This is a genomic window from Eubacterium sp., assembly GCF_057858645.1.
The window spans coordinates 1-57,671 of record NZ_DBLZZO010000001.1 but is presented as its reverse complement, the minus strand read 5'-3'; the positions used below and the strand labels follow the sequence as shown (position 1 = coordinate 57,671).

The 57,671-nt window shown below is 33.5% G+C and carries 43 protein-coding genes and 1 pseudogene (1 of these 44 running past the window's edge); 5 read left to right on the top strand and 39 right to left on the bottom strand.

All coding sequences use genetic code 11. The features are described from left to right. From ACZM4J_RS00220 to ACZM4J_RS00165, 12 genes are all read right to left on the bottom strand, one after another. A protein-coding gene (locus tag ACZM4J_RS00220) for a discoidin domain-containing protein (protein ID WP_428245006.1) crosses the window boundary here: on the bottom strand, positions 1 to 3,484 show its 5' portion. Its footprint begins 3,896 nt before the window's first position; the window shows 3,484 of its 7,380 coding nt (coding positions 1–3,484); its start codon is at positions 3,482 to 3,484; its stop codon lies beyond the left edge, outside the window. 135 nt (positions 3,485 to 3,619) lie between these two features. Continuing rightward, positions 3,620 to 7,030: a DUF7910 domain-containing protein gene (locus tag ACZM4J_RS00215; protein WP_428245008.1), complete on the bottom strand. Its 3,411-nt coding sequence runs from the start codon at positions 7,028 to 7,030 to the stop codon at positions 3,620 to 3,622. A gap of 315 nt (positions 7,031 to 7,345) precedes the next feature. Beyond that, complete coding sequence (locus tag ACZM4J_RS00210) at positions 7,346 to 7,618, bottom strand: HU family DNA-binding protein (RefSeq protein ID WP_118435686.1); 273 nt, start codon at positions 7,616 to 7,618, stop codon at positions 7,346 to 7,348. 181 nt (positions 7,619 to 7,799) lie between these two features. Beyond that, the gene (spoVT, locus tag ACZM4J_RS00205; RefSeq protein ID WP_428245010.1) at positions 7,800 to 8,348 is read right to left on the bottom strand and encodes a stage V sporulation protein T; all 549 of its coding nucleotides are present in this window, start codon (positions 8,346 to 8,348) and stop codon (positions 7,800 to 7,802) included. Between the two features lie 433 nt (positions 8,349 to 8,781). Next, complete coding sequence (locus tag ACZM4J_RS00200) at positions 8,782 to 9,036, bottom strand: hypothetical protein (RefSeq protein ID WP_428245012.1); 255 nt, start codon at positions 9,034 to 9,036, stop codon at positions 8,782 to 8,784. Positions 9,037 to 9,092: 56 nt separating this feature from the next. Next, entirely contained in the window at positions 9,093 to 9,839 is a 747-nt protein-coding gene (locus ACZM4J_RS00195) for an amino acid ABC transporter ATP-binding protein (protein ID WP_117999432.1), read from the bottom strand. Then, entirely contained in the window at positions 9,829 to 10,593 is a 765-nt protein-coding gene (locus ACZM4J_RS00190) for an amino acid ABC transporter permease (protein WP_022166183.1), read from the bottom strand. The genes ACZM4J_RS00195 and ACZM4J_RS00190 overlap by 11 nt, the downstream gene beginning before the upstream one ends. Positions 10,594 to 10,706: 113 nt before the next feature. Next, positions 10,707 to 11,480 (bottom strand): basic amino acid ABC transporter substrate-binding protein, encoded by a 774-nt coding sequence (locus tag ACZM4J_RS00185; RefSeq protein WP_022166182.1) that lies wholly within the window; start codon positions 11,478 to 11,480, stop codon positions 10,707 to 10,709. Positions 11,481 to 11,797: 317 nt separating this feature from the next. After that, the gene (gene argF, locus ACZM4J_RS00180; protein ID WP_022166181.1) at positions 11,798 to 12,793 is read right to left on the bottom strand and encodes an ornithine carbamoyltransferase; all 996 of its coding nucleotides are present in this window, start codon (positions 12,791 to 12,793) and stop codon (positions 11,798 to 11,800) included. 21 nt (positions 12,794 to 12,814) lie between these two features. Next, complete coding sequence (locus tag ACZM4J_RS00175; RefSeq protein WP_302689401.1) at positions 12,815 to 13,783, bottom strand: putative ABC transporter permease; 969 nt, start codon at positions 13,781 to 13,783, stop codon at positions 12,815 to 12,817. A 213-nt stretch (positions 13,784 to 13,996) separates the two neighbouring features. After that, positions 13,997 to 16,042 carry a sodium-translocating pyrophosphatase gene (locus tag ACZM4J_RS00170; protein WP_428245015.1) on the bottom strand — a complete coding sequence of 682 codons (2,046 nt, stop codon included), beginning with the start codon at positions 16,040 to 16,042 and terminating at the stop codon, positions 13,997 to 13,999. A gap of 467 nt (positions 16,043 to 16,509) precedes the next feature. Beyond that, complete coding sequence (locus tag ACZM4J_RS00165) at positions 16,510 to 16,806, bottom strand: helix-turn-helix domain-containing protein (protein ID WP_022166177.1); 297 nt, start codon at positions 16,804 to 16,806, stop codon at positions 16,510 to 16,512. A 161-nt stretch (positions 16,807 to 16,967) separates the two neighbouring features. On the opposite strand from ACZM4J_RS00165, the gene ACZM4J_RS00160 reads away from it, so the two are divergent. Together ACZM4J_RS00160 and ACZM4J_RS00155 are read left to right on the top strand one after the other, a co-directional pair. After that, entirely contained in the window at positions 16,968 to 17,420 is a 453-nt protein-coding gene (locus ACZM4J_RS00160; protein WP_022166176.1) for an Lrp/AsnC family transcriptional regulator, read from the top strand. 226 nt (positions 17,421 to 17,646) lie between these two features. Further along, a complete protein-coding gene (locus ACZM4J_RS00155) occupies positions 17,647 to 18,819 on the top strand; it encodes a nucleotidyltransferase domain-containing protein (RefSeq protein WP_022166175.1) in 1,173 nt (390 codons plus the stop codon). Positions 18,820 to 18,961: 142 nt separating this feature from the next. On the opposite strand, the gene ACZM4J_RS00150 is transcribed toward ACZM4J_RS00155, so the two are convergent. The 26 genes and pseudogenes from ACZM4J_RS00150 to ACZM4J_RS00025 all read right to left on the bottom strand — a co-directional run bounded on the left by ACZM4J_RS00150 (position 18,962) and on the right by ACZM4J_RS00025 (position 52,696). Next, positions 18,962 to 20,641 carry a polysaccharide biosynthesis tyrosine autokinase gene (locus tag ACZM4J_RS00150; protein WP_022166174.1) on the bottom strand — a complete coding sequence of 560 codons (1,680 nt, stop codon included), beginning with the start codon at positions 20,639 to 20,641 and terminating at the stop codon, positions 18,962 to 18,964. Then, complete coding sequence (locus ACZM4J_RS00145) at positions 20,634 to 22,040, bottom strand: tyrosine-protein kinase domain-containing protein (RefSeq protein ID WP_428245017.1); 1,407 nt, start codon at positions 22,038 to 22,040, stop codon at positions 20,634 to 20,636. Before ACZM4J_RS00145 ends, ACZM4J_RS00150 begins: the two co-directional genes overlap by 8 nt. Positions 22,041 to 22,052: 12 nt before the next feature. Further along, positions 22,053 to 22,886 (bottom strand): immunoglobulin-like domain-containing protein, encoded by an 834-nt coding sequence (locus ACZM4J_RS00140; protein ID WP_022166173.1) that lies wholly within the window; start codon positions 22,884 to 22,886, stop codon positions 22,053 to 22,055. A gap of 22 nt (positions 22,887 to 22,908) precedes the next feature. After that, positions 22,909 to 23,883: a Coenzyme F420 hydrogenase/dehydrogenase, beta subunit C-terminal domain gene (locus ACZM4J_RS00135; protein WP_022166172.1), complete on the bottom strand. Its 975-nt coding sequence runs from the start codon at positions 23,881 to 23,883 to the stop codon at positions 22,909 to 22,911. A 52-nt stretch (positions 23,884 to 23,935) separates the two neighbouring features. Beyond that, positions 23,936 to 25,462 carry an MATE family efflux transporter gene (locus ACZM4J_RS00130; RefSeq protein WP_022166171.1) on the bottom strand — a complete coding sequence of 509 codons (1,527 nt, stop codon included), beginning with the start codon at positions 25,460 to 25,462 and terminating at the stop codon, positions 23,936 to 23,938. Positions 25,463 to 25,477: 15 nt separating this feature from the next. Next, a complete protein-coding gene (locus tag ACZM4J_RS00125) occupies positions 25,478 to 26,596 on the bottom strand; it encodes a polysaccharide pyruvyl transferase family protein (protein ID WP_489485457.1) in 1,119 nt (372 codons plus the stop codon). 234 nt (positions 26,597 to 26,830) lie between these two features. Beyond that, positions 26,831 to 27,952: a glycosyltransferase gene (locus ACZM4J_RS00120; protein WP_428245021.1), complete on the bottom strand. Its 1,122-nt coding sequence runs from the start codon at positions 27,950 to 27,952 to the stop codon at positions 26,831 to 26,833. Between the two features lie 40 nt (positions 27,953 to 27,992). Next, positions 27,993 to 29,186, bottom strand: coding sequence for a glycosyltransferase family 4 protein (locus tag ACZM4J_RS00115; protein ID WP_022166168.1), 1,194 nt, complete (start codon positions 29,184 to 29,186; stop codon positions 27,993 to 27,995). A 12-nt stretch (positions 29,187 to 29,198) separates the two neighbouring features. Further along, a complete protein-coding gene (locus tag ACZM4J_RS00110; protein WP_022166167.1) occupies positions 29,199 to 30,170 on the bottom strand; it encodes a glycosyltransferase in 972 nt (323 codons plus the stop codon). Positions 30,171 to 30,179: 9 nt separating this feature from the next. Continuing rightward, positions 30,180 to 31,376 carry a glycosyltransferase family 4 protein gene (locus ACZM4J_RS00105; RefSeq protein ID WP_428245023.1) on the bottom strand — a complete coding sequence of 399 codons (1,197 nt, stop codon included), beginning with the start codon at positions 31,374 to 31,376 and terminating at the stop codon, positions 30,180 to 30,182. 8 nt (positions 31,377 to 31,384) lie between these two features. Then, a pseudogene (locus ACZM4J_RS00100) lies at positions 31,385 to 31,816 on the bottom strand (acyltransferase family protein); the annotation flags it as partial. A gap of 89 nt (positions 31,817 to 31,905) precedes the next feature. Next, a complete protein-coding gene (locus tag ACZM4J_RS00095) occupies positions 31,906 to 32,931 on the bottom strand; it encodes an acyltransferase family protein (RefSeq protein WP_022166165.1) in 1,026 nt (341 codons plus the stop codon). Beyond that, entirely contained in the window at positions 32,921 to 33,931 is a 1,011-nt protein-coding gene (locus ACZM4J_RS00090) for a glycosyltransferase family 2 protein (protein ID WP_022166164.1), read from the bottom strand. The genes ACZM4J_RS00095 and ACZM4J_RS00090 overlap by 11 nt, the downstream gene beginning before the upstream one ends. Positions 33,932 to 33,946: 15 nt before the next feature. Continuing rightward, on the bottom strand, positions 33,947 to 35,038 hold the full coding sequence (locus ACZM4J_RS00085) for a glycosyltransferase family 4 protein (RefSeq protein ID WP_022166163.1): 1,092 nt from the start codon (positions 35,036 to 35,038) through the stop codon (positions 33,947 to 33,949). Positions 35,039 to 35,064: 26 nt separating this feature from the next. After that, complete coding sequence (locus ACZM4J_RS00080; protein ID WP_022166162.1) at positions 35,065 to 36,225, bottom strand: glycosyltransferase family 2 protein; 1,161 nt, start codon at positions 36,223 to 36,225, stop codon at positions 35,065 to 35,067. Further along, positions 36,206 to 37,354, bottom strand: a complete 1,149-nt coding sequence (locus ACZM4J_RS00075) for a hypothetical protein (protein WP_022166161.1) — start codon at positions 37,352 to 37,354, stop codon at positions 36,206 to 36,208. The genes ACZM4J_RS00080 and ACZM4J_RS00075 overlap by 20 nt, the downstream gene beginning before the upstream one ends. Further along, positions 37,329 to 38,474 carry a glycosyltransferase family 1 protein gene (locus ACZM4J_RS00070; protein ID WP_022166160.1) on the bottom strand — a complete coding sequence of 382 codons (1,146 nt, stop codon included), beginning with the start codon at positions 38,472 to 38,474 and terminating at the stop codon, positions 37,329 to 37,331. Before ACZM4J_RS00070 ends, ACZM4J_RS00075 begins: the two co-directional genes overlap by 26 nt. A gap of 1 nt (position 38,475) precedes the next feature. Then, positions 38,476 to 39,972 carry a hypothetical protein gene (locus ACZM4J_RS00065; protein WP_022166159.1) on the bottom strand — a complete coding sequence of 499 codons (1,497 nt, stop codon included), beginning with the start codon at positions 39,970 to 39,972 and terminating at the stop codon, positions 38,476 to 38,478. Positions 39,973 to 39,993: 21 nt separating this feature from the next. Next, complete coding sequence (locus ACZM4J_RS00060; RefSeq protein WP_022166158.1) at positions 39,994 to 40,446, bottom strand: acyltransferase; 453 nt, start codon at positions 40,444 to 40,446, stop codon at positions 39,994 to 39,996. Between the two features lie 100 nt (positions 40,447 to 40,546). Then, positions 40,547 to 41,680: a glycosyltransferase gene (locus tag ACZM4J_RS00055; RefSeq protein WP_428245028.1), complete on the bottom strand. Its 1,134-nt coding sequence runs from the start codon at positions 41,678 to 41,680 to the stop codon at positions 40,547 to 40,549. Between the two features lies 1 nt (position 41,681). Beyond that, complete coding sequence (locus ACZM4J_RS00050; RefSeq protein ID WP_022166156.1) at positions 41,682 to 42,764, bottom strand: glycosyltransferase; 1,083 nt, start codon at positions 42,762 to 42,764, stop codon at positions 41,682 to 41,684. Positions 42,765 to 42,831: 67 nt separating this feature from the next. Then, a complete protein-coding gene (gene glf / locus ACZM4J_RS00045) occupies positions 42,832 to 43,959 on the bottom strand; it encodes a UDP-galactopyranose mutase (RefSeq protein WP_022166155.1) in 1,128 nt (375 codons plus the stop codon). A gap of 172 nt (positions 43,960 to 44,131) precedes the next feature. After that, complete coding sequence (locus ACZM4J_RS00040; RefSeq protein ID WP_489485394.1) at positions 44,132 to 44,545, bottom strand: hypothetical protein; 414 nt, start codon at positions 44,543 to 44,545, stop codon at positions 44,132 to 44,134. Positions 44,546 to 44,732: 187 nt separating this feature from the next. After that, a complete protein-coding gene (locus ACZM4J_RS00035) occupies positions 44,733 to 49,436 on the bottom strand; it encodes a glycosyl hydrolase (protein ID WP_489485393.1) in 4,704 nt (1,567 codons plus the stop codon). Between the two features lie 243 nt (positions 49,437 to 49,679). Further along, the gene (locus ACZM4J_RS00030) at positions 49,680 to 50,918 is read right to left on the bottom strand and encodes a nucleotide sugar dehydrogenase (protein ID WP_489485456.1); all 1,239 of its coding nucleotides are present in this window, start codon (positions 50,916 to 50,918) and stop codon (positions 49,680 to 49,682) included. A gap of 326 nt (positions 50,919 to 51,244) precedes the next feature. Continuing rightward, positions 51,245 to 52,696 carry a sugar transferase gene (locus tag ACZM4J_RS00025; protein ID WP_489485391.1) on the bottom strand — a complete coding sequence of 484 codons (1,452 nt, stop codon included), beginning with the start codon at positions 52,694 to 52,696 and terminating at the stop codon, positions 51,245 to 51,247. A 497-nt stretch (positions 52,697 to 53,193) separates the two neighbouring features. On the opposite strand from ACZM4J_RS00025, the gene ACZM4J_RS00020 reads away from it, so the two are divergent. The 3 genes from ACZM4J_RS00020 to ACZM4J_RS00010 all read left to right on the top strand — a co-directional run bounded on the left by ACZM4J_RS00020 (position 53,194) and on the right by ACZM4J_RS00010 (position 55,420). Further along, entirely contained in the window at positions 53,194 to 53,661 is a 468-nt protein-coding gene (locus tag ACZM4J_RS00020) for a hypothetical protein (protein ID WP_022164543.1), read from the top strand. Between the two features lie 72 nt (positions 53,662 to 53,733). Then, positions 53,734 to 54,669: a DUF5685 family protein gene (locus ACZM4J_RS00015; RefSeq protein WP_022164542.1), complete on the top strand. Its 936-nt coding sequence runs from the start codon at positions 53,734 to 53,736 to the stop codon at positions 54,667 to 54,669. Next, entirely contained in the window at positions 54,662 to 55,420 is a 759-nt protein-coding gene (locus ACZM4J_RS00010; RefSeq protein WP_428245036.1) for a J domain-containing protein, read from the top strand. The genes ACZM4J_RS00015 and ACZM4J_RS00010 overlap by 8 nt, the downstream gene beginning before the upstream one ends. A gap of 94 nt (positions 55,421 to 55,514) precedes the next feature. Here the strand turns inward: ACZM4J_RS00010 and ACZM4J_RS00005 are convergent, their stop codons facing one another. Further along, positions 55,515 to 57,008 carry a fibronectin type III domain-containing protein gene (locus ACZM4J_RS00005; protein WP_022164541.1) on the bottom strand — a complete coding sequence of 498 codons (1,494 nt, stop codon included), beginning with the start codon at positions 57,006 to 57,008 and terminating at the stop codon, positions 55,515 to 55,517. Positions 57,009 to 57,671: the final 663 nt, after the last annotated feature.

The window sequence follows — 57,671 nt, the reverse complement described above, 5'->3', positions numbered from 1 at the left end:
CCTTTACTTCTGCATTTAGAGCAAGATCAGACAATTGTCCTTTTATTTTTGTTCCATATATCCTTATATCTCTTATGGACATTGCATTGTGAAATGCCATGTTAAGACATCGTACTTTTACATATCTTGCTTTTCCAAGACAAACTCCATCTGATTCATATACCTTTTTATCAACATTATCTGCTTTAAAACCTCTTACTGTTCTCGCCACAGTCCAATTGGTTTTGTCCTTTGATACAAGAATCTGGAAATCATTTGGATATGCCCTTTCAAACATAATATTCACTTTTTCAATTTCATACAATTTTTCTAAGTCTACAATCAGATAAGCCTTGTCACCTTCTTCTTTACTTGCCCATCTTGTATCCTCATCTTCATCCACTGCATTGGAACCATCATAACCACTCTGAGAACCTGATACTTCAACATTTTTTCCATATGCTAAATCACCATCTTCAGGCACTCTTTCCAATGTAAAGTAATCCACATTTACCTGTTGCCATGCATTACTTTCTGCATAAGGAATATTTGCAGCCCCAGTTATGTCTATCACATTTACACCTCTGTTCAGCGTCACTTCGGTAGTTATTTTCTTTACTGTAGTCCATCCGCCGGTTGTAGGTGCTGATATACTTTTCCAGTCACCGTCGTTTACACTATTTACTCTACAATCTATATTTGTATCCTTATTGCTTCCTGATGCATATGCCACTGTCAGCTTATACGTACCGGGATGTTTCACATCTACATAAGATGTAAGATATGCTCTTCCATTGTCAGGCCATGCATTCATTCCACCTACAGCCAGATTGTTTGAGAACTTTCCATCTGCCTGAAGAGTGTGTTCTGTTTCTGCATCTCCCTGAACAAATCTATGTGCATTTTCTGCTTCGTGTATGTCTCCTGAATCTTTTACTGTTTCAGGTTCATATTCAAACTGGAACCAGTCAAGATTACACACTGCTTTTGAGCCAGATGCCACAAATTTCAAATAAATTTCGTGATTACCTGATGGTATGCTGATGGCCTCTGCTGTGTCAGTATATTTACTCCAGTCACTGCCTGTTGAAGATGTAGTAACTGTGGCAGCCGGAGTCCCGGACATAGTACTGTCATCAACATATACTTCTACTTTTCCACCATTTCCATCTCTTACACTGTTTCTCAAATAAATTTTTGAAACTTTTCTGTCAAAGTTAATATTGTATTCTGTCCATTTTCCATCTGTAAGACCACCAAGATTTTTTCCGTCTACAAAGCTGTCGCTTTCTCCTTCAACTTTTATATCCCCTGAACTTTCATTAAAATCTTCAGCCTGAATTTTATTTCCTTTTAAATCTGTATCTAAAACACTGTTAAATGCTTTTTTATTTTCACCTTTATATGTTAATGAAAAACTATCTATATTTAACCATTCATCATTTACGTTTTTGCCATCTGTTCTACCATGTTCAGTACCCTCTACCCATTTCCAAACAGCACCTGATATATCAATCTTGTTTAATCCTTTTCGTAATTCTATCTGCATAGTTACCCTGTTGGTATTTTCCCAGTTAGAATCCACACTGCTGATGATTTTTGATTTCCATTTGTCGTTATCACTGCTGTTGATTCTGTACTGAAGCAGTGTAGTCATTGTTCCGGCATACTGAACTTCAAACTGATAGTATCCTGCATTTTCTGCTTTAACATATGTAGTCAAATAAGAACGGTCACGTTCAATCCAAGTGTTCATGCTGCCCACAGCCTTTCCACCTGAATACTTATCAGAACTTTGCACAGTGCTACTCTGTGCTGCTGAACCTCTTACAAAGGCATGTGCATTCTCTGCTTCGTGTAAATCAGCTGTGTTGCTTATACTTTCAGGTGCGAATTCAAATTTAAAATAATCCAAATTGCACACATTTCCTTCAGCAGTTACAAATTTAAAATATATTTTATGATTACCTGATGGCACAACTACTTCCTGTGAAATATCAGTATAGTTGGACCCTCCACCTGTTGAATTTACGTCAATTGATGCTACAGGAGTTGTAGACATTGTACTGTCATCAACGTACATCTGTATTCTTCCACCGTCATTACTGTTTGCACTGTATCTTAAATAAATTCTTGAAGTTTTTCTGTCAAAATTAATATTGTATTCTGCCCATGTGTTGTTTGTAAGGCCACCTAAGTTCTGTCCACTGGCATTTTCATTAGTCTCTACTTTTATATTGCTGTCTATTTCATCAGCATTTTCTGCTTCTATTATATTTCCAATAGTTTCTTTATTTCCTACCCTAAACTGGTTAAATGCCTTTTTGCTGTATGATTTTTCCATGTCTGTGCCGTACACACCTACTTCATATAAAGACATTCCACCATATTGTCCGCCACCATAATTTGCCCCTTTATAGCAACGCTGTACTGCTTGTACCTTAATGTATCTGGCACTTACACTTCCAAATTCTATATTGTCTACTCTATTTCCATTGGTTGCATTGTTTTCGTATATTCCTATGGCATTTACAGTTGTAACCAAACTATAATCTGTGCCGTTAACCGATTTATATATGTTATAAACTGTTGCATTTGCAGCTTCCCAGCTTAAATATAATTTTTCAACACTATAGGTCTCTCCTAAATCAACAACGTAATATGTAGAATCACCATTTGTTGCAGACCATCTTGTACTTTTATCATTGTCAATTGCTGCTTTTGGTGTACGGTCAATTGTTTCCTGACCACTTGCAGTTGCTGACACACCATTATAACGTGTGTAGTTGTAATATCTGCTATCTATAATATCCTGAAAAGTTTCACCTTCGGTTGTTTTTTTGAAAGAGCCTGTGGCTTCCACCGCTGATTCTCTAGTTGCTTTTACATCTTTTCCAAAAATGCCCACATCCCAAATGGATATTCCATATCGTCTGTTGTTTGAAGAATCTGTTATGTATTTTTCTCCTACATCTGTAATTCTTACATATCTCCCAATAACGGTATTTTTCAGTGATAATGTATCTATTCTGTTTTTTGCTGTAGTATAATCATTTAGGCTTATTGCTGTAACAGACTTAAATAAAACTCCATCGTTAGATACCTCAATTTTATAGTCAATTGAGCTTGCAACTTCCCAGCTTATATTTATTTTTGAAATTTCATATGACTGTTTTAAATCAATTGTAATGTAATGACCTTTTGTTTTATCTTCATTTGCCCATCTTGTATCAGCACTGCCATCAATTGCATTAGTTGCCACGTAGTCACCTGTCTTATCATCTGCCACTGCTGATGCACCATATCTTACATAGTTATACAAATCTCCATCTTTTTCAGAGCTATACCCTGTTTTAGAGTCATCAGCAATAACTGCTGTTACATTATTGGTTGCCATAATGGCCGCATCTGCCTTAACATTTTGTGGCGTAATAGTCACTCCTGTTAAAACCATGGCTACCGACAAAATCACGGCTACCGCTTTTTTCCAAAATAAACCTTTCAATTTTCTCTCCTCCTAAAGTTTTTTCCTCTGTTCATTTTTTATTTTTTTACTAACATATATACCAAAATTAGGCTGTTTGCATATATAATCCACGCAAACAGCCTTTGAATTGTTTAATTATTATGAATTTTAACTTTAATTTCTGTTAATGTCAAATACTTCCCATGCTCCGGCAACAGTTTCACTTGTAGCAAAAAGTTTACCACCGTCGTTTAAGTTTGCCTGAACATATTTTCCATTTGCCAATGAGTAAAGTGCATACTCTCCATCTGAAATCTTTTCAATAATGAATTTCTCCCATGTACCTATACTTCCACTTCTAGGTAATAACTGATTTTTCTCATCTATTACTGCACATACATACTTTCCATTGGATACGGATCTCAGGGATACTGTTCCATCATCGTTATTTACAATCTGGAATGTTTCCCATGCACCTCCACATGATGAACGGTTTGCCACTATTGTTTCACTTCCACCATTTTCTGCACAAACTACCTGTCCGTTTGCTATGGATGTAATATATGCATTTGAATTATTAAAATCTGCCTTTTCTACTTTTTCAATTACGATCGCTGAAGTTTTATCATTAAAATCTCCAAGGCCTGATGCATCTGTGAATAATGTTTTTTTACTTCCTGCAAATCCTGCATCGTTATACAATGTAACTTTGTAGCCATCTGCTACCTTAATTGAAGAAATCTGATCATTTTTAATTCCCTTAGAAATCATTGTGCCATAATCATATCTTCCTTCACTTAATGCTACAGACCAACCACTGTAATTTGAATTTTCATAAAATGTTGCTTTTGCAGAAGATGTCTCATCTCCCAATTTTTCAATATTAAATGCTTCCCAGGCTCCTGCTATGGAATCACTTCCGGCTATTAACTTGCCTCCGTTATCCAAGTCCGCCTTTACATATTTTCCGTTTTCTGCACTTCTAATGCCGTATTCACTGTCATTTATTTTATAAATTTGGAATTTCTCCCATGTACCAACGTTATCACTTCTTGGAACAAGTTGATTTTCTTCATCTAATACTGCACATACATATTTGTTATTTGCATCTGCTTTTATGCTTACTGTTCCGTCATCATTATTTATCAGATAAAATGTTTCCCATGAACCGCCATAGTTGTCTCTGTTTGCTACTATTGTTTCACTTCCACCATTTTCTGCTGCAACATATTTTCCATTTGCAACAGATTTGATACTGTATTTTCCATTTGACAATTTAACAGTATTATATGTAACACTTGATGAGCCATTCCACTTTTCAATTTTAATTGATGAAGTTTTGTCATTCATTTCATCACCAACATATGATGCATCACCTGTAAATGCCTTTGATGTTCCATTAAATCCTTCATCATTATATAATGTAACTTTGTAACCTGAATTTACTTTCAATGATGATATAGCGTCATTTTTAATACCTTTTGCAATGATATCCCTATAATTATATGTACCTTCCGGTAATGAAACTGACCATCCACCATAGTTTGAATTTTCATAGAATGTTGCTACATTATCATTTGTTGTATCACCGACTTTTTCAATGTGAAATGCTTCCCAGGCTCCTGCTATAGAATCACTTCCGGCTATTAATTTGCCTCCTTTATCCAAGTCTGCCTTTACATATTTTCTGTTTTCTGCACTTCTAATGCCGTATTCACTGTCATTTATTTTGTAAATCTTAAATTTTTCCCATGTACTAATGCTGTTGCTTCTAGGTGTCAATTGATTTTCTTCATCTAAAACTGCACACACATATTTGTTATTTGCATCTGCTTTTATACTTACTGTTCCATCATCATTATTAACAATATAGAATGTCTCCCATGAACCGCTATAGTTGTCTCTGTTTGCTACTATTGGATCACTTCCACCATTTTCTGCTGCAACATATTTTTCATTTGCAACAGCTTTGATGCTGTATTTTCCATTTGGCAATTTGACTGTGTTATATGATGTTGTAGTTGATGTCTGATTGTTAATCTTTTCAATTTTAATTGATGAAGTTTTGTCATTCATTTCATCTCCAACATATGACGCATCACTGGTAAATTCTTTTGATTTTCCTTTAAATCCTTCGTCATCATATATTGTAACTTTGTATCCGTCACTTACTCTAAGTGATGAAATCTGATCATTAACAATTCCTTTTGCTAAAATATCTTTGTAGTCATATGAACCTTCTTCTAATGAAACTGCCCTTCCACCATAATTTGAATGTTCATATAATGTTGCCACACCTGATGTGCTGTTGTTATCACTATCATCTGTTGTGCTTCCACCTGTAGATGTTACTGTTCCCGAAAGATATGGCTTTACCAAATTGTAAATCTTGTCATTTTTCCATCCGTTTGCTGTACCTACAGCTGACCATTTATTTTTAATTGTGTCTGCTGAGTCGTTATAAATATCAACTTTTTCAGGGTTATGATTATAAATACCCCATGAGCTGTTTCCTGTAACTTTGTATGACCATGTTGTCCAATGCCATCCCTGACTGTTGAAAGTTGACATTGCTGCCTTCCAGCCTTCTGACTGTTCGAAGCATGTAAACTCGCCTACAAATGTTGGCACTCCATAATTGTGATTTGCAATGTCTGAAACTTTACTTGAAAAGTATGACTTCTGTGCATCACTGCTATTTTGTGCACTCCATGGATAGTAATGGTATTCATATGCTACATTTGTCCAGCCATACTGTGAAGGTCTTGGCAAATTGTCTGCATCCCAACATGATTCCATTATAATAATATGATTGCTATCCTTTGAACGGATTGTATTGTAAATTTCATTATAAAAATCCCAATGTAAACTATATGTTGCAGCTGCCTTAATTCCCGGTTCATTTAAGATATCGTAAGCTGCAACTGCCGGATTGCCTTTGAAATGTTCTGCAATCTTTTTCCATAAATTTAAAGTTTTATCTTTATTGCTCTGATTGTAATATAACTGTTTTCCATCATTAATCTCTCCTGAATGATCCATACCATTTTGAGAACCAAATGCTCCGTGCATATCTAAAATAACATACATACCTCTCTGGCTACAGTTTTGTACAAACCAGTCTAATCTGTCAAAAGCATTAGATTTAAGATTTCCATTGTCATCACAAAGATTCATGTATGTAAATGGTAATCTTATAACGCTCATTCCCATTTCTGCACAATTATCAAAATCCTGTGTTGTCCAATAATTATTTTCGTATGTTGAGACCAACTCATCTCTCTTTGATGTTCCAAATCTATTTGCCAATGTTGTCATCATCGTCTTCTGGTCAGACGCATTGGTTGGATTCATCCAGTTTTCCTGAACAAGCCATCCTCCTGCATTGGTTCCTCTTAAATAAACAACATCTCCTGTTCCTTTTTGTTTTCTTATCTGTGTTCCGTTAACCTTCAAAAAGTCATTACTTCCAAGAGCCTCTCTGGCACTAACCTGAGTAATGCCTGTAATTTTTCCTGAAATAGCCATGCTAAATGTCATTGCAAATACCAATAACATACTAACCAATTTTCTAACTATTTTCATAAGTACCTCCTTATTAATACTATCAAAAAATTTTCGCCTATTACGTTATTAATATTCTATGTCGTAATGTTATCGGTATCAAGTCTTTAAATTTTAGAAAAATTGTTTTTTTTTAATTTTTCAAAAAAAGATACCTTTTTTCTGATAATAGTATGTTATTTATACATTTTCTAAAAATGTATAAATAAAGAATAGTCCCATACCTGACAAAGAACATTATAAACTTGGGTTACCCCCATGCTTCACAAAGAGCCGCAAAAAAAGACCACTACCTATTTAGTGATCTTTTCTATATTACTTAACAATATTTATCGATTAGTTAAGTTCTTTCTTTAAAGCTGCTCCAGCTTTGAACTTAGGAACGTTAGCTGCTGCAATTGTGATTTTTTCCTTTGTTGCAGGATTGATTCCCTGACGTTCAGGTCTCTTTGATACCTCAAAAGTTCCAAATCCAACTAACTGTACTTTATCTCCTTCTTTCATAGCTTTAACTACAACATCTGTGAAAGCCTTAACTGCCTTAGCTGCATCTGTCTTTGATAATCCAGCTTCGTTTGCAATAGCTTCTACGAATTCTGTCTTGTTCATCGTATTTCCTCCTTGATAAATTCTGCGATACATCTACGCGACACATACGCGCGTATCTATAAGTTATATACTCTATTATACAGTTTTTGTCAAGATAAAACCCGTTTTTTATGGTCTTAACCCCTTTATTCAAGGGCTTTTTGACGAATTATGAGAGTTTTCATTTTCACTTTAAGTCAAATTAAGATTCCATTTGTCTTCCAAGGAAATCTGCAGCCACCGATACAAGCTTTTTTTCCGTGTCACTAACCTGCTGTTTTTCTGTTTTTGACATCAAAACCACGCTCCCAATAACATCACCTTCACATATTATTGGAAAAATTATTTGTCCCATATGAGAAACATCCTGTCCATCAATTATTGTTATTGTTTTTACATTATCAGTGTCTGTATTAACAGTTTTTCTTTGTTCCATAATTTCCTCTAATTCATGGCTTATTCTTCTGCCAATATATTCTTTTTTCACACCGCCTGATACTGCAATAACCTGATCTCTGTCGCTAATAACAACATAACAACCGGATACTGCTGCCAGGCTCTCCGCATACTGTTTTGCAAAAGCATCTATTTCTCCGATTGGCGAATATTTTTTTAAGATTACTTCTCCATCCCTGTTAGTAAAAATTTCCATTGGATCACCTTCTCTAATTCGAAGTGTCCGTCTAATTTCTTTTGGCACTACTACACGCCCTAAATCATCAATTCTACGAACAATACCTGTTGCTTTCATTATTACTTCCTCCAATTTCATATTCAAGCAAAAGCGATTTTCACTCTTTTGCTATATATTAGTTTTGGAGTTAGTATGTGGAAGACACAGAAAATTATTCTTTTCTTTATGTGCATTTCATAGATTATGTATGAATAAATTATTTTTTATATATTTAATCAAATACTCTGGTCGTAGAACAGAAAGCCCGTTTGCAACAGTCTTACCCTCCAATAAAATTTTATAGTAATCATCATTTAGCAAAATAGCTTATAACAAAGATTTGTTTTAATTTTTAAAAATGTATATCTTCCTTGAACAACTAACGGTAGCTTATCATTTAAGTATTTAATTTCTTTCATTAAAACATTTTGCCGTAACGTCTTTTCTAAAAACTTATCTGTTCCCATAACACAAAAAAGATATCGGTCTCGCAACCGATATCTTTTTTACTCTAACCTACAATAAATAAAAGCATTCCAGCAATCACTAGCAGAATACATGCAATTACATCCAGTAAGTTTAATTTTGTATGTTCTTTTTTGTATTTTTCTAAATTATCTACAAGCCATAAAATTGCTGCCACTTCCATCAAGCCCCACTGTAGTCTTTCAATATCAACAGCAAAGCGTATTACTAATGCTAATACAAATAATATTGTAGGCACAATTTCAAATATAATCTGTTTAGATTTTTCATTTAATTTCATGCTACGACCTCTTTCTTCTAATTAAGTTTTTAGACCTGATTAGTTTTAGCCACTTCTTAGATTACTTTTGAAAGGAACTGTTTTAAACGTTCATTTTTTGGATTATCAAAAATTTCACTTGGTGTTCCTTCTTCAACAATCTTTCCGTCTGCCATAAAAATTACTCTTGAGGCAACTTCTCTTGCAAATGCCATTTCATGTGTTACAACAGCCATTGTCATGCCCTGATTTGCCAGATCCTTCATTACTGCTAGAACTTCGCCTACCATTTCCGGATCAAGGGCAGATGTAGGCTCATCAAAAAGCATAACTTCAGGATCCATGCAAAGTGAACGTGCAATGGCAACTCTCTGCTTCTGTCCACCTGAAAGCTGTGCAGGATATGCCTCTGCTCTGTCAGCCAGATTAACTACATTAAGAAGTTCCATAGCCTTCTTCTCAGCTTCTTCTTTTGACTTCTTTAATAACTTCATTGGCGCTATTGTCATATTCTTTAAAACTGTCATATGTGGGAATAAATTAAAATGCTGGAAAACCATCCCCATTTTCTGTCTGTGTAAGTTAATATTTACATTTTTGTCCATTAAGTTTACACCGTCAAAAATAATTTTTCCATCTGTAGGATGTTCTAAAAGGTTTAAAGTTCTAAGAAGAGTTGACTTACCACTTCCTGATGGTCCAATAATAACCACAACTTCACCTTTTCTAATATCTGTGGAAACACCGTCTAACGCTTTAATTTCCCCATCGTTATAATATTTTTTCACATCATCTACAACTATAAGAGAGCTATTATCGTTCATCATTTCGTAGTCTCCTTTCTAATTTACCAAGTAACCAAGAGAAAAACATTACCATAATCAAATAAACTGCTGCTACACCAAACAATGGCATAAATGCCTGATACGTAGCTCCTCTTACAATATCTCCTGCTCTTGTTAAATCAATTAATGCAACGTAACCTGAAACTGCTGTTTCCTTTAATAAAACAATAAATTCGTTTCCAAGCGTTGGAAGTACAGTCTTAAACGCCTGTGGAATAATTACATAAACCATTGTTTGAACATAGTTAAATCCAAGACTTCTTCCTGCTTCAAACTGTCCCTCGTCAATTGACATAATTCCACCACGAAAGATTTCTGCAACGTAAGCACCTGAGTTAATACCAAATGAAAGAATTGCCACAAAAATCTTATTGTTTGATGTAGCAAATATAATGTAATACATAATCATAATCTGAATTACTACAGGTGTTCCTCTTACAACTGTAAGATAAATTTTTGATATTATATTAAAAATAGCTAGAAGGATTTTTCCAAGTCCACCTTTCATTTCGCTATAATTCTTGTCATAAGATGCTCTTACTATAGCCACAACAGCACCTATTACAATACCTAAAATTAAAGCAAAGAAAGTTACAATTAATGTATTTCCCAGACCCTCTAAATATAATTGCCATCTGTCTTTATCTATAAAACTTATTTCAAATTGACGTTTTAAAGATATTGCGGAAATTATATTAACTTTTGTTGTTAAAACGTTTAATAAACTCTCCATTTTTACCTCTTTTTCCTAAAAATTAAGAGGTGTTCAATATAAATCGGATATTCACAATGTAATATCTTAACTTTATATTGCGGCACCTCCTAATTTGTATTTTTGTTCTTTAATTATTCTGCCTTAATATACTTGTTAATAATCTTCTGAACTGAACCATCATCAATTAATTCTTTTAATGCTTTGTTAATTTTCTTTCTTAATTCAGGTTTATCCTTTGAAACAGCGATAGCATAATCTTCTTCTGCGTATGCTGTTTTAAGTAATTTAAGTCCTTTGTTAGCCTTAACAAAAGCCTTAGCTGGTTCATTGTCGATTACAACACAGTCAATCTTTCCTGTTACAAGTGCCTGAACTGCATCAGCGCCCTTGTTATATTCTTCAACTGTTCCTGAGCCTGCTTCCTTTAAATCATCTGTACAATAAATATCACCTGTTGTACCAAGCTGAACACCAACCTTAACATTGGCACCCTTTTTTAATAAATCTTCGTTAGTCTTTATCTTTGAGCCTTCTTTTACGATAATTGCCTGTACACCTGTTGCATATGAATCTGTAAAGTCTACACTTTCCTTTCTTTCATCGCTAACTGTCATACCTGCAAGACCCATGCTAACTTTTCCTGACTGAACAGCAGGAATAATTGAATCAAAAGCCATATCTTCAATCTTGAAGTCCATTCCTAATTTGTCTGCAATCGCTTTACCAATCTCGGCATCAATACCGATTACTTCATTGTTTTCACGATACTCATATGGTGGAAATTCTGCGTTAGTTCCCATAATTAATGTCTTATCTCCATCATCTCCACTCTTACTGCTTCCGCAAGCTGTAAACATTGTTGCAGCAAGAACTACTGTCATTAATAATGCTAGTAATTTTTTCATTATTTTTTATCCTCCTAAGTATATTGATTTTATTACAAAACTATACACAATTATACTTAAAAATGCATATATTTGCAACAATAAAGATTTTTAACTAATAAAAAGAATGTCCCTTGCGACATTCTACGCACCGAGCGCCTGTTGCTTTAGCAACATTTTTCCTTTCGTGCGAGTGTGCATCCCTAGTGGAACATTTTTTACTTAATAAGAAATTCTGAAAGAATTTCTTATTAAGTAAAAAACAGCCTCTGCTAATGGCGCCCCTTTGTCATAAACATCACTCGCCATAAGCACAGACTGTACTTTATATTCATCGATTATAGGTCAGCTCCTAAAGTTGCTGCCATTACAGCTTTAATTGTATGCATTCTGTTTTCTGCTTCATCAAATACAACTGAATGTTCTGACTCAAATACTTCGTCTGTAACTTCCATCTCTGTAAGACCGAATTTCTCGTTAATCTGTTTTCCAATCTTTGTCTTTAAGTCATGGAATGCTGGTAAACAATGCATAAATACCACGCTGCCCTTTGCATTGTTAATCAAATCCATTGTTACTCTATATGGAAGCAAGTCGTTAATTCTTTCTTCCCATACTTCATCAGGCTCACCCATTGAAACCCAAACATCAGTGTAAATAGCATCAGCATCTTTTGTGGCAACCATTGGGTCTTCTTCAAATTCAATAATTGCACCTGTTTCTTTTGCAATCTTCTGACACTCAGCTACTAATTCAGGGTTTGGCTGGTATTTCTTTGGTGCACAACCTACGAAGTGCATACCCATTTTTGCACATCCAACCATAAGTGAATTACCCATGTTGTATCTTGCATCACCCATGTATACAAATTTCAAGCCTTCTAACTTGCCGAATTTTTCTTTTAATGTAAGAAAATCTGCTAGAATCTGTGTTGGGTGAAATTCATTTGTAAGACCATTCCATACAGGAACTCCTGCGTACTGTGCTAACTCTTCTACTAAATCCTGTCCAAAACCTCTATATTCAATACCGTCAAACATTCTACCTAAAACTCTGGCTGTATCGGCAATACTTTCCTTCTTGCCAATCTGTGAACCTGTTGGATCTAAGTATGTAACACCCATTCCCAAATCATGAGCTGCCACTTCAAATGAGCATCTTGTACGTGTACTTGTTTTTTCAAAAATTACTGCTATGTTCTTTCCTCTTAAAACATCAACTAATTTTCCTGCCTTCTTCTTTGCCTTTAAATCCGCTGCTAAATCAATTAATGCTCCAATTTCCTCTGGTGTAAAATCAAGTAACTTTAAAAAATGTCTTCCTGTAAAATTCATAATGACCTCCATTGTATTATTTTAAGAATCAGATTTATTTTCCTTTTTATCTTCCTTAGATTCTATAATATCTTTAATGTACTCTAGTATTTTAATACTCTTTCCTGATTTATTCAATGTTGGAAGAGTATTAAATATATGTTTCCTATATTTATTAATATTATTGACGTAACCTGAACTGCTCTTTTCAAGTTCAGCTTTTCTTGCCTTCAGTTTCTCAATATACCCGTTGCCGCTCTTGCCTAACTCGTCTTTCTTTTCAATCAGCTTCTCAATATACCCGTTGCCGCTCTTGCCTAACTCATCTTTCTTTTCAATCAGCTTCTCAATGTACTCGTTGCCACTCTTGCCTAACTCATCTTTTGCCTGCTCTGCTTTGTCAGCCATATCAATTGCTGAATTTCCCACAACATCTTTTATCTGATTTCCAATGTTGTTTAACTCCTCTGCAATTAAATCGAGCTGTCCAAGACTCTTCTTGATTCCAATAAGATTTTTCAATGTGACAATCATATCCACTGTAAAAATAATCACGAAGAAAATAATTAAAACAAGTTTGCCCATGTCTGGCATCTTTTTTACTAAAAACATAATTGGTGTGTGTACGAATTTCACCGCAAATACAACAGCAAATCCCCACATAATACTAAAAGGAAGGCAAATGTAGCCGCCTATGTTAAATGGTTTCTCCGAATAATCCCACCATCTCATGTGGAAGATTTTGTCAAGAATCCAACCACCAAATAATTCAACAGTTGAACATATAATCATTCCTCCTAAAAATAATAACCATACATTATTTTTTACAGGCAGTAATATTATTAGAACACCCACCATTCCACAACCATATATAGGACACACCGGTCCATTTAAAAAGCCTCTGTTGACTACTTTCCCGGTGGTAACTGCCACAAAGGCAACTTCCACACACCAGCCTAGAAAACTGTATATAAAAAACAAAAGCATTATTTCATAAACTGAGAAAATCATAACCCCTCCAGGTAAAACAAATTATTGTTAACAACGTTTCCCATTATTATAGGAAAAAAACAAAACTGACACAACCCACAAATATATATAAAAAGGTGCTGTATTAAATCCAATTAATCCCAAAACAAGGCGCAGAGTACTCCGCGCCTTGTATATATCATGTGGTAATTCCACATGGCAAACAAACTATTTAATTATCAAATTAATTTCCAACTAGAATAACTTGTCAAGTAACTGATATAAGTAACCCTGTGCTGGGAAAGTCATAGCAAATACAAGTGAAACGATTGTCATTAACTTGATTAAGATGTTAATTGATGGTCCTGATGTATCCTTGAATGGATCACCTACTGTATCACCAACAACTGCTGCCTTATGAGCTTCGCTACCTTTTCCGCCACCGAAACCACCTTCGATGTACTTCTTAGCGTTATCCCAAGCACCACCTGCGTTTGACATGAAGATAGCCATCATAACACCACAAACTAATGCTCCTGCAAGCATACCACCAAGTGCTGCTGCACCAAGTAAATATCCTACAACAAGAGGTGTAACTACTGCTAAAACTCCAGGAATAATCATTTCATGGAGAGCAGCCTGTGTTGAAATACCTACACATGACTTGTAATCAGGCTTTGATGTTCCCTTTAAAATACCGTCATCTTCTCTAAACTGACGACGAACTTCTTCGATCATCTTGTTAGCAGCTTTACCAACTGAGCTCATTGTAAGAGCTGAGAAAATAAATGGAAGCATACCACCAATTAAAAGACCGATAACTACTGTTGAATCTAAAATGTTAATGTTCTTAATTTTTGCAACTTCTGCGTATGATACGAATAATGATAAAGCTGTAAGAGCTGCTGAACCAATAGCAAATCCCTTACCAATAGCTGCTGTTGTGTTACCAACTGCATCAAGCTTATCTGTAATATCTCTTACACTGCTGTCAAGTCCTGACATTTCTGCAATACCACCGGCATTGTCAGCGATTGGACCATAAGCATCAACTGCGATTGTCATACCTGTTGTTGATAACATACCTACAGCTGCAAGTGCGATACCATACATACCAAGTAATTCAAATGAAACAAGTACACCAAGTACGATAAATAAAATTGGAATAGCTGTTGACTTCATACCAACTGATAAACCACTGATAATATTTGTTGCTGATCCTGTTTCTGAGCTTTCAGCAATTTCTTTTACACTCTTATATTTTTCTGATGTATACATTTCTGTAATCTTACCAATTGCTGTACCAACAACTAAACCTGCAAGTACTGCAAAGAATGCCTTGAATTCACCAAATAATGTATAACTTAAAATAGCTGAAGCAATAATCTGAATTGCTGTAGCTGTGTACTCTCCTAAGTTAAGAGCCTTCTGAGGATCAGAACCTTCTTTTCCTCTAACAAAGAATGTAGCAATAACTGATGCTAACACACCGATTGCTGCCATTGCGATTGGGAACATGATTCTTTCCATTCCGAAATCATCTCCACCTGCTACTAATGAAGCAACTGCTAAAGTTACAACTGATACTAAAGCACCAACATAACTTTCAAAAAGGTCAGCTCCCATACCTGCAACGTCACCTACGTTGTCACCTACGTTATCAGCGATAACGGCTGGGTTACGAGGATCATCTTCAGGGATTCCTGCTTCAACCTTACCTACAAGGTCAGCTCCTACGTCAGCAGCCTTTGTGTAAATACCACCACCAACTCTTGCGAAAAGAGCGATTGATGAAGCACCTAAACTGAATCCTGTAAGAACGCTAACTGCTTCTTCTGTAAATCCTGTTGTGTTCATAATGATAATAAGAATTACGCTAAGTCCTAAAATACCAAAACCTACAACGCAAAGTCCCATTACTGCACCACCTGAGAATGCAATTGAAAGTGCCTTGTTCATACCACTTTCCTTTGCAGCATTTGCTGTATGAACATTTGCCTTTGTAGCAACGTTCATTCCAACGTATCCTGCTAATGTTGAAAGTACAGCACCTACAATAAAGCAAACTGCTGTAAGCCAATCAATACCAAATCCTAACACTACGAAAAGTACGGCAACGAATACAATTAAAATCTTGTATTCTGAGAATAAAAATGCCTTTGCGCCTTCTGCAATAGCGCCGGAAATTTCTTTCATCTTTTCATTTCCTGCATCGCTTTTGTTAATCATTGCTGCCTTAATGCCTGCAAAAATAACAGCTATGATACCAGCGATTGGAGCTAAATAAATTAAATTCTCCATTTTTTCTCCTTTCAATATTAATGAAGTGATTTTTTCTCCATTGTCTTTTTCCATGCTCACTCTATCTTTTTTTTGAACACGGTATTGTTAAAATTATAACAAACTTTCGAGATATTTCAATACTTTATCATCAAAGGTTGATTATTTCAATAATTTTTTCTTATTTCAAATTTCCGATTTTTCACCATATAAAGTGAAAATATTTTGTACCTTTTGTCTATAAAGGTTTTTAGTCGTTATTAATTATGTAATGTTTCAACTAATAAAAGTTAATTTTATTAAGTTTTAATGTGCTTTTTCTACAATTTATTAAGTTTAGGCAAAGAATATTGTTTCCGTTATTATTTTCTCTTCGTGATAATGTATCTTCTGCAAAAACATATTTTAGCACAATAGCTAATTTCTTATTATATGAAAATAGCATCTGGTAGACTCTAACTTTTCTTCCTTCCAGATGCTACTTTTACTTACTTTCTTTTCATTGGTACAACCTGAAGAGTTTTTCCCAAAGAATTTAATATCTTCAAAACAGTTGATAACTGTGGATCCGTAACTCCTTTTTCCATTCTTGAAATTACAGGTTGCTTTATTCCACTCATTGCTTCCAGTTGCTTTTGTGTAATACCGTTCTCTTCTCTTGCATTTATCATTTCACTTATAATGTCAACACGTACTTTACTTTCGGCAATTTCCTCTGGCGTAAATAATTGTTTTTCCAATTCATCCCAAGATGAACCTCTTGGATTTATTTTTGCCTTACTCATAATCCCTGCTCCTTTCAATATTATATTTTGTTTCTTGAGATATTCTGTTTTTCAATTTGGTATTTTATTTTTCTTAACTTTTATGTTATACTTTATTTGGTTTGTGAAGTTTTTACTTTACAAAATTAAATATAACTGAAAAATATGAAAGGAGTACGCATATGAGACATGAATTAGATCACATCGACGAGCAGATAATTAAACTTCTTCACGAAAACGCCCGCACCCCCCTTAAAACTATTGCGAGCCAGGTTTTTTTATCTTCTCCTGCTGTTTCAGCAAGAATTGAGCGACTAGAACATGCAGGAATCATTACAGGCTACACTGCAAAGGTTAACCCGGCAGAGCTTGGATATCACATTAAGGCTTTTATTAATTTGGAAGTCAATCCTGATCAGAAAAAGGATTTCTATCCATATATTAAGAGTTGCAACAACGTTGTTGAATGTAACTGTGTTACAGGAGATTATGCAATGCTTGTTGAAGTAATGTTCAAGAGCACAGAGGAATTAGACCATTTCATCGGCGAGTTACAAACTTTTGGAAGTACTAAGACTCAGATAGTTTTCTCAACTTCCGTTGAACATCGTGGAATTCCAATGTCAGATGATTAGGAAATGAAACTTTTTAGGATGAGACTTGTTCTCATCCTTTTTTTTTCGCCTTTAAAATGATACCATATAAATACGTTAATAACTTGAGAACAAAATTCTATGTTTTTATATTATGGCATCATGGTTATACTTTTACCATAGTTATACTTTTAGTCTAATAAATTTGAACCATGTTTTATGATAAAAATTATCATTTACAACTATTATTAAGAAACGGATTATCATTATGAAATATCAATTAGAAATAAACTATTTTTTATATTTGTTAAAATGTGCAGTTGCGGACATAGTTCCGAAACCTGCCGAAAAAGAAATTAATTGGGAAGTTGTTTACAAATTCGCCAAACTTCATAAGGTGACTTCAACGTTATACTTTAGTATTTCAAAACTACCTGACGATTATAAGAGTTCAATTACTCACCTTGAAGAATATTCTCTTGATTATAAAAAGAATATTGTTTTAGATGTCAACAGAGCTTACGAATTAGAGAGAATCGAAAAAACTTTAGCCGAAAATAATATTGATTATATATTTTTAAAGGGAAGTGTTTCAAAAAAGTTTTACATTGATTCTTCAATGCGACCAATGAACGACATTGATATACTTTTTAGGGGGGCAGATTTAAAAGAGGTCACAAAATTATTTGAAGCTATGGGTTACGGCATTGCCCACAGTAGTGCCAAAGATATTTGTTGCATAAATAAAAATAACCACCTGCTAGTTGAAATGCAAACTCACTTGATTGATGAAGGCTACACTCTTTGGTACAACTATCTCGAAAAAATCTGGGAACATTGCAGTTTATTGCCTGACAAACCAAATCAATATTTAATGACTAAAGAAGATTTTTACATTTATCATGTTATACATATGGCAAAACATTTTCTAAATGGTGGCATCGGAATTAAGCATTTTCTGGATTTATATATTATGAATAAAAACAAATATATTGAAAGTGCTAAGGTGGATTCCTGTCTTGAAGCTTTAGGTGTTCTACAGTTCAAAAATACAATAGAAAACCTTTGCCTATACTGGTTTGATGGTGTGAATAATTTTGATAACCATAAAGATGTTGAACTTTTAACCAAATATATTTTCCTTGGTGGAGCATTTGGTAATTCACAGAATCAGGAAGCAGGTTCATTAGCCAAAAGTGGAAAGAAGAAGACTTCCTTAATAGCCAAACTCTTCCCACCAATTAATACAATGATTAATTTTTACGGCTCATTCCTGAAAAATCATAAATGGCTTCTGCCACTGTATTGGGTAAGACTTAATATAGAACGATTGCTTCGTTTTGATAAAAAAAGCAAAGCAAAACTAAAAATAATCAAATCCTTAAGTGATGAGGACATCAAAAATACAAAAGAAGTTTTTACAATCTGCGGACTGCTATAATTCAAGGCCCCTTATGATAGATTTTATCCTAAGGAGCCTTTTTATTTATTTTTTCCAAGAAAACAAATAACACAATCGATATCACTAATGTAGTCTATCTAAAATACAGACCTACATTTGTATTTCCCAATATCGTCCACGTTTATGCTTTGTCTTTATCATTCATTTTCTCGGCATACTTTTCAAATTTCTCGCCTTCTTTTTTTGCCATTTTCTCTTTTTGGCGGTCGGTGGTTCTTACATAAATTTTATTTGAAACACTTTGCTCTTTGGCTCCGAATTCTTTTTCTGAAACTTTTCCGTAACCTCCCGGTACCGGCTTTTCTTCATCATCGTAATCGCCGTATGTACCATAGCCACCATAATAATTATAGCCATACTTTCCGTAATACTTGCTACCATATCCTTTTCGATAGCCATAACCATAATGTTTTCCATAGTTATAGCCGTATGTAATATTAAGTTTTCCGGCAGAGCCGTTTAAAATACAACCTAAAATCGGTATTCTCGTATATGAAAATTCCTGAATTGTGTCAATGATTTTATTTACTTTTGCGCAGTCTTCTTTTACCACATAAATTACACCATCACTGTGTTTTGCAAGAACTGCCGCATCAGACAATTCACTACATGGCGGTGCATCTATGATTACATAGTCAACTTTTGCTTTTGCGTTGTTAATGAAATTCCCCATGGCTTCAGAATTCAACTGTTTAATGGGATCCTTTGATGGCACTGTGGGAGCAAGCATTAACACTCTGGTACCTTTTAAATTCACAATGGCGCCACTACTTTTAAGTTCACCTTTAAGGAAGCTGTCCATCTGAAAGTCATAAGTCTCCATGTCTACCATTTTATGTAAAGTCGGTGTACGCAGATTGCCGTCAATAAGCATTACCGTATGTTGGCTTTTTGACAATGAGTACGCAAGATTGAGAGCCACTGTACTTTTCCCCTCGCCCTTTACTGTACTTGTAACCAATATAACTTTCGCATTATGTTTTGCAAATTCTCTCTCGCACCTTGAGTTCACAGAACGCATAGCCTCTAAATATCTAAAACCAACAGCTTTATTTAAAATAGAGCAGTTCTTCAATTTATTTTTTCTCTGATTAAGAGAAACTCCCGGCAAAATGCCGAGAAAATTTACATTCAGATATTTCTCAACATCTTCCCTGTTTCTAATAGTTCTAACGAAAAATCCGTAAATAATACTTGGTAAAATTCCAATTAATAAACCAATGAAAGCATATATAATAGTCTGCTTCCATGGTGAATATGGATTCGTTGGTACTTCAGCAACAACCGGTTCTTCTAACACATCAAGCTTTGTGTCACCAATTACAAATTCTGCCACACTGCCATAATTTTTCATTACAGACTGTGCAACCTTATAATTCATTTGTGGATTAGGACCTGCTGTAACTATACTTAAAATATTTGTATCAGGTACAGCCGAAATTGTAATAGTTGATGGCATATAGTCAATGTTCAGGTCTTTTTTAATTACCTCATAAAAAACTTCGTTGTTAATTAAGTAATTAAAACTTACACTTAAAATAGATGCCAACTGGGTATTGTTGGTGTATGAACGGTCCTCTCGACCATCATACTGTGCTGCTGTAATTGAGAAAGTTGCCTTTGTCTCATAATTAGGTGAATAGCCCGACGAATAATTATGATGACCAATAAATCCACAAACTACAATGGCAACTACCATTATTATCCAGAGTTTTTTTAATGCCTTAAAAAAATTGGAAATAATCTGAGACAGGTCCATAGGCTCCTTATCAACAGTTTTCCTAGTATTATAACTATTCATGAGCAACCTCCTCCCCATCTTCAAAATTCTTAAATACACTTGCAGTTTCTCTTATTTTGAACTTCTTATAATCATTTAAAATACAGCCTAAGAATCTGCTATCTGCATCATTCATAATATTAATGCAGTTTTCAATATCTTTTTCATAAGAAAAATCCTGTCTGATTACAAGCAATGAAAAATCAACATCATCAAGCAACGCTTCCGTATCTGAAAGTAATGACATTGGTGGTGTATCTATAATTACAAAATCAGCAAACTTTCTACACTTTTTAATTAAGTCCTTCATGGCACCTGATTTTACAAATTCATAAGTGCTACTATGGCCCTTTGTGGACATAACAAGATTAAGCCCCTGCCTATCACGATACATGGTTTGATCTAAACCACATTCCCCCTGTAAAAGTCTTACCATATCAGTTACCTGCTCTTTTGGAATATCAAGCATCTTGCAAATGGCAGGCTTACGCATATCTGCATCAATAACAATAACTTTCTTGCCTTCTTTTACAAGAGACAAGGCAATATTAAGCGCCACCGTAGATTTTCCTTCGTTCTCACAAACACTTGACACCAAATAAACATTCTTAGATGGCTTGCGGTCGTGTTCGTATTCAAGTTTTATTCTTATGTTATTAAAAGATTCTATAAACTTAGTTGTAATAATGGGACTTGTAATAAGCAGAGCTTTTACACTTTGAACAATTTTTGATTTCACAGTTCTGTTTTTATTTTCATGATAAATTGTACCAAACAAGTCTGTGTCTAACTGTTCTTCAATTGCTGCCTCGGTCTTAATTGTCCTTCTTAAAATACTAACCAAACATAATCCAAGAAGCGTAATTACCCCACATATGCCACCTACCTGAAGAGATTTCTTTCTAGGCATAAGTGAATTGTCTGCAAAAGTAGGCACAATAGGTGCCTCAAGAGGATCAAATACTGCATCAGATGTTAAATACCCTGACAGATCTGCATAATTATCCATAATTGCTCCTACTGTCTTAAATGACAAAATAGGATCTTTTGATGTAACTGAAATTTTCATTAAATTAGTTTCTTCAATTAGGGAAACATTCATAGTTGCATCTAAAGATGATACATGCAAGTCCTCTTTGATTTTATTATTCATAATATCAGAATTCATTAAATTCTGAAAAATTTCCACAACATTTTGTGCAAAAATTTTATTTGTATAAACATAGCCTGTGCTTTGCTTTGGTGTAACTACATAAATACCTGTACTTGTATATTCAGGAACATAAGTAGTGCTAATATAAGCATGGGTAAACATGACTCCTGCTGCTGCCACCATAACGATTATCCACCAACTGCTAATAACATCTTTGGCTAAGCTAAACAAATCTATATTTCGTAAATTAATAATTTTATTCTTCATTGGTAAACCTCGCTACTCTTCAACCATAACTGTCAAATAGGCTGTTCCTTCATTTCCACTTAAATCTTTTACAGAATACTCAACTAAATAGCAACCTGCTTTTTTTGTTTTTACAGACGAACTTGTTACACGCACATTGTTTTTGGAAATCGCTTTTCCACTATTATCCTCTACGCTTTGAATATATTTCTTTGGATTAAAAGACTCTCCAACATTTGTGTAAACAATGTTTTGCGACAACTTAATTACAGGGCTTAAATTATTATCCTGCTTAATAACTACAACCGCTTTTAATTTCACTGTATCGCCCAGACTGTTAGTTACCTGAGCCGTAATAGTATTATCACCTGAAATATTTGTCGAAATATCCTTTGACAAAATCTTTACTTTTCTGCTAATGTCGCCGTCGAACACATCAGTTGCTCCAATAACCGACTTAACATCAGCATCTGTACCTGTGTCAAAGCACAAGGACTGCGACAAAACGAATCTTGGTTTCTTATAATCTGTAAACTGAATTTTTCTCGTTGCCTTGGTTACTACACCTCTTGAATTGGCAACTGCATATGTAATATTACAAATATGATTTTTCTTATCCACAAATTTGGATATCGACTCCACAACAAGTCTTGATGTAATATCACCATCTTTGCTATCCTTTGCAACAACACCTTTTAATAAAGCATCCTTGTCCTTGACCGATACTTTTTTAACCTGACCTGCATTATCTACAGATATAACTGGTGCGCTCTCATTGGTGTGAGATTTGGTATACGCCCAGTTGATTACATATGTAATTGTTGCTGCTAAAAAAATAACAATTATTATATATTTAACGTACTTCATGATTTCTCCTTTGGGTGGGGGGCTATGAAATATGGAAGAGATTTTTGATTGTTCTCTTAACTTTTCTTAATGCCCTTACAATAAATTTATCTTTTAAACAGTTTTCAATTAGCTTTATTACATCCTTACAATTATCCAACTTTTCCATAAATTGATTATAGTTTCTATGCATGTTAGCATTATAAAAATATGAAGGATTATATTTTGTTATTTCTTCTAGATTAACCTGTCTAATACTAAACTGTTCACTAATTTTATTAAATATTTTCTCGCCTTTTAAGGTATTCACAAAAACTGCCGAAGTTCCCTGGTTATCAAACATTTCAGGTATGGCATCATCTATTCCCCAATAATCAGCTAAGGTAATATCGCTTACTCTATTAAAGCCACGATTCTTACATTCATAGCAGGCTTTTTTCAAAAACAAATCTGCTAAAAAGCCACGCATGTAAATATTGTCGCTATGATTTTCCTCAAAGACGGTTCCATCTACATATTCTACCTTAAAATTATAATCATACCAACCTTTATCTTTATTTCTAAAATAAATATTTTTTATTTCACCTTTTTCTTTTAAGTAATCCGAATACCTGTCCCACACTTTTTCATCAGGCATTCCATGGCATATAAAATCAACCTTTAAAAGGGTTGGATAATCCTTCTTTAAGAAGGAACTTAAGCCTGCATTTTGGCAGGGAGTGCCAACAAACATTACCTTTTTTCCTTTTTCAAGACCTTCCTTAATCTCTTTAAAAGTATTTCCTAATCTGCTTGGTGCATATTTACTTCCCATAAACTGTGCAAGCTCATTTACACTGGAGCATTTTGCATGCTCCACGCTAAACCCATCATTGAACCTTGCACTGTACACCATTCCACCTTGTTCAATAAAATCTTTTGCAAGAGCGAAATAACATCCACCGGAGGAACTCTTCTGTCTTATTGATGTGTTTTTATTAATACAGGCATAGGCTTTAATTGTACTTTTGTTAATCATGTTTTTTCCTTACATCTATTACTTCTTTTGCATTGAGTGATGATTTTTAACTCTAGAAATTTCTCTTTATAATTTTCAAAACTAATTCCTTTGTTTGACCAAACTCAGGCATCAAGAAGGTTGCTCCTAAGAATATTACATTTGCAATGCCAAATATAACTATTCCTTTAACAAGGAATCCTATTACACCGGTTAAGGTTATATTTACGCAAATAGCATAAGTAATTACACACATAACGCAAACCAAACCTGTGTAGAAAAGCATCTTCAAAATAAATTCAACTGCATTTCTTTTAAAAATAACAGTAAACAGGTTATATATTAACCAAGGCATACCAATAAATGCCATTGTTAAAATTGTGGAAAGCAAAATTCCAAACAAGCCTATATAATGAACTAATATTAGATTTAAGCCAAGGTTAGCCAAAGAAACTACCAGTGGTCGCCACTTATCCTCATGCCACATTCCTGCTGCATCCTTGTACATATTAATAAGCGTATTTATATTTCTCACAAAGAAATATATGCAAATGCAAATAACCAAATTAAAACTTAACATAGACTTCTCGCCCACCCACATTTTCATAAATGGTTGATACAATCCAAGCAGGCAACATGTGCAAACTGATGCTATCCAACAAACTATGTATAAAAATTTCTTTAAATCATTGTAGTTCTTATCTTCACTTTCAACTATAAGACTATTTCCTACACCCGCCATACAGGCATTGAAAATAATCATTATAAATCCATATATGGATGACATTATATAAAAATAATTATTATATATTGCAAGAGTTGTTAATCCTAAAAAGGTTGAAATGACAATTGTATCTGCTGAATCAATTACAACTGAACCAAGTTTTGCGGTAAATAAATCTCTGACTTTTCCACTAATTACTTTCACTTCTGACTTATCCAAATGACCTCTTGCATTGTAATTAGGGAACATTTTATTGCATTTCCATGCTGCATATAAGTTATTAAACACACCTGTTACAAGCGTAATTGCCAGATACAAATAGTAGTTAGCCACAATTATTAATAGCACCGCCTGTATTATATACTGCAAAGTAGATGAAATCATAGTTACTTTGGCAGTTACATCATTTCTCTGATGTGCACCAAATAAACATGTTTTATATGCAAACAACCAGTAAGATAAAACTGTTGCTCCTAAATTCATTAAATATAAAACATAAATATTTATATCTTCAGGCACACTTCCCGAAATTAATTTAGGAATGAACGGTACTAATATAAGTCCTATTACTAAGATTACAGCACCAATGATTCGATAATATAACTTGTACAGATTCATTAATGCACAAATTTTCTCTGTATCATCTTCAGCAATCGGCTTGTACATGCTAAATACAAGAGCTGAACCAACTCCTAATTCTGCTAAATTAAGCACACTTAAAATGGAAGTAAATAAGCTGTTTAAGCCTAAATACTCCATGCCTAATGTGTATATAAATATAGTTCTTAGAATGAACGGTCCTAATAATTGATAAATTTTTAGGAACACTCCGTATATTATGTTTCTTGTTGCGTTTTTTGTTCTTTCGATTTTCATTTTCTTTCCTCAAATTTATAACTCTGTCTCAAAATTTAAAGATTGCTTTAAATATCTAATTGATTTATCCTTTAACATATCTATATTTTCTTTATTATATTTTATTTTTTCCCCTATTATATTGTCTAAATTTTCATCAATCTGTCCGATAACGCTATTATTTCCAATAATCTTAATTAAGTTTTCCAATCTCGACCACATATCTGGAACATCATCATTTCTTTCAAAAACTCTAAAAGGTTTGTCAAAAATTGTTGCAAATACACTTCCGTGGAATGAATCTGTAAAAAAGATTTGACAATGAGATATTACATATACAAATTCTGTTGGATCAAACGAAAAATATTTTAAATTATCAATATCCTTATCCCACAACCATTCACTATATATATCTACAATTGGATAATTATATCTTTTTGATAAACTATCTATATAACTTTTAACTTCCTCACTCTTATTTCCTATAAAATAAGTTGCTATATATTTCTCTGGTAATTCAACATTAGGTTTATTTTGAAAATCGCACCACTCTTCTTTACTTAAAAGCAATGTTGGATCTAGCACTACCGAAACATTAACATTAAGTATGTCCCTTATAATTCTTGCCCCAGATTCTTCTCTTACAGATATTTTTTTCATATCTTTTAAAAGTTCTTTAAACATGTTCATATATTTCTTTGGTAATTCGCCAACCCCAAAACTAGCAGCGTAAGCAATTCTTTTTTCAGATGGTGCAAAATATGCTGTTGCTCCTTCCATATCAGCTAAACATGTATCATACATCGGATTCCATATCTGATCACTTCCGCATACAAAATAATCGAATTCCTCATTGATCCCACTTTTATAATGATTTTCATGTGTCCAATACCTACTTATATTTAAATATTTCTTGTCAAATTTTCTAAAAATATTTTCTCTTCTACAAATTCCTGATCTATAATTTATTTTTAATATGTCCCTAATTAATGTTTTTAACTTATAAAATATTAATTTAACTTTGTCTTCCTTTTTTCTGTTTACAGTTTCAACCTCACAACCTAAATCTTTCAGTGTTTTTAATAATGCGTAATTTTGTAATTTATTTCCATAATTTCCTTTGCTTATTGACGTAATTATCCCAATTTTCTTCATCACTTCTACATCCTTCATTTTAATTTTCCATCCATTCTCTAAACTAACACTCCTTGTTATGTAAAGTAACTCTCTTCTCTTTTAGTGGCAACTCTACATAATCCCATACTCTCCATATTAATTTACTTGCTTTTTATGTTCCTTCTTTGCTTCCACAGTATTATTTTCGCAATTATTCATAAAAAAAATCAACATATACTCCTATTTCACTTATTGTTTTATTTGCAAACAAATTTACCTATCCAAAACTGTCTCCCATTCTTTTATATTTTTCTCGACTTCAAAGAAACTTTTCCTTAGCGAAGCCATCTTTCTATATTGTTCTAATTTTTCTTTATCATTTATTAATTCTACAACAGCATTTTGAATGTCTGAACTTTCGTGTCCAATTAGCATACCGTACTTTCCGTTTTCAAGTAATTCTATAGGTCCCGTACATCTTGTGGAAATAACCGGTATACCTAATATTAAACTTTCTGCCACTGTTAAACTAAAAGATTCATGTCTTGATGAACATACGTAAACATCCGCTTGAGCCAATATCGAATATGGATTCTTAACATACCCAAGTAAATGTACATTATCTTTTAATCCTAACTTTTCAATTCGATTTGATAGCGCTTCATAATCTTCCCCCATTCCGATTATATATAACTCACAATTTTTATTTTCTTTTACTATTGGCTCTACAGCATCAATTAAAATATCAAAGCCTTTCTGATTCGTTAATCTGCCTATGCTTACGATATTAAATTTGTCCTTATTTAAATAAACTTCCGGTTTTTCTTTTGCCTTATTTTCTATTTCTTTAACAGGCACAATATTATAACAAACCTTTGTTTTTTCGTTAAATCCAAACTTGTTATTAAATTTTTTTGCACAATCTTTTGACACACATACAAACTCATCTACATCCTTAAAATATGCCTGTCCTTCTTCTCTTGTAAGACTTGGTACATAATTTTTGTCTAATTCCACATCCATATGTATCCATGAAATTCTTCTTGCCGTCTTTGACTTTTGTATTATTTTTGTTGGAAAACTATACCCACAGCCTATCTCTATATCATATTTGTCACCTATTACTAATTTATGTAACACTTTCAAAGGTATTGACTCATATAATCTTCTCAATCTCCAATAATATTTAAAATTATCTTCAGGCCCAACCGGCAAAATTTGCTTATTGTGTATATGTTTGCCTAATTCTTTTTGATATCTACCGTCTGGCTCCAATTGTATAACCGTTATGTCATATTTATCACTAGACAAATTGTTTACCAAATCTAGTGTAGCTTTTTCTGTTCCCCCATTATTCATAGAATCACAATAAAAAAGTATTTTCTTTCTTTTCATAGAATCTGTCACCTCATAAAACAATAAGAATCTTCGAATTTTAACCTATTGTTTTTTTTAAAAACAATCCAAAATAATTTCTGGAATCATACTCTAGATTACTCTGTACAGTTTCTCTTGCACATTCTCCCATTTTCTTAGCTTTTGCCTCATTTATCATCATTTTGTTCATCTCGTCTGTTAAGTTATTGACAATATCTTTTTCTTTATTAACAATAACTGCACATTTGTCATTAACAATTTCGGGCAAGCCTCCAGAATTAGTAACAATCAAAGGAAGTCCTGATGCCATTCCTTCCAAAGCAACCACTCCAAATGGTTCTTCCCAAATAGAAGGCACCACTAAACAATCTGCCATTTGATACATTAAAGGCATTCGCTCAGGATCAACAAAACCAGTAAATATAATTTTTTCTTTAACCTTTTCTGCTTCTTTCTGTACTTTGCAAGTATATTCATCCTTAACATTTTCATCGCCGAACCACGATTTTCCAACAACTAACAATTTTACATCTTCTCTATTTATTTTCTTAAAAGCTTTTACTAATTCCAAGACTCCTTTATAAATATCTATTCTTCCGCTATATATGAAAACAAAGTCCTTACTACTAATTCCATATTCCGCTCTCATATATTGTTTTTCCTTATGGGATATCTTAACCAAATATCTTTTAAAATCTATACAATTATATAATACATCTACATTTTTTGATCCTGTTATTTTTATAAAATCATTCTTTGTATAATTACTAACTGCTAATACTTTTCTTGCTGTTTTTCCAATTAATTTTGCGATGATTATATGATTTGGGTCATCACCAATGTTATTGTGTAAAACGTAAATCAAATTATTTTTATTGGCTGTTTTTTCATAGATGTCCCTGTACGCCATAGTATTATTATGTATTACTATATAATCATAGCTTTCCTTTTTTAGTAACTTAATAAGTTCTCTGGAAAAGGAAGTTCTCCATTTTTTTATTTTAAATAAAGCATACAGACTATTAACTATTTTATTTTTTATCCTTGTAAATGTTTTTATATTTACTACTTTAATATTTGTATTTCTATAGCCTCTTTTTTGGATATTTTCATCATCAATTGTGTAACAATCTATCGTGCATTTATTTTCTATTTCATTTCCCTTTAGTAATTCTTCTATTAAGACCTCAACAGCTCCACCTTTTACGGCCGGAACAGGCAAATACCCAGGAGTAATCATTGCTATCTTCATCTGTTTCTCCAACTATTCTCTATGTATATGATTTTTAATTTTCTCAATCCACAAATAAACATACAACTTTATCCATTTTCTTTGAAAATACATTTTAGATATTCTGTCGTTATTTGAATATTTCTCTATTTCTTTAAAATTCCATTTTCTAAAATTTGCTGCATTTACTTTAAAGTTAGAATACTTATTATTAATGTCAAATAGTCTCTTAACCGTCAAAGACAACTCGCTAAGCATCTCCGCACTATATTTTTCTAAACAATTATACTTTGTTATTAAGGAATAAATCTCATACGGTACCTTCTGAATCTCATCTACATTATTTTTTAATGACTGTAATGCTGATGTACCATTTACTCTGTAATAATACAATTCATCTTTTATTATTTTAACTCTGCTACAATTCAGCAAATATTCTAAATTGAAAACCAAATCCTCAGCAAACTGTAGATTTTGAAAACAAATGTTCCTGTTTTCTATTATTTCTCTTTTATAAATACCACGCCATATTGATGAATAATATCTACCTCCTCCAAACATATTACTGATTATCTTAGCTACTTCATCACTCTGATATACTTTGTATTCTAATATACCTTCGCATGGAGTCTCTTCTCCATCTCTTACAGTTATATAATTACAGAACACAGCTTGTGACTTGGATTCTTCAATGTTTTTCAGCAGACATTCCACCATATCTTTTTTAATCCAATCATCACTATCTACAAACATGATATATGGACTGTTAGAATTTTTGATTCCCTGATTTCTAGCATTAGATACACCAATATTTTCTATGTGAAACACTCGTATTCTAGAATCTTTTTTTGCCCATTCTTCACACATTCTGCCTGATGAATCTGTAGAATCGTCGTCTATTAAAAGAATTTCAATATCTTCTTCAGTTTGTTTTATTATACTTTCAACACACCTATCTAAATACTTTTCTGCATTGTAAACAGGTACTATTATGCTTACTTTCATTTTCATTACCTATATTTTTATTTTCTGAATAAACTCTGAATAATAATTATTTTTATTAAACTCTCTAGTTGCTGTCACTTTCCTATATGCTTTCTCTGTTATCTTATTTCTCTGATCTACATTTTTGTAATATTCCACCATCCCATTTGAAAGATTCTCCACTAGCAACTCATCTTTTTTCACAAGATATGCTACACCCTCCAAAACTTCCGTCATTCCTCCCGAATACGTCGCAACAATTGGAATCTTCATTACCATCCCTTCAAGAGCCACCATACCAAAAGCTTCCTGACACAGTGTAGGTATTACTAAAACGTCAGCCAAACCATATATTTCCGGCATATCCTCTGGATATATATAACCTGTAAAGATAATTTTATCTTTAATTTCTTCTGATTCTTCAATTAAAGAATTAAAATATTCATCTTTATCAATTTGATTATACCATCTGCTACCTACAACCATTAACTTAGCATTTGGTGCCTTAGCTAACACCTTTTTAAAAGCTCTAATTAATTCCAACACTCCTTTTTCGGGACAAACTCTTCCTGTATACATGTACACGAAATCATTATTATTGATTTTATATTTTTCCTTCAACTCCGCTGTTTTCTTAAGTTTGTCTGGATTAAAAACTGCTAAATCCACACAATTATAAAAAACTTCTGTTTTGTCATTTGGTGCAACCTGATTAAAATGCTTTTTTAAATAATCACTTACAGTCAGTATTTTCTCTGCCTTATCTGCAATAAATCTACATAGGTATTCAGGTTTTGTAGTTCCATCTATGTCATTATGCATATGATAAATCATGTGATTTTTCCCATGTTTCGCATGATTATATATATCTTCAAACACCTGCATATTGTTCTCTACCAAAATAATGTCATAATTATCCCGAAAGTATTTATGTATCAATTCCTGGTTATATGGTATAAAACGATACTTAAACTTAAACAACTTCAAAAAAGCATTTCTTGCTTTACACCAAAACCACCTAATTGGATTAATATGTACTTGAATTATTTCTGCATTCTTGTATTTAATTTTGTTAAGCTTTGGAGATTCTATTGTATATATATCCATAAAAAAATCTCCAGCTATTTCATTACCATTTATCAGCTCCGTCGTAAGCACTTCGCCTGCTCCACCATCTACCGCTGGAACAGGTACAAAGCCTGCTGAAATCACTGCCATACGTTTCATATACATTATCACCTATTTACTCTTTTTATTAACTTTTCCATTATCCAATGAAATGCACTGCCCAACAAGATTACCAATCCTATTGAGCATATTATTACTACTGTTATGTTTTGAGAAAGATTCTTAAATATATCTATAGCAATTTGATGTAGCAAAAATATTTCATAAGACACCTTTCCAATATATTTTCCAATGATGCTATTACTAATAAATTTCATTGCCAACAATACTACTAAAATTACAAATATATTTTGACAAACTATTCCTATTGTTGATATAAAATATACTGGAAAATCAATGTGCCATTTTAAAATACTCCAAGTAAAAAAGGTAAAAGAAAACACTATCGTAAAGCTAATAATTATTAAGATATATTTTTTTAAATCATTTAACTTTTCTTCTACCCACTTCAAATCACTAAAAGCAAAAATAATTCCTAATACAAATGGTAAAGATTATCCTATAAATCCATTTTCAGTCTGTCGCCAAACATCATATGCAATCAACAGCCAAATTAAGCACAAAACCATTACCTTTTTATTTTTACATATTTACAAACCCAATCTATCAAATAACAAATCGGAATCATAATTACCACTAACCATACTAATATCAATAACCAATATCTAGGCGCATACACTAACGCATTTGCCAAAGTCACCATAATCGGATAATGTATTAACCACATATTAGTTGACATCTTTCCTATATATTGCAAAATCTTTGCTACCTTTCCATTTATCAATATGTATGGTATTGTAAAGCACAATAATGGTGCTGTTATATTATCAAATACCGTAGCCTGAATTTGTAGCATAAATATGCATATTCCAATTAATATTATTCCTAATCCTAGTTTGTATTTTTTAGTAATCTTATCCTGAATAAAAATTAATATTCTTTCAAACACCTTGTATTCAGCACATACATAGCCAATTAAAAATACAGGCAAAAACATAAATGGTTCAATAAACGTCTTATATATAATTTCTGGAACTACCCATTTACTTTGTAACACTGTATTTATAACAGTTATTCCACCTTTGATTCCTACTAATATTCCTATTTGCACAATCCCGTTTGTCTTGCTATATATTTTGTTTATTAAAGGAAATACAAAAATAATTACAATATATGTAATCATAAACCACGCAAATTTATTATATGAATAATCTAATGCAAAAATATTTAATATTACTTTTCTAATATCTAACTGTATTTTGCCCAAAGTTAAGTCAAGTGCAATAATTATAATTGTTATAAAAGCATATTGAATCCATATATTATATATTCTTTTTAATGAATCCTTTATTGAATAACTTCTCCCTTGTTGAGAAAAAAACATTCCATAACCGGACAAAAATAAAAACATTGCTACACATATTTTTCCTACTGAGCCAATTAACCAAGGAATATCATTTACATTTGGTAATTTTATAAATGCAGTATATTTTCCATAATCCATCCAATATAAATGATCAAATAACATCAACAATAATGCTACACCTTTTGCAACCTGTGTATGTTCTTTTGTAAACTTATATTTATTTTCCATCTGTTCCCTTTCTCTTCCAATCCCCCAACTTCACATACCAATAAAAGTACCCGCTTCTTCCACTCCTAATACTTTTATACATCTGCTGCAAATATCTTGGATTATCTTTATCTAAATATAATTCTTCCTGATGACTGCATCTTTCCATTGTCTTCCTAATCAGCTTTTTCTTTTCTCTTCCTGACAAATCATTATTCCAAATAATATTTTTTGTAATTGCATCTGCCATATAATGAAGTACAACCATATTAAAAACTTTCTTTTTTACTTCATTATTTTTTATTTCTGTATCAAATATTTTTTCTACGAAATATTCAATTCCATTTAATCTTGCCAGATTAGAATTATGAAGTAAGCTTGTACTTCGTTGCAAATATTCATATCCAACGTAATCTATGTAAGTAATTTTTTCCCAATAATTAAGAAGTTCCAAGTTATAAATTAAATCTTCTCTATCAATTACTTTTGCGTCTCCAAGAATCTTTGACTCATCTATTACTGATTTACGATAAAGTTTATTCCATGCATAACCAAAAGACATTTCCTGAATCGAATCATACAGTTTTCTAAGCATTTGTTCATTAGTGTACGTCGCATTTTCCCATTTAAATGTTTCGATAATATTTCCTGTTTCGTCTACTTTTTCGTATCCAAAAATCACAACGTCTGAGTTCTCTTTTTCAATTGCTTCAACACATTTCTTTACAACATCTTTCTTCACAATATCGTCGCTATCTACATACATGAGATATGTTCCTGTTGATTCCTGATATCCTGTATTTCGTGCTGCTGCAAGTCCTCCATTTTGCTTATGAATAACCATAACTCTTTCATCTGACTTTGCGATTTCGTCGCATATTTTTCCACTATTATCTGTTGAACCATCATCAACTAATATGATTTCAAGATTTTCATAAGTTTGATTTCTAACTGACTCTATGCAATTTTTCAAATATTTTTCAACATTATATATGGGTAATATAACCGAAACCTTTTCCATTTTTTCTCCACTAATCTAATCATTTGTCAACAATTGTGTAAACAGTTCACTCCACTGTTCAACAATCTCTTCTATGTTAAACTTCTCTGTTCCAACCAACGCATTCTCAGAAAATAACTTTCTCTTGCTTTCATTTTCTATAAGTTCATTAATCTTTCCTGCCATTTGTTCTATGTCAAAACAATCTACCAGATAACCATTGATTCCATCTGCAATTATCTCCTTTGGACCTGCAGGGCAATTAAAACTAATACATGGTAATCCCTGCGTCTTAGCTTCAGTAAGAACAAGTCCAAAACCTTCATAGCGTGATGTTAGAACATACATTGCAGCTTTCCTATAGTATTCATTTATGTCATCCACGTGTTCTTTCAAAATAATATTTTTTTGCAACTTATATTTTTCTATTTTCTGTTGCAAATCATATTTATCTTCACCATCACCAATAACAAGCCATTTCCAATCAGAATGTTTACTGAACACTTGATTTGCAACATCTATTAGCATGTCAAACCCTTTTTGTTCTGTATATCTGCCAACACTAATTATTGTTTTACTATCCATATTGTAACTTGTAGTATTAACATTACCAGGCATCGGATTATGAATTCTCACTAATTTTGTTTTCACGTCAGTCTCTTTTTCATAAAAATGTTTATCTTCATCTGTAAGAACTACAATGGCATCTGCTTTTTTTGCTGCCATTTTTCTTGTTAGTTTTCTGTAGCTTACATAAGGATTAACATAGTAGTTAAACTGCTCCCATGACACTAACTTGCACTTCGTTTTCTTTAATGCTGGTATTGAATACAAATCAAGTATTCCATCTATATCTACCAACACATCTATTTGATTATTCTCTACATATTTTTTAACAGCCTTCACATAAGTTAATATTCTTTTTCCACTGATATGGTCTGAGAACAATGTATCTCTTTTTATGCCCTGTTCTAAATGAAAGAATGTTTTCTTCTTATCTTCCCATAAGCTAACAATACTTATTTCAAACTGGCCTCTTTTATGTAATTCATTTGCTATAACTGTTCCAACTCTTTCAGTTCCACCACTTCTTGTAATGTCTCCTGAAAAAAAACAAATCTTTTTCATTTTATCTCCGTTTTTTATATCTGCCTCTATACTATAAAACTAGCTAATTTCCATAATTTATAATTTCGTGTTTTTAGACTTTTTTCAATGTCTTTTTCAATTAATCTTCCTGATTCTACATGATTTGTAGGACGTATATTTCCTAACAAATCACATGCCATTACAAAAGCACTTTCAATAACCTCTTCAGGTTGTAATGACAATCTTCTATATAATAGTGATGACATATGCCCTTTAACTAATGTGTATTGGAGTTCATCATTTGGTAACCCTAACTGTTTTGCTTTTCCTAATACATATTCCATTACCCAATAGTGATCCACACATTTCTTGTTATGACGTGCTTTTAAGGTGATTCCATTTGGATTCAATCGGTATGCATATACAACCTTAGAGGTCACCACCATTTTTTGACACATTCTAAACAAAATCAGACATACAATTGTATCTTCAAACCAAACATCTAATGGGAATCTCAATTCATTAAACATTTCTCTCTTATAAATTTTTGCCCATGGATACCCGGGATTTCCAATCATCTTGTTTTTTTCATTAATGATTTTATTTTCAAGCCGACAATAATTGCGATTATTCTGTCCCTCAACATAACTGTAAAAACTTCCCTGTACAATATCAGCTTTTTCCTGCACAATTTTGTTCATCATGCTCTCAATACATTCACCAACCAAAGTGTCGTCTGAATCAAGAAACATAATATACTTTCCATTGCTCTCATCTATTCCCCTATTTCTTGCTCCGGAAAAACCTTTGTTTGACTGATTAATTAAGATAATTCTTTCATCTCCAATAGCTTTCACGATTTTTCCTGTTTCATCTGTTGAACCATCATTAACAACTATAACTTCATAATCATATTTCGTAGTCTGTTTTATTACTGACTCTATACATTCTTTTATAGTTTTTTCAGAATTGTAAGCTGGTACAACAATCGACAAATCTTTGCTATATTCTTTGTTAACAGCATTAGTTTCCATTGCCGGCTTACTGCTAGATTTTTGTAATTTATTTCTGGCTGAATTCACATCAATAGCACTTCTGCTCTTTACAAAATTCCTTGCCACCATATAATAAGCCATCAATAATGCATAGCCCACTTCCGACAGCACTTTTGCAATTACATGATTTTTAAATATCCTTGAGAAAGTGTTATACATCCTCTGTTTCATAAATAACCACCCTTTTTTTCTTTGGTTTTTCTTCTGATTTTTCTTCCAAGTTTTTGTACGAATTACTCTTGTATGCCAAAAGCTGTAATATTGGGAATGTTGCAGCCTCATGTCTTACCCACGAACCGAAGTCCGGTTCAAAAACAACCGACCCGAAGAAGTAGGCACTATAGCACGCCACCACAACAATCATGTTGTCATCCAAACTTTTAATATTCTTAATCGCCTTAAAGTAGTAATACAATATAAAAAACTGAAAAACTACAAAGGGCAAGTAAAATATTCCCTTAAACGCCAATTCTATTGGCACCATCATACGCACCGCATTAATTACATAATCATACATAAAGATTCCTAAGTTACCATTAACTTTTATTGGATTCTCAATACTTGTACTTGCGCCTTCATTCATTTCCGTTGTGCCATCTCTTGAATTTAATGCACTTATGTAATCATCATGTGATACAAACTGACTTGCATAGAAAAACGCAAACACCGCCATAAAGCACATTAGTACAATAATGACTACATGTTTTCGTCTAATTTTTTCTCTCTGTTTAAGCCATACAAAAATCAAATACATAAATATTGTCATTGCCGCCATAATTATGTAGTAAGACCTATAGAATGTACTCTCCCAATAAAACACTAACGCACAACCTATTACCTTAAGTAATGTGTTTTTAAGAGGCAACTGAATAATCAAATACACTAAAAAGAAGAAACAAATCTGAATTGTCTCTTTAGTAATACTGAACACATATATATTAAGTAATCCTACAACCATCAACGTGAAAATACATTCTCTCATTTCCATTTCTTTAGTTCTTGAAATTATAATCATGGCTATTGGTGTAAGAATTATTCCAAGTCCTATGCTCCACTGTGTCAACGTTGTCCAATTAAAGAAATTTATTGCCTTATAAAAATCTACTGTGCTTTGATATCCACCCCAGGCAGCCATTCCTTTGCCACCTGTAAGCATGGTAAGTAGTCTCCAACTGTCAAAGTAATAGTTATCCGGAAGCATATACAAGTGAATGAATTTTGCAAGTATTGCTACCAAAGGTATTAATAACAATGTTGTATCTCTATTCTTTTGTCTAATTCTCTGATAACTTAAATCCATTCTCCTCCAACGCTTTCCTATAAAACTCTTCCAACCATACTGCCTGTGCCTTAATATCAAACCCGGCATCTACAATTTGGCTGTAAGTATCTTTTTTCTCAAAATTGATTATTTTGTCTATCACAACATCCGCCCACTTTTCAGGTGTTTCGTCCAGTGGCACCACTGTCACATTACCTGTAATGTCACATTCCACCGGCACCCTGTCTGATATTACGCAAGGCAAACCTGCTGCCTGTGCTTCCACCATTGTTACAGGCAAGCCTTCAAACAACGATGGTAAAAGGAATACATCAAATGTCTGCACTACTTTTTCCACATCGTTCCTTACGCCAAGAAATTTCACTGAATCTGTTAGCCCCAGTTTGGCTACCTTTTCTTTAATGTGATTTTTTAGGATGTCATCTGTCTCGCCACCACCGACCAGCACTAACACTGCGTCTGGTTCTTTTTTGTGAATGGCGTCAAATATATCTATTAGAAATTCGTGGTTTTTCTGTGGGAAAAATCTTCCCACGTGACCAATTGTCTTCTTATCTGTAAGTCCAAGCTGTTTTCTCATTTCATCCTGAACAGCTTCATTGTATCTATACCCATTAGCATCTATGGCATTTTTCATAATAATTACTTTGTCCCGATTCTTTTTGCCATAAAGCCAGTCCCCTGCTTCCTCTCCGCAGGAAAACATGTGAGTGTTATAGTATTTCAACATGAATCTGAAATAATATCTCACAAAAAGTTTTGGATTAATGCCCAACGGTCTGTTGTGTGAATGGGATATTCTAACAGGCACGCCCATTTTCTTCGCCACTTTAAGCGGTAGGTAACTTCTCTCTTCTAAATTGCTATGTATAATTTTATATTCAGGATGTTCCTGTAAAAACTCCTTAACTTCTTTTTTATACTGATGAAATTTGCTGGGATACATAGGACACATATGGTATACCCTGCCACCAAGGCTTTCAATTTCATCTTCGTAAGCAGCCCGATAATCCCTGTTTGTAAGGAAATCAAACTTCACTACGTCTCTATTTATATTTCTCATGTAATTCATAATCATGGTTTCTGCACCACCACGATCCATTACCGTATCCAAAACAAGAACATGAATTGCTTTCATATTATCTTCCTTTAACGTAATCTGTATTATAGTTAATTTCTAACAGTTCAAAATACTTATTTTCATATTTCTGATGATAATGTTGATTAATATATCCGTCATAAGCATTTATACTATCCTTGGTAATGACAATGTACTGAGCCTTTAACGACTTAATCATTTTCTCAAACTCTAATGTCATTTTACTATCATGACTACACTGCCAATCTTGTAATATACAATATTTATAACATGGCTTTATATCCGATATAATGTAGAACTTAGCTAAAACATTATATGCAATAACTCTGTCTAACTTATCACCTGGAATTTTTTCCTTTAAATCATTAACATATTTCGCATAATCTTGTTCTTCATTTTTTGTGACAAGATTACAACTATCAGCTAAAACACTCACATTTTTTCCTATCACTATGCACGAGCTTATAATAAGGAAAAGCATTAAAACATATCTATACGTTCTATATTTTATCGATTTCAAGTCAACTATACATACACCAATACATAATAATGGTAACCATATTATAAGATAGTGTCGATATGGTTGCCCACTTATTTGTAATACTATCGCAAATACACTCATAACAACCATACATATAGATAATATATTTTTTGTCTTCAACTTATTCTTTTTGAAACAGCTTACTAAAAATACTGTAAAAATTGGAATTAAATAAACTATTGTCTTAATTTGTTCCTTTAACAGATATTTTTCATTTGTGCTTGCTTTTGCATATCTAAAATTAAATATAAATGTTGCATAGATTGCATCCTTCAGAGCACCTTTTGCAATCAAATATATAACAAATGGTGTAAGGCTAACCAGTATTCCTAACGCAAACCAAAGAATATTTTTTAAAATAATATCATACCTTTTTTCAAATAATACATATACAAATAATACCAGTATTATCGCACATAGCGGCAAAGCATTTGTAATTCTAGTTAAAGCACATACAGTAAATGTGATACCATAAAAAAAGGAATACCCTAAATTGTGCTCCACATTTTTCTTATTTTTTCTATTGGAATATTTTACAAAAAAGAATGTACTCCACATCAAAAATGGAAGACAATATTCTTCAGTAAAATTTCCTCCCTGATAATATATATTTAATACAAATAAACTTACAATTGTAAAAATACAAGACTTGTTCTCATTAAAATATAATTTAAAAATGTTATATTCCGCCATTAATGTTGCTGTAATAAATAATAATTCTATAACAAATAATCCCACTTTATAATTGGGTAACAAAAATGCCAAATATTCTACTAATATAATAAACGGACCTTTATGATCAAAGAACTCCTTATATGGAACCATTCCATCTTTTGTAAGTTTACCTAACATAACAAAAATATCCGAATCATCCCCATAAGTTTTCAATATCATGGAAGATGCACGAGAGCATATTAATAAAAACACTGATGTTGCTATAAGAATCTTTATTATTAGCCAAGCCCCTTGTTTTTCTTTTGCGATATATCTATTCACTATGTTTCTCCTCTTATGCAACTACTTCACTACACTTCCGCTCTCAACATCTTCTCTCACCACAACTCCTGCGCCTATTGTGCAGTTGTCACCAATATGTACGCCTTTGGTTATCACCACGTTAGTTCCAATCCAGCAATGCTTTCCGATAACAGTCTCCTTGCAGGTATAACCCTGACTTTTTATGGACTGTCCCACGTCTTTCACCACATGATTGTGGTCATACACGTGACTGTTTGAACCAAAGATGGTTCCATCCCCTATTTTTATGAACTCTAATGCATTTAATGAGCAACCATTGTTAAAAAAGCAGTTTTCCCCTATTTCCACAGTGCCACCATTCTCGATTGCTACGTGAAACTCATTGCGCCATGTAGTTCCTTTTCCGATTTTTAGTTTTTTGCCATATATTAATTTGTATGTTATCTTCTTTATCTTCGCCTTAAAATGGCACCACATTTTTATAAGCTTCATGGTTCCTCCATCTTCATGCATTGTAAATTCTGTGTCCTATCTATAACTTTTATTTTCACAGGTTTAGTTTAAATATTTTCTTGCTATTGATAAATAGTTTTTAAATACTTTTCGAAACACCAATATAGAACTCTTCTAAATCTCTAGCCTTTTCTTTTACATCAAACCCGGCTATCTTTACTTTTCTGTTCATTTCCTCAGCATCAAGTTCAGTGTTTGTAAATGAAATTATTCGATTAGCCCAGTCTACAGCATCACTTTCTAAAGCTTCATACTGAATTTCATCGGTAATGTTTACCTTGTAGTCTATTCTGTCTGAGGCAATACATCTGACACCTGCTGCCTGTGCTTCCACCAAAGTCACCGGAAAGCCTTCGCTTGTTGACGGCATCACTAAAACATCCATCACCTGCAAAAGTTCTTCTATGTTATCTCTAACTCCAAGAAACTTAACCTTATTTTCCAAGCCCTGTTCCTTGATTTTTTTCATTACTTCGTTTTTATACTTTTGCTCCGCTTTTGGTTTTCCGCCACCTATTAACAAAAGTTTGCTGTTTGGTCTTTGGTTATTAACATTTTTGAATATATCTATTAAAAATTGTTGATTCTTTTGTTTAACAAATCTGCCTATGTGACCAACTACCAGTGTTTTTTCATCTATTTTTAGCTGCTGTCTCAACTTCTTACCTGTCTTCTCATTTGCCTTGAACTTTTCAGTATCAATTGCATTGTTCATAATAGTTATATTTTTCATATTGTTGCCAAATAGCCACTTAGCAGTTTTTTCTGAACAGGCAAAGCCATGAGTGTACAGCCCCTTCAATCTATTTCGCATATAGAGTCTCGCCCACTGCTTTGGTCCCTTGTCATTTGGTATTGAATGAGCGTGAACGATTCTCACTGGAACACCCATTTTTTTTGCTATTTTCATTGGGAAATAGCTTCTCTCTTCTAAATGTGAATGTATAATCGTATACTCCCTATGTTCCGTCAGAAATTTTCTGAATTCTCTTTTGAATCTGCCTATATTCTTTAGAAAAATTGGATTTAAATGGTATACATTGCTTCCCATTTGTTTAATCTCGTCCTCATAATCTGACTTATATTTTCTAATCACTAAAAAGTCCATTTGAACTTTTTCTCTATCTATATTTCGCAAATAATTCATTACCATTGTTTCTGCGCCGCCTCTGTCCATGGCTGTAATCAGAACCAATACTTTTACTTTCCTCATTTTAATATCCCCCATTATAAACCTGTTTATATTTTTTGCACAAAATATCTGTGTTAAAACTCTCTTTTATATTTTTTTTGGCTTCTTTTATAATATTGTCCTGAGCATAATTCCTACACGCTTCAATAGCGTTCACAAACTCATCCACCGTATTACACATATAACCGTTTACCTTGTTTTTTATCACATCGCAGTTACCTGTAACATTTGAAACCACACATGGTTTCTCCATGTACATTGCCTCCAGCAAAGCTATTGGCAAGCCTTCCCATCTTGACGGTAGCAGAAAAACATCTCCGGCATTTGCCACATCATATCTACAGTCGCCATCTGCCCAGCCTGTAACAAAAATGTTAGGTGCCGTCAGTTTATCTTCTAATTCACCTGCACCAATCCACACGAATCTAATATCCGGAAGCCTTTTAGCAATTTCATTAAACATTTCCGGATTTTTTTGGTATGTAACTCTTCCCAAGGTATAAACTGTGTATTGATGATTTTTCCCTATCAATGGCAAAGTTTCAAGTATTCTGTCCATTTTCGACATATTGATGCCATTACTAATGTATGTTGATTCTTTACAAACTGTAAGTCCCTGCTTCCATTCACTTTCACCGCAGGCAATGGTAATGCAATTTGACTTTGCACCACATATTTTTTCTATTAACTTGTATAATTTTTTTTTATTTTTTGAGACGCCTTCCATTAAAAAGCTATATCCATGAGGTGTATATAAAACTTTTTCGCATTTTCCTGAGAACATAAATCTACCTATAGCTCCAGCTTTTGAAGAATGAGTATGAATTATATCCGGTTGAACATCTTTTACGATTTTTCTTAATTCAAGATACGCCTTCAAATCTTTCATTGGATTAAGACTTCTTGTAAAATTCTTTACTTCCACAAGCTGTATTCTATTGTCAAAAAAATCTGCATAATTCTTTGGTGTTTCTTCACGCATTCCAAAAGCAATGGTAATATCAAAATCATTACACAACCCGTTTGCAAGTTCTACTATAAATGTAAAGACTCCGCCTCCCATTGCTTCTACCATATGCAGCACTTTCTTTTTTTCTTTTGCCATAATCTTCTCCGTATGCTATACTAGATTTTCCTTTCAATTTTCCTTATGAATACTTAGTATTCTGGACTCAGTTTTTCGCACACATATTTTCTTTCACACAATTAAGTGCTTCTTCCACTACATTGTGCATGTCAAAATACTTGTACATTCCAAGTCGGCCACCAAAAATTACATTTGACTCTTTTTCAGCTAACTCTTTGTACTGTGCATATAACTTGTTATTTTTCTCGTCATTCATTGGATAGTAAGGTTCGTCGCCTTTCTTCCAAGTTGCCGGATATTCTTTTGTAATGATTGTTTTAGGTATGCTACCTTCATTTCCACCCTGACATGCAAATTCAAAATGCTTGTGTTCGATAATTCTTGTGTATGGAATTTCGTACTCTGTGTAATTAACTACTGCATTGCCCTGATAATTTTCCTGTTCAAGTTCCTCTGTTTCAAATCTTAATGAACGGTACTCTAATTCTCCGTAGCAGTAATCAAAATACTCATCAATCATTCCCGTAAACACAATCTTATTTGCAATGTTTTTGTACTCTTCTTTTTTGTCAAAGAAATCCTCGTTAAGTCTCACTTCAATGCCATCTAACATTTTCTCAATAATCTGTGTATAACCGCCTACAGGAATTCCCTGATATTTATCATTAAAATAATTGTTGTCATAAGTAAATCTTACAGGCAAACGTTTAATAATGAAGCTTGGTAACTGGTCGCAAGGTCTGCCCCACTGCTTACCTGTGTAACCTTTGATAAGTTTCTCGTAAATATCCTTACCTACCATTGAAATCGCCTGTTCTTCCAAATTCTTTGGTTCAGTAATTCCCGCTTCCTGCACCTGCTGCTGAATCTTTGCTTTTGCTTCTTCAGGTGTAAAAACCCCCCACATTTTATTAAATGTATTCATATTAAAAGGCAGGTTGTATAATTCGTCCTTGTACCTTGCTACCGGCGAGTTTGTGTATCTGTTAAATTCTGCGAACTGCTGTATATAATCCCACACCTTCTTATTATTTGTATGGAATATATGTGCTCCATATTTATGAACATTAATTCCATCAATGTTTTCTGTGTATATATTACCTGCTATGTTAGGTCTTTTATCAATAACTAAAACTTTCTTTCCTGCTTTGCTTGCTTCATGTGCAAAAATACTTCCAAAAAGTCCTGCACCTACTACTAAAAAATCGTACATATTTTAATCTCACTTTTCTAATTTTTAAGTTATTATTTCTTATATGGAATAACAGCCCATATTATTATAATTTTAACACGTATATAGGAACATTAAAAGGTCTTTTGTAGGAAAGAAAAAACCTGCAAGTGTTCTAATTTTTCAAAACACTTACAGGACTTTTTTCTATTCTCTATTTCATTGTTAATTGTTCTATGATTACTTCCAAGTTCTTGTTTATGCCGACGGCATTAATATCACCATAAATCTGCTTAACAACTTCTATATTTTCTTCCAAATCGTCTGCTATTTCTTCTACAGTTTTTCCTCTTTTTATTTTCTTATATACCATTTCAATAAGTTTTCTGCGTTCTCCAAATTCAATTCCCTGCACTTTGCCCAGCTCTATGCCCTTAGCTTTGCCAATTTCTATCCCCTTTTCTTTACCAATCTCTTTTCCAACTTCAACACCATCATTATATGTGTTTTCCAATGTCTGCTTTTCGTTATACTCTGTCAAGAACATTTTTACCACCTCCGCCTTATTTTCCAGCAGAAATTCTCGCAACACATCTTCATTTATGCATTCGTCCACAGCCATTTTCACTGCTTCCTCTTCACTGTGACAACTGACAAAGTTAAAAGAAAGTGCTCTAACGCCGTCGGTTCATAAAGGCAGCGTAGTCGACTTTATAGAACCGCTACGAGCGTTTGGCGGCGAGAGCGTGCTTTCGTTAATTTGTCAGGTGGCACAGTGTGTGCTAATAAATAACAATTGTCTTCCATTATTCAAACTATTTCTTAAACTTACACTTTTTAGCCTTCGAGTATTTTCCATAAACTACTTTCTTGCCAACTTTCCTATAAGCTCTTACTTTTACATAATAAGTCTTTCCCGGTTTAATCTTTGACTTTATGTATTTGCGTTTGTTTTTCTTGATTTTCTTTACAACTTTGAATTTGCCTTTCTTGCCAATTCTAATTGCAATTTGATAACCTGTTACGCCTTTTAGTTTTTTCCACTTAATGCTAATTTTTCTCTTGAATTTGCCATTGCTCTTTTTAGAGATTTTCTTCTTTAGTTTAAGTTTCTTAACCTTGGCAGGTCGTTTTATTTTTGTTGTAACAGATGTACCAGATTTTGTTGTTTTTCCTGGAGCTGTTGTTACTTCGCCTGTTCCTGTTGTAGTACCCGGCTTTGTTGTTTCACCATTTCCTGTTGTGGCAGGGTTACTTGTTGCCGGAATTTCTGTTGTTCCACTTGGTTTTGTTGTAACATCATCTGACTTATTTGTTGTCTCACCAGGCTTTGTTGTTGGCTTTGGTGTTTCTGCCGGTTTTGTTGTCGCCGGCTGTGAATTTTTAAACTTTGCATAAAGTACAATATTTCCCAAAGTACCATCGGCTATTTCTGAAATTTGTTGTGTGTAACTATCATCTAAATACCAGCCCTGGAATTCTTCACCGCCTACCGGGTTTGTAAGTTTAACTGCATTTCCATAAACATATGTTGATGGGTTGCTATGTGTAGCATTACCTAAACCATTATAGTCAATAGCATAAGTGTTTCTATCATAATACACCTTTAATTCTAAGCTGCCATCTTCTTTTACCACACCGAAAAGGCTACTCTTTTTAACATTTACTGTAAAGCCCTGTCCGTTGTTTTCCTGAACGTTATTATTTTCTACAACATTTTTCTTTGTAGCAACAACAGCTTCTCCCACAGTGCCTTCAACAGTTACCGCCATGTTTTTATTTTCAGTATATTCATTTTGGTCTTTATCCTGAACAAAATACTTCACGCTGTAATTTGCTTTTTTATTATTTGTTCCGGCATTTCCCAAATCTGATATTTGTGCCAAATTCCAATCAGTAAATTCTTTGTCATCAATGTTAAATCTATAGATAACATAATCGCTTCCACTTACAGTTTCATTAGCAACTTTCTTAAACTCATCGCCTGATTTTTCCATAAAATATCCCGGGCAATTGCCGCCATTACTTGCAACAGCTTCGTTGTAAAACGCCTGTGCCTCTGCCTGTTTGCTAACAACCTTGTAGTAAAGTAACACTCTACCTGCATTGTCTTTTACAACAAAATTAAGTTTACCATCACTTCCTATGTATGCTCCTCTGTCTGTATTTGTAGAAGTTTTCTGGTCAATGTCATAATATAATCGCAGAATCAATTTTCCGTTAGGTAAAACAGCACCTGTTGTAATTGAATTTTCATTAAGTTTGTATCCGTCATATGATTTCTCAACTGCAGATACTTCCTTACCAACAATACTTGTCACTTTAACAGTATCTTCTTTCACAAGATTATACTCACTTCGGTCTTCACTCTGTTTATAGTATTCAACTGTAAAATCTGTAATTATGGACTCATCAACAAACTTGGCATATAACGTCAAATTGCCTGCGGTTGTTGGTGTGATTTCCGTAATTTCATTCTCATAATTAGAATCAGCAAACCAACCTTCGAATTTATAACCTGCTTTTGTAGGATTTACTAACTTAATGCTACTACCATATCGGTAGTTAGTTGGATTACCACCGTATGCATTCTGTCCAGCAGCCCCTGGCTGTGCATTTGTAAATACACCACCGTTTAGAACATAACTTATAGTGTAGTTGTTACGCTTATAGTAAGCTTTCACCACTGATGAATTATCTTCCTTTACAGCTGTAGTAAGAACATTACCTTTGTTACTACTGTCAAAATTAAAACCTGTAATATTCTGTGGCTGATATGTATAGCTTGTTTCTCCTTCTTTTACACTAACCTGACTTGAAGTCATGTCGTAGCCATTACCTGCATAATTTTCTAAATAATTTTCTACTGTTACTTTTGTTATGTTTCCAAGTAACTCACTATCATCAATATTTGGATTAGATCCATCACCTGTCTTCTTGCCTACATAACTTGAGTTAGCCGGAACATCTACATATGTATCATCTGTAAAATAAACTCTCTTCACCTGATCTGTGTGATTCTCTGCAACGTAAGTTTTCTTACCGTCCTTGCTTAAAACCAATGAAAGAGGATCGCTACCTGTAATAGAAAAATCCTGATTTCCATATTTCTGAAGTGATGTTATATATGACAATGTATGAGCCCTTGACTCACCGTTTTCAACCTTTCCAGTATCACTTTGATCCCAACGTGCCAACGCACCATCCGGATCATAATAGGCATAATATTCTGCAATTACATCCTGATTTGTTTTAGGATCTATAAGCATGTCTTTTTTTCCGTAATTTGCACAAATCTGGTTTTTATTTGCCACAAAATGCTTCCACTGCTTACTGTTCTCATCTATGCTGTCCACAACATTTTTTACTTTATCCTTGTATTTTCCCATATAAAGAGTTGCCCCTGAAATAGGAAGCATGGTAATTGTTGTTACTTCAATGGAATTTTCTGTCCACCAAGCTGTGTGATCATAACGACCGCCAAACAATCTTGTAACTGTCTGAAGATTATAATTATCTTTGTCTTCATATTTATCTGTAAAAATTTCATTATGTACATCATAGTAGTAGTCCTCAATTGCTGCCACTTCTGTTGTATACATATAAATACCTGCATCTAGAACTTCTTTATCGCCAACAGCCTCGCCCCAAAGAATTAATGATGCCCAGGCATTAACAGATTCAGACGAAGACTCCTGATTGTTTCCACCTGCAAGGCCACCCTTCTTGTCTACTAATTCACCATTCTCATCATATTCATAATTGGCAACGCCTGATGCCCATGAATGACCTTCGTAAATGTCAAAGTTTCTAAGGAATGGATATCTTGTAGAACTGTTTTGGTTGTAGCCCTTACCATCACGATGAACATTGGCAATATCACCAATCATCTCGTAAACCATGCCACCCCATTCTTTTGCCCATTCAGGCTTTTCCATGGCAACTGCTGCAGCTGCTTTAATCCAATATCCGTAATGGAAATGGTGGTCATTTACCTGTTTGTCAGAATCATAAGATGAAGGATACCCAATTAAAGTACCGTAATTCTTGTCATAGTAAAAATAATCGTCTTTATAATTTCCGCTAATATATCCCTGATATGGATCAAACCAAAATTCAAGGTAATCTTTTACTCCATCAACCATTTCATCAGTAATAGTCTTCATGTCAGCATCATCGTTATCAAGCTGACCTGAAAGCCATATTGCATCTGCCATAGTGTTAAGATTCTTTCCAACCCAATATGTATCATAGCCACCATACTGACCTTCTAGATAGCAAATCCACTTTGGATCATCTTTTTTCTTTCTATAGTCGTATAAATAACCAAGCTGTTCCTTGATTTTGCCAACTGTTTCCTCATCAGTTGTTGTTGGAAGTGTTGACAAAATTCCGTTGTACTGCATCTGAGTTACATAACTTGAACCTACAACAGTTTTCATTGTTCCACGAATTGTGTTGTATGTGTATTTTGTAAAGTCAGCTTCAGTATAACGCCACTGGTGTGGATAAAGTGCCATAATTGTGTCTCCACCTACGGCTCCTGTTTCCATATTCTTAGTTGTTACGTTATATTTTGTTACAACCTTGGCTGAATTATTAAGATATTCCCACTGTACCTTTGTATCCGTAATAAAATTAAAAGCATACTTTTCATATAATGAAAAAGCCTCGTTGCTTCTATCCGGTAGAATTGCCACAGACATATAGTTTTTGCCTGCTGGTAACTTCGCTGTAAGTTTTCCACCTGCATTAGTCCATGTAGTTCCTGAAGGTGCGCTTAACATATAGTAATGTGTCTTACCGTCTTTTTTGTTCTTAAGACTTACACCAATAATATTTGAAGCTGTTGTATTCTTTACTATAGCTAAATCTGTTGCGCCTGCACCAAGTGAAATTGTTGGTGACATATTATCAAAAGTATAGTATGCATAAGGAGTTCCCTTGGCAATAATCGCTCTCATGGAACTGCTGCCTGCATTGTTTGCCATTACAATCTCGTAACTCCAGTCTGTCGTTTTGTCAACGCTTGCATCTTTGGCACTAAAGCTGTCTCCACCTACTACAAGTTCCACTGTATCATCTTCTAACAAGCTTTCTACTGTTGGCTCTCCGTCAACATAGGAAGTGCCATCAACTACTGCCGGTGATGCCATCTGCATTCCGTTACTTGCTGCTCTGTAAGCAAGTGGATGTGCATAAAGCGACTCTGAATATTGATCAAAAACAACTGAGCTTGCCCAATCGTTTGTTGGCACTGTTCCAACTGTTTCTTTATAATTGTCGGTTAAATAAACCTTTGATGGTGGAAGCGAATCTTTTCTATCAGTCCAAGTTTGTCCCCAATCTTCTGTCCTTACGCCAAAAACCTCTGTTTTGTATCCGCCACTATCAACCATCACATTAACAGAATCATCTGTAAAATCTGCTGCTGATACGTTTGTTATTGGTACACTAGTTGCCAACATTGTAATAGAACAACATAGCGCCAATGATTTTTTTAAAAGTCCTTTCTTCATTTTGTCTCCTTTTTTGTTTAATATTTTAATTTGCCTATTACTTCCATTTTACACTCTAATGGCTTTACCTGTATATATATATATATATATTAAATCTCTTTTTTACAATTTGTTAGTGCAATTATTTTATTTTCAGTGTTTATTTTAGTGAAAAAAGCACAAAATCTTTCGACCTTGTGCTTTTCTATGTTTATTGTAATTAATATTTGAATTCTTGGCTTCCAAATCAACTCACTAAATATTCTAGTCTCTCTGGAAAATATCTCTTGTATAAACTTTTTCCTTAACATCATCTAAACAACTATCGTATCTGTTTGCAATAATTGCCTGACTCATTTCCTTGAACTTATCTAAGTCATTTACAACTTCGCTTCCAAAGAATGTATCACCATCTTCTAAAGTTGGCTCGTAAATAACAACCTTAGCGCCCTTAGCCTTAACTCTCTTCATAACACCCTGAATTGAGCTCTGTCTAAAGTTGTCACTATTACTCTTCATTGTTAAACGATAAACACCAATTACAACATTCTTTTCTTTTGAATCATCGTAATCATAATCACTGCTGTAATCATAGTAGCCTGCCATCTGAAGAACTCTGTCTGCAATGTAGCTCTTTCTTGTTCTGTTACTTTCTACTATGGCTTCGATTAAGTTTTCAGGTACGTCAGCATAGTTTGCTAATAACTGCTTTGTATCCTTTGGCAAACAATAACCGCCATATCCGAAACTTGGGTTATTATAATGTGTTCCAATTCTTGGATCTAAACATACACCATCAATAATTTCCTGTGTGTTTAAGCCCTTTGACTCTGCATATGTGTCTAATTCATTAAAATAAGCAACACGTAATGCTAAATATGTGTTTGCAAAAAGTTTTACAGCTTCCGCTTCTGTGAATCCCATAAATAATGTATCAATATCTTCCTTGATTGCACCTTCCTGTAATAACTTTGCAAAAGTATGAGCAGCTTCTACTAACTTATCATTGTTAAAATCTGTTCCTACAATAATTCTGCTAGGATATAGATTGTCATACAAAGCCTTGCTTTCTCTTAAAAATTCAGGGCTGAAAATAATATTTTCGCTACCTGTTTTTTCTCTGATACTCCTTGTATATCCTACAGGAATTGTTGATTTAATAATCATGATTGCTTCAGGATTATATTCCATTACTAAATCAATTACCGCTTCAACTGCTGATGTATCAAAATGCTGTGTCTTGCTGTCATAGTTAGTTGGTGCTGCAATAACAACAAAATCTGCATCTTCGTAAGTTGCCTTTGCGTCTAATGTTGCTGTAAGGTTTAAATCCTTTTCAGCCAAATATTTTTCAATATAATCATCCTGTATAGGTGACTTCTTATTATTAATAAGCTCAACCTTTTCAGGAATAATATCAACAGCAGTTACCTGATGATGCTGTGATAATAAAGTAGCAATTGATAATCCAACATAACCTGTTCCTGCTACCGCAATCTTCAAATCCTTAAATTCTCTCATTGTTCTACCTCACTTGTTTTTAACTTATGATTTTGGTGTCAAACAACTAAATCCTAATCACACCAATTATTCATTATGTGTAATCAGACTTCCTGACACTGCAATCAAATTATAAATTCGTTTTGATATTTTAAATTTAACAAAGTTAAATGCATAGACCCTTTAACCTTCTTAATATAACACAAATACATAATCATATAAAGAGAAATTATTTAATGACATGTACACCTATTGTCGTACATTTTCCTATAATACTCCCTGTATTCTCCTGAAATAATTGTTTTCCACCATTCTCTTCTGTCTAAAACTTACATAGAACCTTTTCTGCTAACAATAGAAACAACAGTTTTCAACAATATTCTTATGTCTAAACCAGGTGTCCAGTTTTTTATGTATTCCGTATCCAATCTTACCACTTCCTCAAAATCCGTAATATTACTTCTACCGCTTGTCTGCCACATACCGGTAATACCCGGTTTTATTGACAATCTGGCCCTATGATGAAGTTCATATTTTTCCCACTCATCAACAGTGGGCGGTCTTGTCCCAACCAATGACATGTCACCTTTTAAAACATTAATAAACTGTGGGAATTCATCTAAACTTGTTCTTCTTATAAAATCTCCAATTCCTGTTTTTTTCTCACCATTAGGCATTATTTTATTGCCAATGATTCTCTCATCAAAATCTAATTTAAACATCATACCGTCTTTTATACGGTTCTTTTCCATAAGTTCTTTCTTTCGTTCTTCCGCATCTCTGTACATACTTCTAAATTTGTACATCTTAAATCTTTTTCCATTTTTTCCGATTCTTTCCTGCTTGAAAAATATTGGGCCCGGTGAACTGATAAAAATAGCCGGAGCTATAAAAACAAATAATACTCCCGTAAAAAAAGTTCCGACTAACCCACCAACTATATCCAACATTCTCTTAAGAAATGCTTGTTTTGCTGTTACATAATTTATAGTAGTTGTCATAACAGCATAGTCGCCCATTCTTTCAAAAATTTGCTTACTTCCAATGGTTTCGAATTTCTGTGCTATCCCTAAGTGTACCACAACACCTGTTTCTACTAACTTTTCCAAAAAATCATGAGCTTGTATTTCAGGTATATCTATTTTTACAAAAACCTCATCTACCCACTCTCTGCAAACGTACTTTAGTACATCATCATAATCTGCCACAACCGGGATTCCTGAAATTACATCGCCCTCTCTTTTTTCATCAATTATTGCCACACCGTTAATGTTATAACCTGCATAATTATTCTTCTTCATTTTAGTCACAACATCTTCTGCAATACCATTATTCGTTATAATTAAAAGTGTTCTGTTATTTATATCCAAACTGTATTTTTTTAATATCTGTTTCCATATAATTCTTTGCACATATGAAATAAATGCGTACAACGGCGTTGTCATAAAAATAACTATTCGTGAAAACTGTGTGCTTTCTTTCAAGCTAAAAATAAACAACACTGCAACTAGCATTATTAATATTGAATGTTTTAGTGTTACTGCAAATTCCTGATAATAGCCACGTTTTAGAACGTCTTGAAAAGTCTCAAATATATATATAATAGCTATATCTGCCACTTCAATAAATATTGCCAAATTGCGATAATCCATATCCAAATACGGATTTTGAAACCCATGTCTTATTATGTATGACAAAATAAATGCCACCTGCAAACACAACATATCTATTATCATAAAATCCAAGTGCTTCATCCAACCTTGTCTATATTTTCTGTACATTTTCTTCTCCTATGTATTCCTGCACTTACAAATTTTATCTGTCTGTTTTTCTTTTATAAATTGATTTAGTTCCCCCGAAAATCTTAATTCACAATTTGTATGTTTTTATTACATTATGATTTTCTATTAATTATCATTATATTCCGTTTCATCTAATCTCCTTTATTTTACACTAATACAAATATTGTGTAAATGAGATAATGTTATATTACTTTTTATATTTATTTTTTTTATTGAGTTTTTTGTAATCCCTGTTTATTTTCTTTTGTAAAATTCTTATTTTTTACCTATTTGTAAACTTTTGTGACTTAAATGTTAAATGTCCCGCTCTCACCTTGCCTTTATGAAAAAAGAGGGATAATATTAATATTAGTTTATAGAATATTAAATTCAGTTTGTGTTTTTAATTATAGGTTTTGCACTTTTAATTAGGACCTAACGAATTTATTTTTTATTTTTACAATTTGATAATTTAAATTTAGATTGGAGATTTTGGTATGAATTGGCGAGACAAATTCACAAATTTTATGTACGGGAGATATGGAGTTGATCAACTTTCTAGATTTATGTTAGTAGTTATTTTTATTTTATGCGTATTGTCATTATTCATCAAAGGCAGTTTTATGAGCCTTCTTATTTTGGTTTTAATTATTCTTACTTACTATAGAATGTTTTCCAAAAACATTTACAAGAGAGCGGCAGAAAACGAGAAGTATTTAAAGTTCATTGGCAAATTTAAGCGTAACGGCAATGGTTACAATGGTGGATATAAAAACAACTACGGTAATTATCAAAACAATTATGGCGGAGGCTACACTGGAAGTCGTGCTAACACACAGGATAGAAAAAACTACAAATATTTTAAATGTCCTACTTGTTCTCAGAAAATCAGAATACCAAGAGGACATGGCAAAATTGAAATTCGCTGTCCAAAGTGCAGCACCAAATTTATTAGAAGAAGCTAGGGAGCTTTCCATTTGCACGCCAATGGGCAGAGTTTTACATTTGATTATTGGGAAGTTTTCCAAAGGAGTTTTATGTTCGGATACGTTGTTATTAACAAACCTGAATTGAAATTTAAAGAGTTCGATGTTTACAAAGGCTACTATTGTGGTCTTTGTCATTGTTTAAAGGAGCGTTACGGCATTACAGGTCAGGTGACTTTAACTTATGACATGACATTTCTGTCGTTACTTCTTACCAGCCTGTACGAAGCCCCTGTTACAGAAGAACACCATCGTTGTATTTCTCATCCACAGGGGAAACACCTGATGATTAGCAGTTCTTACACTGACTATGTAGCAGATATGAATGTGGTTCTTGCTTATTTTAAAGCAAGAGATGATTGGCATGATGACAAAAATATTATTAAGTTAGCTTTTTCTTCTATTCTAAAGAGAAAATGCAAATCATTTTCCAAGAAAAATTCAAGGGCTGACTCAAGAATCGGAAGTGTTTCTAGCACTGCGTCAAATTTCGGTAGGGAGAGTGTTTCCGGGACTGAATTTGATACCCAGATTGAATCTGATTTTTGTGATAAATCCGAATCAATTCTATATAAGGAAAAAGTTGAGTTGATTTCCCGGTATTTAGATGAGCTTCAGCAGTATGAGGAAACTGGGGAAACTAATATTGACTTAGTTGCAGGTTCTTTCGGGAAAATCATGAGCGTTTTGTTTACGCCGAAAGATGACCAATGGGCTCCTATTCTTAGCCGAATGGGATTTTTCCTTGGAAAGTTTATTTACATACTGGATGCTTACAAGGATTTGGAAAAAGATTTGAAAAAAGGCAGTTACAATCCTTTTAAAAATATTTGCAAGGATGAGGATTTTGATGATAGAATAAAGCAGATGCTGACCATGATGATGGCAGCTTGTTCGAAAGAATTTGAATTTTTACCAATATTAGATAATGCTAATATTTTAAGAAATATATTATACGCGGGAGTTTGGACAAAGTATTATGAGTGATCCATATAATGTTCTTGGCATTGACAGAAGTGCCACAGACGATGAAGTAAAAAAAGCATATAGAGAAAAAAGTAGAAAATATCATCCTGATGCTAATATTAATAATCCTAATAAGGATAAGGCGGAAGAGATGTTTAAGTTAGTTCAGCAGGCATACGACCAGATTATGAACGAGCGTAAGTACGGTTCTTCCGGCAGTGGTTACGGACAAAGTGCCGGCGGCTATGGTCAGGGTTACGGTTCTGGCGGTTACGGAAGTTACGGTCAGGGAAGTTCAAGTGGCTATGGAAGTTATGGTCAGGGGGGTGCCTATGACGATCCTTTTGGTGGTTTTGGACCTTTCGGAAGTTTCTTTGGTGGCTACAGTTCAAATGGTGGCAATGGCTACGGAGGTGCTAATGCGTCTAATCAGGACCCACATTACACTGCCGCATCAAACTACATTAACACTGGTCATTTTCAGGAAGCGCTCAATGTACTTGGTTCAATTGAAGACCGTTCAGCATACTGGTACTTCCTAAGCGCTGTTGCAAACAACGGTGTTGGAAATAATGTCCTTGCCCTTGATTTTGCAAAAACTGCAGTTCAGATGGAACCGGGAAACAGTACATATCAGCGCCTTGTACAAACTCTTGAAAGTGGTGGCGACTGGTACGCAGGCAGACAACAGGAATTCGGTGGCACAGGTGCTACAATTTGTAGCGACCCATGTACAACACTTTGCATTATGAGTCTTTGTTGCAGATGTTAATTATATAAAGAGAGAATTAATAAACCTCAAATATAAGTTTTTACACTTTATATTTGAGGTTTTTATTATCTGTTAATTTTATCGCTTATCTCTTCTACTTATTCACTTTTACCCTTTTAACTGCTGACCATTTACCAACATTTTTTCCATTAACACCTCTTACTCTAAAATAATAAATCTTTTTCTTTTTTAGCTTGCTTATGTTAGCTTTAGTCTTTGCAGTGGTAATTGTTTTCGTTTTGTACTTTTTATTGTTTGCAAATTTTTTGTTTAAAGAATACTGTAACTGATATTTCCTGGCATTATTTACCTTGCCCCAAGTAACACTTACAGCTTTCTTTTTATTGTTTTTTGCTTTTTTGATTTTAGCTGTTCCAATTTTCTTTACTGTAGGTGCTGTTTGAGTATCTCCTGTAATAGCGAGTTTTTCCAAACCTACACTATAATTATATGAATAATATTCCCCTTCTATTTTTTGTTCAAAATCCTCTGGAAGTTTCAACAATTGTACCTTACCCTCCACCGGAGTTGCAACCTTGCCTAATATACTGTCATCTTTCACTGTATAAATAGTATATTTTGGGATTCCGGCGGGATTCTCATCATTAATATATGTTACGGTGTATACCCCATAATCCTTTCCGTCAGCTGTGCTATGATACATTGATAAATAAGTTTCTCTAAATGTATCCATTATTATGACCTCATTAAATTTTGCATTCTGACCGTTTTCAACCACTCTCGTATATCCATTTTTTTCAGGTTTTATGCTACTTTGTGTTTCTATAGGTTTTGCAACCCATACAATATTTCCCTCTTCTATGCTTTCATCCTGAAGCATTTCATACATTTGATATTCGCCTGTTTCTTCGCCCATGTTGTCATACTTGGCATTTCCACCATAGTACCTGTCATCTTTTTCAAATTTAGCAAGTTGATATCTGTCTTCTGTTCTATAGGCTTTAACTGATACAGGAATCTGGTACTTTTCTTTTACCTGTTTAACATTAACCTTGGCAGATGTTTTTCCCTTTATGGCTATGGCTTTTGCCGGTTCACCATTTGAAGCTGATACGGTTTCAATTACCGGAGCTCCTTTTTGCGAATACGCTTCAAGATTTACGCTCTTTTCAATTGTAAGTAAACCTTTTGTACCCTCAGCATACATAGAAATAGCTGACTTCTGCTTTTTGTTTTTGTTTATGATTAATTTGCCATTTCCTGAAACTGTTAAATTTCCACCATATCCATCACCCCAAATTAAAATGGCTCTTAACTGATTTTCACCTTTAACCACAACTTTAAAATCATCGCCCATAACGTTTGTAACAAGATTATATGCCTGCATTTTAACGTTGTTTAATGTTAAAGTATTTGTTTTTTTATCATAAGTTACTCCGTTTACTTTTTCTACTTTATCCTGTGAAAAATTAGAAAAAATATATTTTGAAGCACTTTCTGAAAATAGTCCAACATACGCCGGTGGATATTCATCACTGCATGGGCCATTTGCTCCCAAAACCATTTGTGGCATTATCGTAATAATTAATGCTACTGTCATAAAAAAACTTAAAATTTTACTTTTCATATACATTCTCCTTTCTGCTCACACAAATCTTACTTCAGACAAAATCCTGTCTTATGAAAATCCTGCCTTATGAAAATCCTGCCTTATGAAAATCCTGCCTTATGATAAAGTCCTAGCTTGCAATTGGATTGTGCCTACAACATGATTTTGTCTTACAATAAATTTCTAAAGATCATTGTTGTATTTTATGTATATGCTATATTATTTTTTCCAACTTTTTTAGTTTACATTTGTCTCATTCTTTTATTTTTGCTTAAGAACAACGATGTCGCTTACGACATTCTACTCACCAATCAGGTGTTGCCATGCAACTACTTTCTTATCTCACCAAGGTTAATCCCTAGCGGAACGTTTTTCTGTTAAAAATACTTTTAGTTCTTTTAAATGTTTTTTGTTTTTATGTAGTTTTTCTATGTTATTTTGTTATTTTGTATGTTTTTTTCTATTATTCATGCTTTAATTCCTAATTTTTATGTACTGTTTTCCATTGTCTATTCACTGTTTTTTGTTTTAGGAGAGCTTTCTGGTTTTTACACCCCTTTCTCTGTTTTCTACAACAAAGGGGGTGGGTTTACCGGCTTTTTTTATTCTTGCTTTTTCGCAACCTGCCGGTTTTTACACCCCTTTCGATGTTTTCTACAACAAAGGGGTGGGGTTACTGGC

What these genes read in the sequence shown, in the direction of transcription:
- ACZM4J_RS00215 (WP_428245008.1), bottom strand. Translation starts at nt 7,030, where the DNA reads ATGAAAATAGTTAGAAAATTGGTTAGTATGTTATTGGTATTTGCAATG.
- ACZM4J_RS00210 (WP_118435686.1), bottom strand. Translation starts at nt 7,618, where the DNA reads ATGAACAAGACAGAATTCGTAGAAGCTATTGCAAACGAAGCTGGATTA.
- spoVT (WP_428245010.1), bottom strand. Translation starts at nt 8,348, where the DNA reads ATGAAAGCAACAGGTATTGTTCGTAGAATTGATGATTTAGGGCGTGTA.
- ACZM4J_RS00200 (WP_428245012.1), bottom strand. Translation starts at nt 9,036, where the DNA reads ATGAAATTAAATGAAAAATCTAAACAGATTATATTTGAAATTGTGCCT.
- ACZM4J_RS00195 (WP_117999432.1), bottom strand. Translation starts at nt 9,839, where the DNA reads ATGAACGATAATAGCTCTCTTATAGTTGTAGATGATGTGAAAAAATAT.
- ACZM4J_RS00190 (WP_022166183.1), bottom strand. Translation starts at nt 10,593, where the DNA reads ATGGAGAGTTTATTAAACGTTTTAACAACAAAAGTTAATATAATTTCC.
- ACZM4J_RS00185 (WP_022166182.1), bottom strand. Translation starts at nt 11,480, where the DNA reads ATGAAAAAATTACTAGCATTATTAATGACAGTAGTTCTTGCTGCAACA.
- argF (WP_022166181.1), bottom strand. Translation starts at nt 12,793, where the DNA reads ATGAATTTTACAGGAAGACATTTTTTAAAGTTACTTGATTTTACACCA.
- ACZM4J_RS00175 (WP_302689401.1), bottom strand. Translation starts at nt 13,783, where the DNA reads ATGATTTTCTCAGTTTATGAAATAATGCTTTTGTTTTTTATATACAGT.
- ACZM4J_RS00170 (WP_428245015.1), bottom strand. Translation starts at nt 16,042, where the DNA reads ATGGAGAATTTAATTTATTTAGCTCCAATCGCTGGTATCATAGCTGTT.
- ACZM4J_RS00165 (WP_022166177.1), bottom strand. Translation starts at nt 16,806, where the DNA reads ATGAGTAAGGCAAAAATAAATCCAAGAGGTTCATCTTGGGATGAATTG.
- ACZM4J_RS00160 (WP_022166176.1), top strand. Translation starts at nt 16,968, where the DNA reads ATGAGACATGAATTAGATCACATCGACGAGCAGATAATTAAACTTCTT.
- ACZM4J_RS00155 (WP_022166175.1), top strand. Translation starts at nt 17,647, where the DNA reads ATGAAATATCAATTAGAAATAAACTATTTTTTATATTTGTTAAAATGT.
- ACZM4J_RS00150 (WP_022166174.1), bottom strand. Translation starts at nt 20,641, where the DNA reads ATGAATAGTTATAATACTAGGAAAACTGTTGATAAGGAGCCTATGGAC.
- ACZM4J_RS00145 (WP_428245017.1), bottom strand. Translation starts at nt 22,040, where the DNA reads ATGAAGAATAAAATTATTAATTTACGAAATATAGATTTGTTTAGCTTA.
- ACZM4J_RS00140 (WP_022166173.1), bottom strand. Translation starts at nt 22,886, where the DNA reads ATGAAGTACGTTAAATATATAATAATTGTTATTTTTTTAGCAGCAACA.
- ACZM4J_RS00135 (WP_022166172.1), bottom strand. Translation starts at nt 23,883, where the DNA reads ATGATTAACAAAAGTACAATTAAAGCCTATGCCTGTATTAATAAAAAC.
- ACZM4J_RS00130 (WP_022166171.1), bottom strand. Translation starts at nt 25,462, where the DNA reads ATGAAAATCGAAAGAACAAAAAACGCAACAAGAAACATAATATACGGA.
- ACZM4J_RS00125 (WP_489485457.1), bottom strand. Translation starts at nt 26,596, where the DNA reads ATGAAGAAAATTGGGATAATTACGTCAATAAGCAAAGGAAATTATGGA.
- ACZM4J_RS00120 (WP_428245021.1), bottom strand. Translation starts at nt 27,952, where the DNA reads ATGAAAAGAAAGAAAATACTTTTTTATTGTGATTCTATGAATAATGGG.
- ACZM4J_RS00115 (WP_022166168.1), bottom strand. Translation starts at nt 29,186, where the DNA reads ATGAAGATAGCAATGATTACTCCTGGGTATTTGCCTGTTCCGGCCGTA.
- ACZM4J_RS00110 (WP_022166167.1), bottom strand. Translation starts at nt 30,170, where the DNA reads ATGAAAGTAAGCATAATAGTACCTGTTTACAATGCAGAAAAGTATTTA.
- ACZM4J_RS00105 (WP_428245023.1), bottom strand. Translation starts at nt 31,376, where the DNA reads ATGAAACGTATGGCAGTGATTTCAGCAGGCTTTGTACCTGTTCCAGCG.
- ACZM4J_RS00095 (WP_022166165.1), bottom strand. Translation starts at nt 32,931, where the DNA reads ATGGAAAATAAATATAAGTTTACAAAAGAACATACACAGGTTGCAAAA.
- ACZM4J_RS00090 (WP_022166164.1), bottom strand. Translation starts at nt 33,931, where the DNA reads ATGGAAAAGGTTTCGGTTATATTACCCATATATAATGTTGAAAAATAT.
- ACZM4J_RS00085 (WP_022166163.1), bottom strand. Translation starts at nt 35,038, where the DNA reads ATGAAAAAGATTTGTTTTTTTTCAGGAGACATTACAAGAAGTGGTGGA.
- ACZM4J_RS00080 (WP_022166162.1), bottom strand. Translation starts at nt 36,225, where the DNA reads ATGAAACAGAGGATGTATAACACTTTCTCAAGGATATTTAAAAATCAT.
- ACZM4J_RS00075 (WP_022166161.1), bottom strand. Translation starts at nt 37,354, where the DNA reads ATGGATTTAAGTTATCAGAGAATTAGACAAAAGAATAGAGATACAACA.
- ACZM4J_RS00070 (WP_022166160.1), bottom strand. Translation starts at nt 38,474, where the DNA reads ATGAAAGCAATTCATGTTCTTGTTTTGGATACGGTAATGGATCGTGGT.
- ACZM4J_RS00060 (WP_022166158.1), bottom strand. Translation starts at nt 40,446, where the DNA reads ATGAAGCTTATAAAAATGTGGTGCCATTTTAAGGCGAAGATAAAGAAG.
- ACZM4J_RS00055 (WP_428245028.1), bottom strand. Translation starts at nt 41,680, where the DNA reads ATGAGGAAAGTAAAAGTATTGGTTCTGATTACAGCCATGGACAGAGGC.
- ACZM4J_RS00050 (WP_022166156.1), bottom strand. Translation starts at nt 42,764, where the DNA reads ATGGCAAAAGAAAAAAAGAAAGTGCTGCATATGGTAGAAGCAATGGGA.
- glf (WP_022166155.1), bottom strand. Translation starts at nt 43,959, where the DNA reads ATGTACGATTTTTTAGTAGTAGGTGCAGGACTTTTTGGAAGTATTTTT.
- ACZM4J_RS00035 (WP_489485393.1), bottom strand. Translation starts at nt 49,436, where the DNA reads ATGAAGAAAGGACTTTTAAAAAAATCATTGGCGCTATGTTGTTCTATT.
- ACZM4J_RS00025 (WP_489485391.1), bottom strand. Translation starts at nt 52,696, where the DNA reads ATGTACAGAAAATATAGACAAGGTTGGATGAAGCACTTGGATTTTATG.
- ACZM4J_RS00020 (WP_022164543.1), top strand. Translation starts at nt 53,194, where the DNA reads ATGAATTGGCGAGACAAATTCACAAATTTTATGTACGGGAGATATGGA.
- ACZM4J_RS00015 (WP_022164542.1), top strand. Translation starts at nt 53,734, where the DNA reads ATGTTCGGATACGTTGTTATTAACAAACCTGAATTGAAATTTAAAGAG.
- ACZM4J_RS00010 (WP_428245036.1), top strand. Translation starts at nt 54,662, where the DNA reads ATGAGTGATCCATATAATGTTCTTGGCATTGACAGAAGTGCCACAGAC.
- ACZM4J_RS00005 (WP_022164541.1), bottom strand. Translation starts at nt 57,008, where the DNA reads ATGAAAAGTAAAATTTTAAGTTTTTTTATGACAGTAGCATTAATTATT.